Origin of the sequence: Puia sp. P3 (assembly GCF_050632245.1) — a bacterium.
Lineage (GTDB): Bacteria > Bacteroidota > Bacteroidia > Chitinophagales > Chitinophagaceae > Puia.
On sequence record NZ_CP192583.1, the window covers coordinates 5,392,647 to 5,448,432 of the forward strand.

The 55,786-nt window shown below is 54.1% G+C and carries 67 protein-coding genes and 3 pseudogenes (2 of these 70 only partly in view); 24 read left to right on the forward strand and 46 right to left on the reverse strand.

From position 1 onward, the window contains the following. A protein-coding gene (locus ACQ86N_RS33905; protein ID WP_431210910.1) for a DUF7133 domain-containing protein crosses the window boundary here: on the forward strand, positions 1–1,241 show its 3' portion. It extends 340 nt beyond the left edge of the window; only the last 1,241 of its 1,581 coding nucleotides appear in the window; its start codon lies off the left edge, out of view; its stop codon occupies positions 1,239–1,241. Here the strand turns inward: ACQ86N_RS33905 and ACQ86N_RS33910 are convergent. Further along, positions 1,189–1,605: a hypothetical protein gene (locus ACQ86N_RS33910; protein ID WP_431210911.1), complete on the reverse strand. Its 417-nt coding sequence runs from the start codon at positions 1,603–1,605 to the stop codon at positions 1,189–1,191. The two genes, ACQ86N_RS33905 and ACQ86N_RS33910, sit on opposite strands and share 53 nt — an antisense overlap. Here ACQ86N_RS33910 and ACQ86N_RS33915 point away from each other — a divergent pair. Continuing rightward, the gene (locus ACQ86N_RS33915) at positions 1,597–1,707 is read left to right on the forward strand and encodes a hypothetical protein (protein WP_431217706.1); all 111 of its coding nucleotides are present in this window, start codon (positions 1,597–1,599) and stop codon (positions 1,705–1,707) included. The genes ACQ86N_RS33910 and ACQ86N_RS33915 overlap by 9 nt on opposite strands. Positions 1,708–1,787: 80 nt before the next feature. Next, positions 1,788–1,982 (forward strand): hypothetical protein, encoded by a 195-nt coding sequence (locus ACQ86N_RS33920; protein ID WP_431210912.1) that lies wholly within the window; start codon positions 1,788–1,790, stop codon positions 1,980–1,982. On the opposite strand, the gene ACQ86N_RS33925 is transcribed toward ACQ86N_RS33920, so the two are convergent. Together ACQ86N_RS33925 and ACQ86N_RS33930 are read right to left on the reverse strand one after the other, a co-directional pair. Beyond that, a complete protein-coding gene (locus ACQ86N_RS33925; protein ID WP_431210913.1) occupies positions 1,951–2,817 on the reverse strand; it encodes a hypothetical protein in 867 nt (288 codons plus the stop codon). The two genes, ACQ86N_RS33920 and ACQ86N_RS33925, sit on opposite strands and share 32 nt — an antisense overlap. Before the next feature lie 63 nt (positions 2,818–2,880). Further along, the gene (locus tag ACQ86N_RS33930; protein WP_431210914.1) at positions 2,881–3,189 is read right to left on the reverse strand and encodes a hypothetical protein; all 309 of its coding nucleotides are present in this window, start codon (positions 3,187–3,189) and stop codon (positions 2,881–2,883) included. On the opposite strand from ACQ86N_RS33930, the gene ACQ86N_RS33935 reads away from it, so the two are divergent. Both ACQ86N_RS33935 and ACQ86N_RS33940 read left to right on the forward strand, forming a co-directional pair. Next, positions 3,188–4,318: a relaxase/mobilization nuclease domain-containing protein gene (locus ACQ86N_RS33935; protein ID WP_431210915.1), complete on the forward strand. Its 1,131-nt coding sequence runs from the start codon at positions 3,188–3,190 to the stop codon at positions 4,316–4,318. The two genes, ACQ86N_RS33930 and ACQ86N_RS33935, sit on opposite strands and share 2 nt — an antisense overlap. A 208-nt stretch (positions 4,319–4,526) precedes the next feature. Beyond that, positions 4,527–4,964, forward strand: coding sequence for a hypothetical protein (locus ACQ86N_RS33940; protein WP_431210916.1), 438 nt, complete (start codon positions 4,527–4,529; stop codon positions 4,962–4,964). 162 nt (positions 4,965–5,126) lie between these two features. Here the strand turns inward: ACQ86N_RS33940 and ACQ86N_RS33945 are convergent. The 8 genes and pseudogenes from ACQ86N_RS33945 to ACQ86N_RS33980 all read right to left on the reverse strand — a co-directional run. Next, a pseudogene (locus tag ACQ86N_RS33945) lies at positions 5,127–5,588 on the reverse strand (Pr6Pr family membrane protein); the annotation flags it as partial. Between the two features lie 119 nt (positions 5,589–5,707). Further along, entirely contained in the window at positions 5,708–6,610 is a 903-nt protein-coding gene (locus ACQ86N_RS33950) for a hypothetical protein (protein WP_431210917.1), read from the reverse strand. Beyond that, complete coding sequence (locus ACQ86N_RS33955; RefSeq protein ID WP_431210918.1) at positions 6,607–7,962, reverse strand: hypothetical protein; 1,356 nt, start codon at positions 7,960–7,962, stop codon at positions 6,607–6,609. The genes ACQ86N_RS33950 and ACQ86N_RS33955 overlap by 4 nt, the downstream gene beginning before the upstream one ends. A 14-nt stretch (positions 7,963–7,976) precedes the next feature. After that, positions 7,977–9,103 (reverse strand): annotated as a pseudogene (locus ACQ86N_RS33960) (DUF4249 domain-containing protein). 6 nt (positions 9,104–9,109) lie between these two features. Next, a complete protein-coding gene (locus tag ACQ86N_RS33965; protein ID WP_431210919.1) occupies positions 9,110–10,000 on the reverse strand; it encodes a hypothetical protein in 891 nt (296 codons plus the stop codon). Between the two features lie 10 nt (positions 10,001–10,010). Further along, entirely contained in the window at positions 10,011–11,804 is a 1,794-nt protein-coding gene (locus ACQ86N_RS33970; RefSeq protein ID WP_431210920.1) for a TonB-dependent receptor, read from the reverse strand. 87 nt (positions 11,805–11,891) lie between these two features. Next, a complete protein-coding gene (locus tag ACQ86N_RS33975) occupies positions 11,892–12,581 on the reverse strand; it encodes a hypothetical protein (RefSeq protein ID WP_431210921.1) in 690 nt (229 codons plus the stop codon). Between the two features lie 464 nt (positions 12,582–13,045). Beyond that, positions 13,046–13,483: a hypothetical protein gene (locus tag ACQ86N_RS33980; protein ID WP_431218020.1), complete on the reverse strand. Its 438-nt coding sequence runs from the start codon at positions 13,481–13,483 to the stop codon at positions 13,046–13,048. Here ACQ86N_RS33980 and ACQ86N_RS33985 point away from each other — a divergent pair. Then, a complete protein-coding gene (locus tag ACQ86N_RS33985; protein WP_431210922.1) occupies positions 13,386–13,892 on the forward strand; it encodes a carboxypeptidase-like regulatory domain-containing protein in 507 nt (168 codons plus the stop codon). The two genes, ACQ86N_RS33980 and ACQ86N_RS33985, sit on opposite strands and share 98 nt — an antisense overlap. Here the strand turns inward: ACQ86N_RS33985 and ACQ86N_RS33990 are convergent. Next, on the reverse strand, positions 13,847–14,104 hold the full coding sequence (locus ACQ86N_RS33990; RefSeq protein ID WP_431210923.1) for a hypothetical protein: 258 nt from the start codon (positions 14,102–14,104) through the stop codon (positions 13,847–13,849). The two genes, ACQ86N_RS33985 and ACQ86N_RS33990, sit on opposite strands and share 46 nt — an antisense overlap. 403 nt (positions 14,105–14,507) lie before the next feature. Between ACQ86N_RS33990 and ACQ86N_RS33995 the strand changes: the two genes are divergently transcribed. The 5 genes from ACQ86N_RS33995 (at position 14,508) to ACQ86N_RS34015 (ending at position 18,023) form a co-directional block, all read left to right on the forward strand. Then, a complete protein-coding gene (locus ACQ86N_RS33995; protein WP_431210924.1) occupies positions 14,508–14,915 on the forward strand; it encodes a hypothetical protein in 408 nt (135 codons plus the stop codon). 26 nt (positions 14,916–14,941) lie between these two features. Continuing rightward, on the forward strand, positions 14,942–16,369 hold the full coding sequence (locus ACQ86N_RS34000) for a TonB-dependent receptor domain-containing protein (RefSeq protein ID WP_431217707.1): 1,428 nt from the start codon (positions 14,942–14,944) through the stop codon (positions 16,367–16,369). Between the two features lie 131 nt (positions 16,370–16,500). After that, the gene (locus ACQ86N_RS34005) at positions 16,501–16,677 is read left to right on the forward strand and encodes a hypothetical protein (protein ID WP_431210925.1); all 177 of its coding nucleotides are present in this window, start codon (positions 16,501–16,503) and stop codon (positions 16,675–16,677) included. Positions 16,678–16,731: 54 nt separating this feature from the next. Beyond that, positions 16,732–17,061: a hypothetical protein gene (locus tag ACQ86N_RS34010; RefSeq protein WP_431210926.1), complete on the forward strand. Its 330-nt coding sequence runs from the start codon at positions 16,732–16,734 to the stop codon at positions 17,059–17,061. After that, a complete protein-coding gene (locus ACQ86N_RS34015; protein ID WP_431210927.1) occupies positions 17,010–18,023 on the forward strand; it encodes a SusD/RagB family nutrient-binding outer membrane lipoprotein in 1,014 nt (337 codons plus the stop codon). The genes ACQ86N_RS34010 and ACQ86N_RS34015 overlap by 52 nt, the downstream gene beginning before the upstream one ends. Positions 18,024–18,069: 46 nt before the next feature. Here the strand turns inward: ACQ86N_RS34015 and ACQ86N_RS34020 are convergent, their stop codons facing one another. Together ACQ86N_RS34020 and ACQ86N_RS34025 are read right to left on the reverse strand one after the other, a co-directional pair. Beyond that, positions 18,070–18,828: a LytR/AlgR family response regulator transcription factor gene (locus ACQ86N_RS34020; RefSeq protein ID WP_431210928.1), complete on the reverse strand. Its 759-nt coding sequence runs from the start codon at positions 18,826–18,828 to the stop codon at positions 18,070–18,072. After that, positions 18,809–19,828: a sensor histidine kinase gene (locus ACQ86N_RS34025; protein WP_431210929.1), complete on the reverse strand. Its 1,020-nt coding sequence runs from the start codon at positions 19,826–19,828 to the stop codon at positions 18,809–18,811. Before ACQ86N_RS34025 ends, ACQ86N_RS34020 begins: the two co-directional genes overlap by 20 nt. 138 nt (positions 19,829–19,966) lie before the next feature. On the opposite strand from ACQ86N_RS34025, the gene ACQ86N_RS34030 reads away from it, so the two are divergent. The 4 genes from ACQ86N_RS34030 (at position 19,967) to ACQ86N_RS34045 (ending at position 22,215) form a co-directional block, all read left to right on the forward strand. Further along, the gene (locus ACQ86N_RS34030; protein WP_431210930.1) at positions 19,967–20,320 is read left to right on the forward strand and encodes a DUF1223 domain-containing protein; all 354 of its coding nucleotides are present in this window, start codon (positions 19,967–19,969) and stop codon (positions 20,318–20,320) included. Then, positions 20,208–20,759: a DUF1223 domain-containing protein gene (locus tag ACQ86N_RS34035; RefSeq protein ID WP_431210931.1), complete on the forward strand. Its 552-nt coding sequence runs from the start codon at positions 20,208–20,210 to the stop codon at positions 20,757–20,759. Before ACQ86N_RS34030 ends, ACQ86N_RS34035 begins: the two co-directional genes overlap by 113 nt. A 23-nt stretch (positions 20,760–20,782) precedes the next feature. Then, on the forward strand, positions 20,783–21,553 hold the full coding sequence (locus ACQ86N_RS34040) for an alpha/beta hydrolase (RefSeq protein WP_431210932.1): 771 nt from the start codon (positions 20,783–20,785) through the stop codon (positions 21,551–21,553). Positions 21,554–21,744: 191 nt separating this feature from the next. Beyond that, positions 21,745–22,215, forward strand: coding sequence for a hypothetical protein (locus ACQ86N_RS34045; RefSeq protein WP_431210933.1), 471 nt, complete (start codon positions 21,745–21,747; stop codon positions 22,213–22,215). Positions 22,216–22,238: 23 nt separating this feature from the next. Here ACQ86N_RS34045 and ACQ86N_RS34050 read toward each other — a convergent pair whose 3' ends face one another. From ACQ86N_RS34050 to ACQ86N_RS34070, 5 genes are all read right to left on the reverse strand, one after another. Further along, on the reverse strand, positions 22,239–23,375 hold the full coding sequence (locus tag ACQ86N_RS34050; RefSeq protein WP_431210934.1) for a DUF2167 domain-containing protein: 1,137 nt from the start codon (positions 23,373–23,375) through the stop codon (positions 22,239–22,241). Between the two features lie 77 nt (positions 23,376–23,452). Further along, positions 23,453–25,978 (reverse strand): GH116 family glycosyl hydrolase, encoded by a 2,526-nt coding sequence (locus ACQ86N_RS34055; protein ID WP_431210935.1) that lies wholly within the window; start codon positions 25,976–25,978, stop codon positions 23,453–23,455. A gap of 75 nt (positions 25,979–26,053) precedes the next feature. After that, positions 26,054–26,266 (reverse strand): gliding motility-associated C-terminal domain-containing protein, encoded by a 213-nt coding sequence (locus ACQ86N_RS34060; protein WP_431210936.1) that lies wholly within the window; start codon positions 26,264–26,266, stop codon positions 26,054–26,056. Further along, entirely contained in the window at positions 26,220–29,213 is a 2,994-nt protein-coding gene (locus tag ACQ86N_RS34065; RefSeq protein WP_431210937.1) for a hypothetical protein, read from the reverse strand. Before ACQ86N_RS34065 ends, ACQ86N_RS34060 begins: the two co-directional genes overlap by 47 nt. Before the next feature lie 192 nt (positions 29,214–29,405). Further along, a complete protein-coding gene (locus ACQ86N_RS34070; protein ID WP_431210938.1) occupies positions 29,406–29,798 on the reverse strand; it encodes a hypothetical protein in 393 nt (130 codons plus the stop codon). A 90-nt stretch (positions 29,799–29,888) separates the two neighbouring features. Here ACQ86N_RS34070 and ACQ86N_RS34075 point away from each other — a divergent pair, with 90 nt between their 5' ends. Continuing rightward, on the forward strand, positions 29,889–30,164 hold the full coding sequence (locus tag ACQ86N_RS34075; protein ID WP_431210939.1) for a hypothetical protein: 276 nt from the start codon (positions 29,889–29,891) through the stop codon (positions 30,162–30,164). A 16-nt stretch (positions 30,165–30,180) separates the two neighbouring features. Here the strand turns inward: ACQ86N_RS34075 and ACQ86N_RS34080 are convergent, their stop codons facing one another. Further along, entirely contained in the window at positions 30,181–30,606 is a 426-nt protein-coding gene (locus tag ACQ86N_RS34080) for a YybH family protein (protein ID WP_431210940.1), read from the reverse strand. An 88-nt stretch (positions 30,607–30,694) separates the two neighbouring features. Between ACQ86N_RS34080 and ACQ86N_RS34085 the strand changes: the two genes are divergently transcribed. Further along, positions 30,695–32,122, forward strand: a complete 1,428-nt coding sequence (locus tag ACQ86N_RS34085) for a cellulase family glycosylhydrolase (protein WP_431210941.1) — start codon at positions 30,695–30,697, stop codon at positions 32,120–32,122. Positions 32,123–32,127: 5 nt separating this feature from the next. On the opposite strand, the gene ACQ86N_RS34090 is transcribed toward ACQ86N_RS34085, so the two are convergent. Together ACQ86N_RS34090 and ACQ86N_RS34095 are read right to left on the reverse strand one after the other, a co-directional pair. After that, complete coding sequence (locus ACQ86N_RS34090) at positions 32,128–32,421, reverse strand: hypothetical protein (RefSeq protein WP_431210942.1); 294 nt, start codon at positions 32,419–32,421, stop codon at positions 32,128–32,130. Positions 32,422–32,686: 265 nt separating this feature from the next. After that, positions 32,687–33,055, reverse strand: coding sequence for a hypothetical protein (locus ACQ86N_RS34095; RefSeq protein WP_431210943.1), 369 nt, complete (start codon positions 33,053–33,055; stop codon positions 32,687–32,689). A 137-nt stretch (positions 33,056–33,192) separates the two neighbouring features. Between ACQ86N_RS34095 and ACQ86N_RS34100 the strand changes: the two genes are divergently transcribed. The 6 genes and pseudogenes from ACQ86N_RS34100 to ACQ86N_RS34125 all read left to right on the forward strand — a co-directional run bounded on the left by ACQ86N_RS34100 (position 33,193) and on the right by ACQ86N_RS34125 (position 35,646). Next, positions 33,193–33,504: an ABC transporter permease gene (locus tag ACQ86N_RS34100; protein WP_431210944.1), complete on the forward strand. Its 312-nt coding sequence runs from the start codon at positions 33,193–33,195 to the stop codon at positions 33,502–33,504. A gap of 50 nt (positions 33,505–33,554) precedes the next feature. Then, positions 33,555–33,773, forward strand: coding sequence for a hypothetical protein (locus ACQ86N_RS34105; protein WP_431218021.1), 219 nt, complete (start codon positions 33,555–33,557; stop codon positions 33,771–33,773). An 11-nt stretch (positions 33,774–33,784) separates the two neighbouring features. Further along, a pseudogene (locus ACQ86N_RS34110) lies at positions 33,785–33,919 on the forward strand (hypothetical protein); the annotation flags it as partial. A 30-nt stretch (positions 33,920–33,949) separates the two neighbouring features. After that, positions 33,950–34,810 (forward strand): FtsX-like permease family protein, encoded by an 861-nt coding sequence (locus tag ACQ86N_RS34115; protein ID WP_431217708.1) that lies wholly within the window; start codon positions 33,950–33,952, stop codon positions 34,808–34,810. Then, a complete protein-coding gene (locus ACQ86N_RS34120) occupies positions 34,807–35,487 on the forward strand; it encodes an ABC transporter permease (protein WP_431210945.1) in 681 nt (226 codons plus the stop codon). The genes ACQ86N_RS34115 and ACQ86N_RS34120 overlap by 4 nt, the downstream gene beginning before the upstream one ends. A 9-nt stretch (positions 35,488–35,496) precedes the next feature. Then, on the forward strand, positions 35,497–35,646 hold the full coding sequence (locus ACQ86N_RS34125) for a hypothetical protein (protein WP_431210946.1): 150 nt from the start codon (positions 35,497–35,499) through the stop codon (positions 35,644–35,646). Positions 35,647–35,709: 63 nt separating this feature from the next. On the opposite strand, the gene ACQ86N_RS34130 is transcribed toward ACQ86N_RS34125, so the two are convergent. The 10 genes from ACQ86N_RS34130 to ACQ86N_RS34175 form a co-directional block, all read right to left on the reverse strand. Continuing rightward, positions 35,710–36,321 (reverse strand): DUF1684 domain-containing protein, encoded by a 612-nt coding sequence (locus ACQ86N_RS34130; RefSeq protein ID WP_431210947.1) that lies wholly within the window; start codon positions 36,319–36,321, stop codon positions 35,710–35,712. A gap of 60 nt (positions 36,322–36,381) precedes the next feature. Beyond that, positions 36,382–36,588 (reverse strand): ABC transporter permease, encoded by a 207-nt coding sequence (locus ACQ86N_RS34135; RefSeq protein ID WP_431210948.1) that lies wholly within the window; start codon positions 36,586–36,588, stop codon positions 36,382–36,384. Further along, positions 36,570–37,418: an ABC transporter permease gene (locus ACQ86N_RS34140; protein ID WP_431210949.1), complete on the reverse strand. Its 849-nt coding sequence runs from the start codon at positions 37,416–37,418 to the stop codon at positions 36,570–36,572. Before ACQ86N_RS34140 ends, ACQ86N_RS34135 begins: the two co-directional genes overlap by 19 nt. Next, positions 37,381–38,811, reverse strand: coding sequence for an ABC transporter permease (locus ACQ86N_RS34145; protein WP_431210950.1), 1,431 nt, complete (start codon positions 38,809–38,811; stop codon positions 37,381–37,383). The genes ACQ86N_RS34140 and ACQ86N_RS34145 overlap by 38 nt, the downstream gene beginning before the upstream one ends. 204 nt (positions 38,812–39,015) lie before the next feature. Next, positions 39,016–39,945, reverse strand: a complete 930-nt coding sequence (locus ACQ86N_RS34150) for an ABC transporter permease (protein ID WP_431210951.1) — start codon at positions 39,943–39,945, stop codon at positions 39,016–39,018. Between the two features lie 178 nt (positions 39,946–40,123). Next, entirely contained in the window at positions 40,124–41,473 is a 1,350-nt protein-coding gene (locus tag ACQ86N_RS34155) for an ABC transporter permease (RefSeq protein WP_431210952.1), read from the reverse strand. Between the two features lie 147 nt (positions 41,474–41,620). Further along, the gene (locus tag ACQ86N_RS34160; RefSeq protein WP_431210953.1) at positions 41,621–42,904 is read right to left on the reverse strand and encodes an aspartyl protease family protein; all 1,284 of its coding nucleotides are present in this window, start codon (positions 42,902–42,904) and stop codon (positions 41,621–41,623) included. Positions 42,905–43,006: 102 nt separating this feature from the next. Next, a complete protein-coding gene (locus ACQ86N_RS34165; RefSeq protein ID WP_431210954.1) occupies positions 43,007–43,798 on the reverse strand; it encodes a helix-turn-helix domain-containing protein in 792 nt (263 codons plus the stop codon). 190 nt (positions 43,799–43,988) lie between these two features. Next, positions 43,989–44,162 carry a hypothetical protein gene (locus ACQ86N_RS34170; RefSeq protein WP_431210955.1) on the reverse strand — a complete coding sequence of 58 codons (174 nt, stop codon included), beginning with the start codon at positions 44,160–44,162 and terminating at the stop codon, positions 43,989–43,991. A 39-nt stretch (positions 44,163–44,201) separates the two neighbouring features. Continuing rightward, positions 44,202–44,540, reverse strand: a complete 339-nt coding sequence (locus tag ACQ86N_RS34175) for a hypothetical protein (protein ID WP_431210956.1) — start codon at positions 44,538–44,540, stop codon at positions 44,202–44,204. A gap of 162 nt (positions 44,541–44,702) precedes the next feature. Here ACQ86N_RS34175 and ACQ86N_RS34180 point away from each other — a divergent pair, with 162 nt between their 5' ends. Then, on the forward strand, positions 44,703–45,200 hold the full coding sequence (locus ACQ86N_RS34180) for a cupin domain-containing protein (protein WP_431210957.1): 498 nt from the start codon (positions 44,703–44,705) through the stop codon (positions 45,198–45,200). Between the two features lie 78 nt (positions 45,201–45,278). Here ACQ86N_RS34180 and ACQ86N_RS34185 read toward each other — a convergent pair whose 3' ends face one another. The 14 genes from ACQ86N_RS34185 to ACQ86N_RS34250 all read right to left on the reverse strand — a co-directional run. Further along, positions 45,279–45,674: a hypothetical protein gene (locus tag ACQ86N_RS34185; RefSeq protein WP_431210958.1), complete on the reverse strand. Its 396-nt coding sequence runs from the start codon at positions 45,672–45,674 to the stop codon at positions 45,279–45,281. Further along, complete coding sequence (locus tag ACQ86N_RS34190; protein WP_431210959.1) at positions 45,671–46,189, reverse strand: hypothetical protein; 519 nt, start codon at positions 46,187–46,189, stop codon at positions 45,671–45,673. Before ACQ86N_RS34190 ends, ACQ86N_RS34185 begins: the two co-directional genes overlap by 4 nt. Beyond that, positions 46,170–46,361, reverse strand: coding sequence for an acyltransferase family protein (locus tag ACQ86N_RS34195; protein WP_431210960.1), 192 nt, complete (start codon positions 46,359–46,361; stop codon positions 46,170–46,172). Before ACQ86N_RS34195 ends, ACQ86N_RS34190 begins: the two co-directional genes overlap by 20 nt. A gap of 171 nt (positions 46,362–46,532) precedes the next feature. Beyond that, positions 46,533–47,117, reverse strand: coding sequence for a MutS-related protein (locus ACQ86N_RS34200; RefSeq protein ID WP_431210961.1), 585 nt, complete (start codon positions 47,115–47,117; stop codon positions 46,533–46,535). Further along, positions 47,107–47,850: a hypothetical protein gene (locus ACQ86N_RS34205; RefSeq protein ID WP_431210962.1), complete on the reverse strand. Its 744-nt coding sequence runs from the start codon at positions 47,848–47,850 to the stop codon at positions 47,107–47,109. The genes ACQ86N_RS34200 and ACQ86N_RS34205 overlap by 11 nt, the downstream gene beginning before the upstream one ends. Then, a complete protein-coding gene (locus ACQ86N_RS34210; RefSeq protein ID WP_431210963.1) occupies positions 47,847–48,029 on the reverse strand; it encodes a hypothetical protein in 183 nt (60 codons plus the stop codon). The genes ACQ86N_RS34205 and ACQ86N_RS34210 overlap by 4 nt, the downstream gene beginning before the upstream one ends. Next, a complete protein-coding gene (locus ACQ86N_RS34215) occupies positions 48,023–49,201 on the reverse strand; it encodes a MutS-related protein (RefSeq protein ID WP_431210964.1) in 1,179 nt (392 codons plus the stop codon). Before ACQ86N_RS34215 ends, ACQ86N_RS34210 begins: the two co-directional genes overlap by 7 nt. 6 nt (positions 49,202–49,207) lie before the next feature. Continuing rightward, a complete protein-coding gene (locus tag ACQ86N_RS34220; protein ID WP_431210965.1) occupies positions 49,208–50,809 on the reverse strand; it encodes a Gldg family protein in 1,602 nt (533 codons plus the stop codon). Beyond that, positions 50,766–51,677, reverse strand: a complete 912-nt coding sequence (locus tag ACQ86N_RS34225; protein ID WP_431210966.1) for an ABC transporter permease — start codon at positions 51,675–51,677, stop codon at positions 50,766–50,768. Before ACQ86N_RS34225 ends, ACQ86N_RS34220 begins: the two co-directional genes overlap by 44 nt. Further along, the gene (locus tag ACQ86N_RS34230) at positions 51,640–52,575 is read right to left on the reverse strand and encodes an ABC transporter ATP-binding protein (RefSeq protein WP_431210967.1); all 936 of its coding nucleotides are present in this window, start codon (positions 52,573–52,575) and stop codon (positions 51,640–51,642) included. Before ACQ86N_RS34230 ends, ACQ86N_RS34225 begins: the two co-directional genes overlap by 38 nt. Before the next feature lie 41 nt (positions 52,576–52,616). Further along, the gene (locus tag ACQ86N_RS34235; RefSeq protein WP_431210968.1) at positions 52,617–52,805 is read right to left on the reverse strand and encodes a RagB/SusD family nutrient uptake outer membrane protein; all 189 of its coding nucleotides are present in this window, start codon (positions 52,803–52,805) and stop codon (positions 52,617–52,619) included. Continuing rightward, positions 52,798–53,982 carry a RagB/SusD family nutrient uptake outer membrane protein gene (locus ACQ86N_RS34240; protein WP_431210969.1) on the reverse strand — a complete coding sequence of 395 codons (1,185 nt, stop codon included), beginning with the start codon at positions 53,980–53,982 and terminating at the stop codon, positions 52,798–52,800. The genes ACQ86N_RS34235 and ACQ86N_RS34240 overlap by 8 nt, the downstream gene beginning before the upstream one ends. 46 nt (positions 53,983–54,028) lie before the next feature. Further along, entirely contained in the window at positions 54,029–54,553 is a 525-nt protein-coding gene (locus ACQ86N_RS34245) for a hypothetical protein (protein ID WP_431210970.1), read from the reverse strand. A gap of 91 nt (positions 54,554–54,644) precedes the next feature. Further along, a protein-coding gene (locus tag ACQ86N_RS34250; RefSeq protein ID WP_431210971.1) for a hypothetical protein crosses the window boundary here: on the reverse strand, positions 54,645–55,786 show its 3' portion. 178 nt of this gene lie beyond the right edge of the window; the window shows 1,142 of its 1,320 coding nt (coding positions 179–1,320); the start codon falls outside the window, past its right edge; it ends in the stop codon at positions 54,645–54,647.

Here is a 55,786-nt window from a genome sequence, read left to right on the forward strand (position 1 = left end):
ACGGCCGCATGGACCAAAGCAAAGTCTTCCTCGACTCCCTCGTCCTTCCACGCGCCATCTGCCTCATCGAAGACGGTATCCTCGTCGCCGAACCACCCAAACTCTGGTACTACACTATAAAGAACGACAAACCCGTTCACAAGACCCTTGTCGACTCCGACTACGCCGCCGGCGGTAACGTCGAACACCAGCCCAATGGACTCTTCAGAGCCATGGACAACTGGATCTACAACGCCAAATCCGCCAAGCGCTACCGGAAAGTCGGCAGCCGCTGGCTCATCGAAAGAACCCAATTCCGCGGTCAATGGGGCATATCACAGGACGATTACGGACGTCTCTATTACAACAACAATTCCGAAAACCTCCTCGGCGACTACTTCCTCCCCGGCCTCGGCGCCAACAACCCCCACCAGCGCAACGTCGCCGGCTTCAACGAACACATCGTCGCCGACAACCGCGTCTTTCCCGTCCGGCCCACCACCGGCGTCAACCGCGGGTACCAGCAGGGCATACTCGACGATAGCCTGCGGCTAAGAGAATTTACCGCCGCCTGCGGACCCCTCATCTTTAACTCCACAATGTTCGGTGAGGAAAATATCGGCCACGCCTTCATCGCCGAACCCGCCGGCAACCTCATCAAAGAAGACATCCTCACACCCGCCGGATTCGTCACAAAAGGCAAAGAAGCCTACGAAAAAAAGGAATTCCTTGCCAGCGAAGACGAACGCTTCCGCCCGGTCAATCTATACACGGGCCCCGACGGCGCCTTCTACATCGTCGACATGTACCGCGGCATCATCCAGCACAAAACCTATCTGACCACTTATTTAAAGAACGAAATAAAACAGCGGGCCCTCACAAAACCCCTCAACTGCGGACGGATCTATAAGGTCATCCCAACCAGTGCCACATCCTCCCCTACAGGAGTCAACCCCGTCTCCAGGCTACAGACCCCCACATTCTCTGACAACCCAGCCCATTGGGTCGACCTGTTACACGACGCCAACGGATGGACCCGCGACAAAGCCCAACAACTGCTCGTCGACCACAAAGCCACCCAAACCATTCCCCTCCTCCGCCAGTTACTCAGCAACGGCAAAGTCCCCGCACGGCATGCCCTATGGACTCTCGAAGGCCTCGGCGCCCTCCAGCCCTCCGACCTTCTGCCGCTGATAAAAGGCAACGACCCTACCCTCCCGCGTCCAGGCCCCGGCCGCACTCCCCTCGATAATCACCCATAACAACTACCGCCAGTTCCTGCCCGCCATCGACGATATCATAGCAGGGAAAGACACCCTCACTATTCCATATATCGCATTCATCACACCTTCTATCCAAAAGCTCGATCCCAAACTCGCCCACGATATCCTCATTAAGCTGACCACCCAATACCCGAATAATATCTACATCGCCGACGCCATCATCAGCAATCTCTATAATAAGGAAGAGGCCTTCTACAAAGAGTCCCTCGCGATCGATCCGGATACCACCCTTACCATCAACCGCCAGCTGAAAAAAGTACTCCGCGATATCGCCTCTGCCGGCAGCGCCAGCAGCTTTAAAAAACTCGCCGCGAGCTACCCCAAAGGCGCCGCCATCTTCCAATCGGTCTGTCAGACCTGCCACGGCACCGACGGCAACGGCATCCGCGCCCTCGGCCCTCCCTCAACGGTTCCAACTGGGTCCTCGGCGACAAGAACAAACTGATCCCCATCGTACTCTACGGCCTCACCGGCCCCATAAAAGTCGCAGGGCGACTATACAAGGCACCCGAAGTCAGCGGCGACATGCCCGGCATCGGCTCCAATAAAGAATTTACCAACGAAGACATAGCCCAAACCCTCAACTTCATCCGCAACGCCTGGACCAACAAAGCCAACAAGGACGACAAGATCATCCCCGAAGACATCGGCGCCATCCGCGAAAAATTCAACGACCGCCAAAAACCCTTCACCATGGACGAACTCGCAACCCTAAAATAACTCCACCTCCACCCGCCCCGGCCTCGGTGTCCGGGGCGGCCCCAAAACAACCCCTCCCATTCTCTCCCGGTTCACGCCTATCTTCCTTCCCCCCGGCTACTCCCCCGGGCCGCCACGTCCCCCGCCCTCGCGGTTCACCCCCTACCCCCCAACTCCCTCTCCACCCCCTCACCAACCCCCTCACCCCCACTAGAACCTTCTGAACATCCAAACCCCGAACACCTCCCAAAAACCGCCTGATCTCCTTCTCCTTATCCCTGTACTCCCTCAAAGGCAGACAGATCGGCCCGTCCGGTCTCGTCTCCCACACATAGGAAGCCAGCGGCAGATACGGATCCCCCTCCTGCACAACCAAATTCTCCATCCGTTCAAAAAGCCCCTTATCCAAACTCCTCCTCAAATCCCGCCAGACAACAATTCCCGCAACATCTTCTCCCGCCCCTTTCACCATTCCCGCCAGCCCAACCAAACCCTCTCCCATCAATACTCTCACCAACAAGTCCTTAAACGACTCCTCATACCTATCCAAAACATCCACACTCCATAACCTGTATTTCCTCAACATCCCGTCCAGCGTGAACCGTTCTGCATCCTCGTCGATCAGCGCATCCAGCAGGCGGCTCTCCAGATCGATGACCTGCAAAATATTGCCGGGCAACAGACCATACCTCGGCCTGGCCAAAAGCTCGAAATAATAACTCTTGAAAAAAACGGTCCTGCGGTCATACGTCACCTGCAGATACAACGGATAAGTCGCACTGCCCCGGAACATCACTTTCTTCAGCCGCGCATTATTATAGGTCTTGTAGCTTACGGAATAAAACTCTTTAGGCAAAGGAATTTTTAACTAAATATATTTATTTGTTTTGATTAAATTACAATTTCATCAAAACTTTATTCACATGAACGCTTCCTCCGAAAATTCCGGCTCCGCCGCCTCAACATCCGCCTCTCCGAAGAGGAATGGGACAAGATCCACCATCTGGCCGCAGGTACCACCTGCCGCAGCATCAGCGACTACGCCCGCAAAGTGCTTTCCCGCAAACCGGTCCGCGTCTTTTACCGCAATAAGTCCTTCGACGCATTCGAAGAACAAATGACCCGGCTCATCCCCCTTCTGGAGAACCTGGCCGCCAGCAACGACCTCCCCGCCATCACCACCACAATACAGGAAATAAAAACACACATCGAAAAACTGTCCGACCATGCGACCAAAAATAATGACATCCCGCAGCATCACCCGCTCCCTGATCTATAATGAACAAAAAATCACCCAGGGACGCGCCGAACTGCTCACCGCAGCCAACTTCCTCAAGCAAGCACACCACCTCAGCTACGCCGAAAAGCTCCACTGCTTCGAAAGACGCGTGCAGCTCAACGATAGGGTCAAAACCAGCCAGCACATCACCCTCAACTTCGACCCCGCTGACCGGCTGACCAACGAACAAATGCAGACCATCGCCCAGCGATATATGCAGGAAATAGGCTTTGGACAACAACCCTACCTCGTCTACCGCCACCACGACGCTGGCCACCCCCACTGCCACATCGTAACCACCCATATCCGCAGCGACGGCACCCCAATCGAACTCTACAACATCGGCCGCAACCAGTCCGAAGAAGCCCGTCTACGCATCGAAGAAGAATTTCACCTCGTCACCACCGAACAAAAACAAACACAGCGCCTGCAACAGCGGGTGATCAGCAGCCTGCACGGACACCGAGACTCCCCAAACCCAATAGAATACGGCAAATCAGGCCTCACCCGCCAGATCTCCGACGTCCTCGACTACGTCACGAAAGAATATAAATACACCAGCCTCAAAGAGTTCAACCTCGTCCTTCATCAATTCAACCTCGAAGCCTACCGCGGAAAAGAGAACACCCAGCTCTACGAAAGCCGCGGCCTTCTCTACCGCGTTCTCAACGAACAAGGCAGCTACATCGGCGTCCCCCTCAAAGCCTCCTTCTTCGACTCCCAACCCACCCTCGACAACCTCGAAAAACAATTCATCCAAAACCTCCGCCTCAAACAGGAGCACCGGGACCACGTCCGTGTCACAATCGCCTGGGAACTCAGCAACAAATACCGCGACCTCGATTATATCATTGACCAACTGCGCGACGAAAACATTCGCATGGTCCGCCGCCACGACAAAGACGGCCACTGCACCTCCGTCCACTATATACATCGCGCGACCAACTGCATATACACCGGCGAGGAACTCGGCCCCAAATGCGACCATCGCCTCATACAAAGTGTGATGGAACGCGACCGGCAGGAACAGCTCGAAGAAACCCAAACCCAACGCCACCGCCTCCGCCACCACTTCTAACCAAACCCGCCACACCGCGCAAATCCGTCCCAAAACCGTACACTATTCATATCAGGACCGTACACCCGTCTGCCCTACCAAAATCATAACTCACTGTACCTCAACCATAACATATTCCTGGCACTCCGCTGGAATATACTCTGGCACACCCGGGGACGCCCAGGTCAAAAGAAAAAACATAACTCAAACAACATTTAAAAATAATTTTATGAAACAGTCAATCATCGTAACCGTTCTCCTCACCATCTTTACCAGCTACAGTTACGCCAAACCAACGGCAGACATCAACGCATCGATCAAGTCCTCCTTCCACCAGGAATTCCAAAACGCACAGATCCTGTCCACCGAATCCTACCAGACATTCACGAAGCTCACCTTCAGAATGAACGACGCCGTCCTCTCCGCCTTCTATGCCGAGAACGGCGAACTGCTCGCCCTCACCCGCAACATCCTGTCCTCACAGCTACCTATCAACCTCCTCACCAACCTCAAAAAAAGGTTCGGCAACTACTGGATCACCGACCTCTTCGAATTCGAAAGGGATGGCCAAAGCAGCTACTACGTCTCCATCGAGAACGCAGATACCAAAATGACCCTGCGCTCCACCGGTGAAGGCTGGCAACTCTATTCCTCCGTAAAAAAATAGTGATTTAGCAATTATGAAGGAAGCTTCTTCGAAAGGGGAAGCTTCCTTCCCAACCCGATCAATACCGCAAAGACGATCCAGAACCCGACCAGTATCCCCCCCGTTCGCTAACGCTCTTGGATATCCTAATTTATCCACATCGGCAAAAGGATAGGGATAGAAGCCGGTCATCGCCCCCACTACCAGTATCCAGACTATATACCCCAACGGATACCCCAGCCAGACAACAGCCGACCGCCACCCCAACCCATCCTTCTGCACCCATAGCACCCAGTATACCAGACAGGAAAAAGGCAGAACAACGTGCAGGAACTCGTCCGCCACAAGCTCTCCCCCATTCAGCTCCCTCAAACCGCGCAGAAAAAAATAATGTATGATACCGACCACGAGCATATACCCGGTCACCGCTGTAACCAGCGAAGCACTACCCGGCCTCCCAAGCCCAATCCTCAAAAACACCACAGCCGCCAGCAAATTCGTAAGGATAGTAAAATAACAAAAGAACCGCAGCAACATCACACCTACCGGCGCCACGCCGCTCTGCAGATACTCCACCAGTTGCAGCACTACCATGGCCAGGCCAATAACGCCGGCCACCAGGCCATATGATCGGGTAGAACGCATTTCTAAATATACAATCTATTTTACTTCAAACTCCGCCACCCCGCTGCCCATCTTCCCGTCCGCCGTCAAACCCTCTACCACCACCACATACCTCCCTGGAAGGTCGGAGGAATAAAAACTCACTCCCCCCGGCCCTTTTCATCCGTCTCCAGCTGCGGCGCCCAGTAAAGCACATTCCTGAAATCCGCCAGATGCGACCCAGCTTCTTCATCAGTGGCATAAGACGGCGAATAGAACTCCCTCTGCAGCTCGAGCCCCTCGTAGTCCACCACCGTCGCATGCGGATCGAGTATATATCCCCCCAGATCACCCTTATAGGTGATCCAGTTCATGATTCCTTTGAAATCGGTACCACCCAAAAAATACCTCCGCTGCACCGTTTCCAGCTTCCTGATCTTCAACGGATCGAGAGACATCAGCGTGTCGATATTCTTCACGGGCACCCCATCCAGCAGGATCAGCGGATCCTCGTCAAAAAATTCGGTATGCTGAACGTCCAGCAGCGGCAGATGAAAATGGCCACCTCTCTTCTTAACCATCATCCACCTCACATACTCCCGCATCACCTCCTCCATCGTCGTAAACCTCGTATAGTCATCCAGCAAATAAGAGAAATCCGGCACCCCATAAAAACTGCTGCTATCTATGAATGAAGGAAAGCCAAACCGTTTTAGCCTCACCCCTCCATACCGGTTCAGCGCCTGCATCGCTATCCCCTTATCCACCAGCAGCGACGAATCGCCGGACGAAAGCACCAGCGGGGTCAACCGCCTGTCGCTATACCGGTCCGACCAGGGACTGGCGACCTCTACCCTGTACAGGCTGTCCTCTTCATCCCGGAACTGCAAGACCACTTCATGCGCGTCATAGAAATCCTTCAATTCAAACCTTACCTTGCCAAGGCTATCGCTATACCACGGACAGAACTGCGTACGCGTCCCCGGCACCGACAGATATGCCACCACCTCCTTGTTCACCGGCGCCCCCGTATGCCCGTCTACAACCCGACCCGAAATGATCACCCCATTGTATTCCGGCGGGAATTCAAAGGAAGGCTTGCCCCCCGCAATACATCCTCCCACCTGAAACGCCTCCACCCATGCGTAAGCATCAGGTTATCGAGCGCCTCCGCGTCTTCCGGATGCTCAAAATAATAGTCCGGCGAATCTATTTTACCCTTCAGATCCGAGCTCAGCAGCAGATAGCTGCCGATATGGTCGCCCGTTGCCGACTGAAGCCCGTCGACCCGGAACACCGCAAGCGAACAGTCCGTTGCTGCCGGCCTTCCCGCGCCATCCACAGCCGCAACCGCCAGATCGATCTTCTTTCGGGTCCCGTAATTATTGCCGTCCGGCTTCACCACTAACTTCAACGTATCGGAAGGCGCCCTGAACACGAGCCGCTCACACAATGGTCGCCTTTCCCCATCAAAGACTGTTATTTGATTTATCCCTTCCCCCAGCTTGCCCCTGCTGATCTCAAACGAAGCCTTCCCATCCCTCAAAACACCAGCCTCAGCCAGCTTCACTTTTCCCCGCGCATGCGCGACCAGGTAAACATCCGACCTTGCTGCCGTCGACTGCAGATCCACCCGCAAATTATTAGCATCTGATGCGGAAACACGCATTACCATCCCCGCCTTGTACGCCGCCGGCAGATCGGCGCTGACACTCTGCCCACCCGCAGTCCTGAACGACCCCGCATAATGATGCCCGGGTCTCGGCCGCAACACAAAGCTGCCGATCCCGAACCGATGAACCGCACAATGCGCCACCGTATCCCTTTCGTCCTCTATGATCGCACCTTCACCCGATACACCCCTGCCATATTCGTCGGTCACCCGGAATGCGACCCTGCTCTCGATATCCTCCACCAGATTGCCGCCCTCCGGAAAATACGACACACCATATTTGGGCGCAGCGGCCGCCACAGGAGCCTCCGCCGAGCGACGCACATTCGCCACCGCTATCGCTTTTTCGAAATACCAGTCTTCGCCATAATTCTTCATCCACGCCGTGTACACACGAAGTTTATAGTTCCCCGACCGCATCGTCAGAGGCAGATACACCGACCCGTCTCCATGCCCCCTGTCGAGTCCGACCTTCTCCTGCAGCACCGGCTTATTGTCCCTGTCCAGCCATTCCAGATAGGCGATCTTGCTCAGGTCCAGCGGACGATGCGAAGTCGCGTCCACCACGTACAGCTTGAACCAGCAGATCTCGCCGGCCAGGTAAAATTCCTTGTCCGTATGTACGTATACCTTTTCCTGTAGCCGCTGCGCACGATACTGATCCATAGCCTTGCCCAGACCCGCAGGCCCCTGCGCCGATCCCCGCAAAGACAAAAGGACAAAAAATACAACGATCCTCTTCATTACTTTAAATTATGTTAGTACGGCCAGTCTGCCGGCATCACAGTCGTCCCCCCCAGAGCGCGGCAATCCACGCATGACGTAAAGTTCGCCTGATACCCCTTGCCGGCCTGCGCTATCGGCGTCATGGAGCCCGAACCAAAATAGGCGATCAGGCTGTCCTTGATATTGGGAATGATGTGGTCCGTATCAAAACAGTTGAAATAATAGGGCCACGCGGGCAGCTGACCCCGGGAGATATACATGATCTCCTGCCGGACCGTCCCTGCCGATACAAATCCAATAACCGGTTCGGTCGGATCACTCAGACTGTGAATATTGCCCTTCACTGCCGAAGGCTGCACGTCGAAGATAGAACCCAGCGACTCCGTATTCTTCTGCATTATGCTCAGAAAATTATACGCATCCTCCGTCAATGCATACTGACGGACCGTTATCCGGTACAGCGAGCTGAGCTTAATGCTGCCTATATCGATGTTTAGCAGCGGGCTCCTGTAGATCTCATCCTGCGACAATTTCGCCGAGCTCGCAATGATTATGGACGTGGAATGACCGGACTCCCAGCAACGATACACCTGCTCGCTCGGCAGCCGGTCTACAACACTCACCGGATTGTCTACATAGATCAGCCCCGAACTCTCCGCGGAATGATACTCCCACACCTCGTCGTAAGCCCACTGATAATACCTCGTAGCATTCGCCGGATCGTGCGTATTGGCATAGATCGTCAGCTTGTCGGGATTCAGGACCCAGTTCACGCTGTCGATAGCCGGAGTCGGCTTATAGGCAACATAGTCCGATAGATACTCCTTCCCCCCGAGGTTTTTATCCGCAACCGGTATTTGACGCCGGTATTCAACGCCAGCGTATCTATGACGTATGTACCGCTCACCTGTTCGGCCAGTCGGAACACGCTGTTATTATCCCCCTCCACCGCAACATAAGCCCCTTTCTCGGGCGGCGACGCGGAATCCCCCGGCAGCTTCACCGTATGGCTCAGTACAAACTTCGTAGGGCCATTTCCGGTGATATAACCCTCCACGACAAGATAGCCCGTGTTCGGCGACTTATAGGGACTGACGTACTTGTCCTTGCATCCCCCAAGCGCCAGTAGCCCAAACAACAATAGATACACCCTCTTCATATAACATCAGTTAAACCGGATATTAAAATTGACGAACGGAATCGCACTCCCGAAGATCGACAGCTTGTATCCGTTGACAAGGCCGTTCTCCGAGACATAGTACACCGAATAGGGATTTCTCCTGCCGGTAAGATTATATACACCAATCGTCCAGGAATTGTGCGTCTTCTGGTGGACCTTATGGTTGCCGTCGATATTCATCGACCAGTCCATCCGGAAATAATCGGGGATCCTGTATGCATTCCTGTCCGCATACAACGTCCTCGGCGACCCGGCATAGTTGAACACCCCGATCGGAAGGGTTATCGGCCGCCCGGTACTGTAAGTAGCGTTCAGCGAAACGCTGAACCGATGCGTGAACCGGTAGTTGCTCACCGCCGTCACGTCATTCGGCTTGTCATAGTTCGCCGGATAATACTTGCCCTCATTGATCACCTCCCCCGCATTCGGATCGCTCTGACGCAGCAGGACCCTGGAATAGGTATAGCTGAACCAGCCATTGAGCTTGCCGGTTAGCTTCTTGATCAGCAGCTCTACCCCATACGCCTTGCCCTGCGTCTCCAGCACATCCGTCTCGATATGATGGTTCATGACCAGTTGCGCCCCGCTCTTGTAGTCGAGATAGTCCCTGATACGCTTATAATATACCTCGACCGAAGTCTCGACCGTATTGGCCTTGAAATTCCGGTACAGCCCCAGCGATACCTGGTCGCCATGCTGCGGCCTGATATTCGGATCGCTCAGCTTCCAGATGTCCGTAGGCGCTATGGCGGTGGTGTTCGACAACGAATGGATATACTGCCGCTGTGTATTGTAACCCGCCTTTATCGAAAGATTATCCGTCAGCACATACCGGCCGGAGACCCTGTACTCGGGACCGCCATAGGTTTTCATCACCTTGCCCGAACTATACTGGCGCGTCCCCAGCTCGATTGTCGGTCGTGACCGGCAGACCCGGCGCGTAAATATTGACCTGGCCCGGTCCGAGCGCATTGAAGACCGAGTACCTCACCCCCGCCTCTATCGACAGGTCATTGGTTATGGTAAATTTATCGCTCACATAGGCCGCACTCTCCTGCGCCTGCTCATTCTGCAGCACGTCCGGTATGACCAGCGACTTGGCCCCGACCGGCTCATAGCTGCCCGGATGCAGCTTGTAGCGCAGCGTATTCGCGCCAAACTCCAGCGTGTTGCTCGCGCTGATATACCAGTTGAAATGCGTCCGCAGATATAGCTGGTTGATATCGAATGCCAGCTGATAAGCGTTGACAGGATTCTGCCTGCTCGAGATCGAATACTGATACCGGTCATATCCTCCCGTGATCAGCATATACAGCTTGTTGTTGTAAATATGCTTCCACTTCAGGGACAGATTACGGTTGCCGTATCCATACGTAGTATCATTATTGAGATTGAAATGATCCTGGCTCAGATAACCGGTAAAATAAAGACTGTTCTTCTTATTGATCTCGTGGCTGATATTCAGGTTCACATCATAGAAGGACGCCTTACTGTTCTTGTACTGACTGGGCAGGTCCGCCAGCAGCCAGTTCGCATAAGTCGTCCTGCCTCCAAGGATAAAGGAGGTCTTGTCCTTGACCAGCGGCCCCTCGATATTCAGCCGGCTCGTCAGCAGTCCGATGCCCGCCGACCCCTGGAGCTCCTTCTTATTCCCCTCCCGGCTATTGATGTCCAGCACAGACGAAAGACGCCCGCCGAACCTCGCCGGGATACTGCTCTTATACAGCTCCACGTCCTTCACCACCTCCGGATTGAACGCCGAGAACATGCCAAAGAAATGCGCCGTATTATAAATGGTCGCGTCGTTGAACAACACCAGATTCTGGTCCGCCGAGCCGCCGCGCACATTCAGCCCCGTGCTCGCCTCCCCCACCGTCTTCACGCCAGGCATCGTCATCACCACCCGCAGCACGTCAGCCTCGCCAAACACTACCGGCACCTGCTTGATCGTCTTGATATCGATCTTCTGCACCCCCATCTCCGTCCGCTTCACATTGCTGGCTTTCTCCGCGCTCACAATCACCTTCTTCAGCGTCAGCACCTGCGTCCTCAGATCGATATTCAGTTTCCCGTCCCCATACACCATGATCAGCCTTCGCGTATCCCGCATGCCGATGCTCTGTATATTTAATAAATGCCGCCCTCTGGGCAGCGTGATCGAATAATAACCATACTGGTCGCTGGCGACCCCGATCCGGGGATTCTCTACATAGATGGAAGCACCAACTACCGGCTCACCCGTCTTCGCATCCCGCGCATACCCCGCAAGATGAACAGGCCCCGGTACCGGCGCCGCCGTCTTATCACCAATGACGAATAGCTTGTTCTCGATGGTAGAAACCGGCTCCTTACCCACGTCCTCCAGATAATCCCGAAGCGTATCATCCACGGCCGCTGTCTTCTCCGGCACCTTCTTGTCAAAATAGCCCGTCGGCAGACCCGTGTTGATCGCTTCCCCCTTTCCTATAAATATATGCCGCTGCCGGTCCACCGAATAGACGGCCTCGCTGCCGGTCAGCACCCGGTCCAGCGCCTTAAAAGCCGACAAACCATCCACGTCTATATCGATCCTCGTAGTGTCCAGCTCGAGCGTGTCATAATAAAGCCGGTATCCCGACTGCTTCTCTATCCCGTCCAGCGCCTCCCATACCCGCACCTGCTTCAGATGAAGACTAACCACCGCCTCCTGGGCAAAAGCCCCTTTACCCCGGAAAAAAGAAAGACAGACAACAACAGCTTAAAATAGGTAGTCCGACGCATTTCAGGTTTATTGATTATTTAGCCCGTCATACCAGGCCGTCACCTGGATCAATGTATTCTCCTTGTCCTTCCGCATGCTCAGCCGGTGACTCCGGATAAATTTCTTCATCTCCCTGCTCCGGTCTTTCATCGCAGCCGCCAGCCCAGCCTTAGTGTTCACCGGATGATAGGTTTTCCCCTTCAGAATATAATAGGACACAGCGGTGGCAATATACTTGCGGACACCTTCCTCAACCAGGCTCGCATCTTCCAGAATGGCCTTCTTCTCCCGTTTCAGCAGACTGATCCGGCCCCGGTACAGCTGCTCATAAAAACCAACGGCAGGCGCGGACGGGTTCAGACTGTCGGTCATCCGGATGAAAGAATGGTCCTCTATCGTAAAACTGTCGATCCGTTCGCTGAGCAAACTAATCTTAAAAGCCCCATACGGGTCGGTAATGACCACCTGGCCATAGACCTCATCGTATAGTATACGCTGGTCGTGGTATACGATACCCGCATACCGTATCGTCCCCGTCCGGACACTGTCCGAAAAATAAGGGTGACCGGTCTTCAGCAGATAAGTATAGATTAAATACTCAGGACCCCGGAACAGCGCCGGTTCCGGTGCGAGATAGGAATGATAATTCCTGAGCGCTTCGCCGAGGGCAGAGTCGGCAATAGCATCGCCTGAAAAATGCTGGGCCTTCACACCCATACACAGCAGGGAAAAAAGGATTGAAAAGCAGTATGCTCTGGTTGACAGTTTCATTACAGTATAAGGTCCGGCCACAACGGCCACGCTCAAGGTATGAAATCTCCCGCAATCAATTCCCCCGAATATCCTTCATCCATACCACCCCAACAATTTCCCGCCTGCCCCCAATCCACCTCCCTCCTACCCGGAGCCTCCGGCCCCGGGGACAAACCACCCCCGATCCCCTCCACCTCGCACCCGGCGGTCTCGCTCCGCCGACCCGGCCCCCAGAGCCCCGTTCCCCCGGCCGGCGGGCCGACCTACCCCAAAAAAGAAGACCCCCCAATAATGAGGAGGTCTTGACCCTTAAAACAACCTGTCGCATATCTTAAATACTGAGTATTAGTAACCTCTATATATATTTTATCCCTAAACGTAAATATATATAATATTAGTACTACCCGAATGTCGTTTTGTAACTACATTCAAAAAAAATTTAAAAATACCCCTAAACAGTCACCAGTTACCCCTCCCCGCCAACAAACCACCCCTGCCAGACTCACGATCACGCCCACCCACCGCCGAAAACCCCGAAACCACCCAAACACCCCGACGATTCGATCCCCTAAAAACCCAAAAAAACCTGTCTCAAACCCGAAAAAGCCTTCCCCAGGTTCCAACAATCTCCCCAAATCCCAACCTTCCTCCCTACCACCCATTCCAAAAAACCTTCCTTTCGGATACCCAACATCTTCATTTGGCAATCCGCCTCCACCCGCCAAAAATTGTCGTCTAACTTCCACCGCTGTTAAACCAATCAGCAGTATGAGAAAATTCTTATCAGCCACACTGGCATGCCTTATCCTGGCATCTATCGCCAATGCACAAACGCAGGAAGTCACGGGAAAAATAGTCGACTCCACAGGTGCCCCCATTTCCGGCGCCACACTAAAAGTAAAAGGCTCCAAAACCGGCGCCAGCGCAGCCCCCGACGGCAGCTTCAAAATAAAAATACCACACGGCAGCACCCTCATCGTCAGCTCCGTCCGGATTCACCCCGCAGGAGATCGGCAACGTCGGCACGTCCCCGCTGATGGTCACCCTCAACGGCAGCAACCGGACAATGAACGAAGTCGTCGTAACAGCCATCGGTATCAGCCGGGAAAAACGGGAACTCGGCTCCGCGACCCAGACCATCACCGCCGACCAGCTCAACCGCACCGGCTCCGGCAACCCCCTCAGCGAACTCAACGGAAAAGCCAGCGGCCTCACCGTCGTCAACAAGCTCAGGCGACCCCGGCGCAGGCACCTATATCCGCCTCCGCGGCGTAACCTCCATCACCGGCAACAACCAACCGCTGATGGTCGTAGACGGCGTACCCATCGACAACTCCATCAATACCTACGACCCCACCGGCGCGAGGCATCCTCGCGAGCGGCGCCAACGGCAACCTCACCGGCGGTACACAACCCACCAACAGAGGCGTCGACCTCAACCCCAACGATATCGAATCCGTCACCCTCCTCAAAGGACCCGCGGCCACCGCCCTCTACGGGATCCAGGCCGCAAGCGGCGCCCTCATCATCACTACCAAACGCGGAGGCGCAGGGCAAGGCCCCGTCATTTCGTTCAACTCCTCCACCTCCATCGACCATACCAACAAGCTGCCCGAACGCCAGAACATCTACTCACAGGGCGACAACGGCAAATACTTCGGCCCCACCGACGGATCAAGCAGCAAATTCACCTGGGGCGCACGCATCGACACCCTCTTTCGCAACGGCGTTGCCGACGCCTATGACCCCAACGGCAAGATCGTAGGCGCCTCCGACCCCACAAAAAGACCAGGGCCGTCGCATACGACCCCTATAAATTCTTCCGCACGGGACTCACGTACTAACAACAATATCGCCCTCTCCGGCGGAAACAGCAAGACAGCCTACCGTATGTCCCTCGGCAACCTCCACCAGCTCGGCGTCATCCCACAAACCAAATACGACAAAACTACTTTTAACATCAACGGCCAGGCCACCCTCTCCAGCCGCTTCACCATTTCAGGAGGCATCAACTTCATCCGCGGCGACAACGACAAGGCGCAACAGGGTTCCAACACCTCCGGTGTCATGCTGGGGCTTCTCAGAACACCCACCACATTCGATAACTCCAACGGACTAAGCGATCCCGTCGACAACCCCGCGTCTTATGTGCTGCCCAACGGCAAAGAAAGAGACTACCGCGGAGGACCCGGCTACGACAACCCTTACTGGACCGTCAACCGCGTCATTTTCCACGAAGACCTACTCCGGGCATTCGGCTACGGACAGGCCAGCTACCAGCTCTCCTCGACTGGATAACCATCGCCTACAAGTTAGGTGGCGACATCTACTCCCAGAACGACAAGAACGCCTACGACATCGGCTCCAACATCGCCCCCGCCGGCGCCGTCCACCTCTCGAATTTTTACAACCAGCAATACAACTCCGACATCACCGTCAGCCTGAAAAAAAATCTTACAAGCGACCTCTCCTCCTCCCTCCTCGTCGGACACAACTATTTCACGCTAAACCAGCACACCAAACTTTCACACGGAACCGGCCTCACCCTACCGGACTTCCTCGACATGGCCAACGCCCAGTCCTACACGAACCAGGAGTTCGACTCCCGAAAAAGGAGCTCCGCATTCTACGCCGAAGGCCACCTTTCCTGGAAGGACATGCTCTTCCTCACCCTCACAGGCCGCAGAGAGACGTCTTCAACACTTCCAGCAAAGAACAACAGCTTCTTCTACCCCTCCGCCAGCCTGGCATATGAGTTTTACAAGTCCGGAGGCGCAAACACAGTCCTCAGCTACGGCAAACTCCGGACATCCTTCGCCCAGGTAGGCAAAGACGCCCCGACCCACAGCCTCGAAACATACTACCTCCCTTCAGCCGTGTCCGACGGGTTTACCACCGGCCTCGTATATCCCATCAATGGCAACACCGGCTATCAGTTCGGCTCATCGGTCGCCATCATCGGCAACCCCAATCTCAAGGCGGAAAAAACCAGCTCCTTCGAGTTCGGCACCGACCTCGGCTTCTGGAAGAACAGAGTCTCCCTCAACGCGACGCTGTATTACTCCCGCTCTTCAGACGTGATCCTGACCGTCCCGGTCGCCTTCACGTCCGGCTTCGCCGCCGAACTGCTCAACGCAGCCGTCATCACCAATAAAGGACTCGAGATCACACTGAACACCACTCCGCTTCGGTCCAACGACTGGCGATGGGACCTGAACTTCAACTGGGCGCGCAATATCAACCTCGTCAAGTCCCCGGCGCCCGGAGTCGACCGCGTCCTGCTCGCCGGCTTTACCAACGGAGAGGTCGACGCCGTCGCTGGCAAGCCTTTTGGCGTGATCTACGGCACCACATACGTTCGCTCCAACCCGTCAGACGTCAAAAGCCCGCTGCTGATCAACGATAGAAAAGGAGACGACGGCTACGGCATGCCAATAGTCAGCAACCAGTCGATGGCACTCGGACAGATAGACCCCGACTGGACCGCATCCGTCATCAACAACCTGACATTTAAAGGATTCACGCTGGGCGTCCAGGTAGACATTCGCCACGGTGGCAGTCTGTGGGACGGCACGCGGGGCGCAATGACCTATTTCGGGACTTCTCAGCTGACCGCCAACCGCGGACAGGCCACCAGCTTCAAGGGCGTGGCAGGGCACCTGAACGACAACGGCGATGTCGCCCAGCTTCGACGCCGCGGGGAACGAAACACTAAAGCCCGGCGGCCCCAATACCGTGGCTTCCTCGCTTAACGAATTCTACTATCAGAATATCGGCAACAGCTTCATCGGGCCTATCGAGGCAAACATCGAGAACAGCGGCTTCGTCCGCATCAGACAGGCGAGCACTGGGATACCAACTGCCCGCCACCGTATTGAAGAACATGCACCTGAGAAGCCTGTCCCTCACCATTTTCGCTAACAACCCGGCCCTCTGGACAAAATATAAAGGCGTTGACCCCGAGACAAGCCTCGCAGGCCCTGCCAACGGACAAGGCCTCGACTATTTTAACAACCCCGGCATCAGAAGCTACGGCGTCCGCCTCGGCCTGAGCCTCTAAAATCAACACCATGAAATATACATATCTTCTATTGATCCTGCTGGCAGCGTCAGCATGCAAAAAATCCTTTTACACGAACGTCAACATCAACCCCAACGCCCCTCTCCAAACAGCATCGTACCCAGCGTGCTCCTCCCTTCGGTAGAAGGCGCTCTGGCCTATATGCAGGGCGGAGACCTCTCCCGGTTTTCGGCGCTCAATCTTCAACAGGTCACAGGCAACGCCCGTCAGGCTCAGGCCTTCTCTCAATATACCTATACTCTGCAGGATTTTGACGCCGTCTGGGGAATATCTACGCCGACGTCCTCGAGAACAACGAGGTCCTGTTGCAAATGGCCGACGCAAAAGGCTACCACGCCTACAGCGGAATCGCACGCATCCTGAAAGCATATACGATGCAGCTCGCGGTTGACAACTGGGGATCCGTGCCCTACAGCAACGCCCTGCTCGGCAACTCCGGTAACCTCAAACCTGCCTTCGACAACGACCGAAAACTCTACGACACCATCGCAAAACTCACTACGGACGGCATCGCACAGCTCAGCAACAGCGACCGCGGAGTGCTCACTCCCTCCGACGACGACGCCGTCTACGGCGGGAAAGCCGGCCTTTGGATAAAATTCGCCCACGCCATCCGCGCACGCCTCTTCCTCCACCAGAGCAAAGGCAGCACAGCTATGGCAGCCAGCGCGCTCGGGGAAATAAACCAGTCCTTTACGTCCAATGCCGACAACGCACAATACGTCTTCGGCAATACCGAGACCAGCGCCAATCCCTGGTACCAGTTCAACGAACAGCGCACGGACATCAGCTTCAACAACGCTACTATGGTAGACGTGATGACCATCCTGAAAGATCCACGCCTGCCCATACTCATCGACACCGCTAACGACGCCCTTCTGTATTATGGCGTGATCAACGCGCCGGTGGAATTCATCACCTACGACGAGCTCCTGTTCGCCGGCGCCGAAGCCACACTGCGCAACGGAGGTACAACCGCCGCGGCAAATGTGCTCTACCAAAAAGCCATCAAAAACAATATGCAGAAACTGGGAGTAAAAGACGCGGACATCGACACCTATATAGCCTTTATAGAATCCCTCACCCTTACCAACGACGTCGACCAGTCCATCAAACTGATCGCCACCCAGGAATATTTCGCCCTCTATCTCAACCCGGAAGCATGGACGCTCTGGCGCAGGACCAACAGCCCCACGCTCACACCAGTGACCAGCGCGGGCGTCCCCCGCCGGCTGCTCTATCCCCAGTCGGAATACTCTTACAACAAGGCCAACACACCGGCTTCTGTCACCCTCTATTCCCCAAGAATTTTCTGGGATAACTAAGCCGCCAACCAAACCTGCAACCGGGAGCCCCGGCTCCCGGTCTTACCTATTCTCCAGCCACCCCAAAAAACCCGTCGTCTTCTCCTTCCCGATCAACAGCTTGTCGGGCGCATCCACCACCAGTTTCACAAACAGCTTCCGTGCAGAATAATGCTCCAGCTTCCTTGATCGCACTAAAATTTACCAGATACTGTCTGTTCAGCCTGTAGAACTGCCTTGGAGACAGCTGAGCCTGCACCTGATCCATCGACTGGGGCAACGGATACATCTGACGCTGAAAGGTCATGATCGTAGTCGAATCATAACGGATAAAAATAAAGGCTATCGAATCCGTCTGAACAGTAGTGTATTTATTGTCTTTAAAAACCAAAAAACTCTTCTTGCCCTCATCCACCCCGATCTTCTTCAGCAACCCATCCAGATCTGTCGCGCTATTCTGCTGGAAAAAATTCTTGAACCCTTCGACCTTCACAAAAGCGGCCTCCACATCCTCCTGGGAAAAAGGCTTTAGCAGATAGTCCACTCCATTGGCCTTGATCGCCTCCATCGCATACTCGCCATACGCGGTACAGAAAACTATCGGACAATTGATCTTCACCGACTTCGCGATCTCGAAAGACAGTCCGTCGGAAAGCTGGATATCCATAAAGATCAGATCGGGCTGCTCATTGTTGGTAAGAAAGTCGACCGCACCCTCGATGCTCTGTATACTGGCTACGACACGGGCATCCGGCCGCAGTTTGGAGATCAGGCTGGCAAGCGACTTCGCGGCTTTTACTTCATCTTCAATTATGACTATATTCATAGATTACCGGGAGTTTTATGGTAAATAAATTTTCGCTGGGCCTGATCTCGATCTCCTTCCCCAAAAGATGCACATAGCGCTGATTGATATTTTCCAGCCCCATGCCCGTGGATGCTTCTGGTACTTTCTTCAGCTGGATATTGTTCTGTACAATGATAAACCCACCATCGGAATAGACCCTTATCTTCAACGGCCGGTCCAGGGACACGATATTGTGCTTGATACAATTCTCGACCAGCAGCTGCAGGGTAAAAGGAGGCATCAGGGAATTATGGAGACCCTTGTCCACCGATACCGTCAGATCGATCCCCTCTTCGAAACGGGCGCGCAATAAATAAACATAGGCATCCATGATCTCCAGCTCCTGAGAGACCTTGATCAGGTCTAGTTTTCTGCTCTCCAGCGTGAAACGATAAAAATTCGACAGCTTCAGAATGAAATCTACCGTATGCTCATCCCCGCTCTCCGCCATATACTTCAGCGTATTCAGACTGTTGAACAAAAAATGCGGATTCACCTGCTGCCTCAGCAGCTCGAACTGGGCGCCTAAATTATCGGTTCTGCTCCGCTCGAGCTCGATACTCACCTGCTGGTTATGGTAGCTCTGATACAAAAGGTGAATGAACATATAAAAAGTAAGACTCAAAAGGATCCCCCTCACTTCGATCATCAGCATCTGCGGACCAAATTCGAGATGCGTCAAAAGAAATTGCTGAAGACAGGCCAGCAGGAACATCACCGCTATCCCCAGGAGCAGGTTCTTGACGAGCCGCCCGACCGAAAAACCCTTGGCGATATCCCGCGAAGAATACACCGGCAGCGTGACCATATTATAATACCACACAAACAGCGTAAACAGGAACGTGATGACGGAATTGGCGATGGTTTCGTATATATTGAAATGCCGCTCCGCTATCTTGGGTACCGCCATCAGGATCCCCAGCAATGCAGAGCTGAACCATATGATCTTGTTGGCGACCTTGAATGTCATTTGTTTCATCCCGCGAAATTATGCTTTAATATGGTTGGCCGAACGGCCCTATTGTCCAGTTCAGCCCCCAATTTGCCTGGCTTACGTTTTTGTGCTGTTCCGTCCCGTCATTTTGAGTTCAATTTGCATAAACAAATTACAAACACAATGAAACGCACGATCATAATAGCAACCATGATGCTATCACTGTTGGTCCTCGGGATCATATCGGTCCCTGGCTCGCCCGTATCCAACGCGCTGTTCGCCACCTCTAAGCAGATCCCCCCGGACCCTCAGCACAAAGGCTTCGCGGTCATCGAACTCTTCACCTCCGAAGGCTGCTCCAGCTGCCCGGCTGCCGACGAACTCGTCGCCGACATACAGAAGGAGAACCCCGAAAAACAGATCTATGTCCTCGCCTTCCACGTCGACTACTGGGACCGCCAGGGGATGGAAAGACAGATTCAGCAACCACGAGTTCACCGAAAGACAACAGCTCTACTCCAGCTGGCTCAACCTTGAAACGATCTATACGCCACAGGTCGTCGTCAATGGTTCCACCGAATACGTCGGCTCTGACGCACCCCATATTTTAAAGGCGGTATCCAACGGCCTCGGCCACGACCCCGCCAACAATCTCATCATAGACTGCGGACTCGTGGGCAAAAGGCTGACCGTAAATTATCAGTCTACAGCGACCGAAAAAGACGACGAGGTTCTGCTGGCCCTGGTCCAGCGATCAGCCCAGTCCTCCGTACGCGGCGGCGAGAACGCCGGTCGGAGCCTCTCCCACGTCCAGATCGTTCGCCAGCGCGGTCCACGCAAAACCCAACAGCAAAAAGCCGGCGACCATCGACCTGCCCGCCGATTTCAACCCGAAAGAATGGCAGCTCGTCGGCCTGGTGCAGAACAGCACCACCGGCCACATCTCCGCCGCAACCAAATTCGATTTCTAACATGATCAACAGACCAACACCATTCATTATGAAAAAGACAGTACTATCCATTCTAACGCTTTCGATCATCACCCTCACCGCCCCGGCCAAAGCCCAGTCCGCCAACCCTCCGGTCAAAAACATCGTCATCGTCCACGGGGCCTTCACCGATGGCTCCGGCTGGCAAAAAGTACACGACCTCCTGAAGGCCCGCGGCTATAAGGTCACCGTCGCGGCCCCGCCCAATACCGGTCTCGACGAAGACGTCGCCGCCACCAATCGCGCGATCAACCAGCAGGACGGCCCCGTCATCCTCGTAGGCCACTCCTACGGCGGAGCCGTCATTACCGAAGCAGGCAACAACCCGAAGGTTACAGGCCTGGTATACGTCGCCGCCTTCCTCCCCGACGAAGGAGAAACGCTCGGGAAAGTAGTCATGTCCTTCCCGGCAGAACGCACCGCCGGCGGTGCGCTCCCTCCCGACAGCAACGGCTACATCCTCTACAACCCCGCAAAATACCACGCCGACTTTTGCGCCGACCTATCAAAGACGGAAGCCGACTTCATGGCCGATTCCCAGATGCCGATCGCCGCTTCTGTCTTTGGATATGTCTTTAAGAACCCGGCATGGCGCGCAAAACCCACCTGGCAGATCATCACTACAGAAGACCACGCCCTCCCCACAGGTCTCCAGAAGATCATGGGTAAAAGAGCCGACAGCCATGTCACCGAGATCAAAAGCAGCCACGTAGTATTCATCTCCCACGCCAAAGAAGTCGCCGACGTCATCGCGGCAGCCGCCAAAGGCGCGTCCAAATAAAACCGCAATACCACAAAAAGGGAGGGACCATCGGATCCCTCCCTTTCTCTTTCCCCCTATTTTTAAATAGAACTACTTAATCCACCGATGGTTTAAACTTAAAATCCTAAACAACCGCCCCTCACCTGATCGAACAGGCGAAAACACGTTGTTATTTTGTTATACCAATTCAACGTCAAAAAACCATTTTTATGAAAGCCCTCTCCTTCATCCCCCGCTCCGCCCAAAAAGCCGCCGTCATCCCCTTTGAACCCTCCGCCAGCCGCATAAAAGTATCCCTTCACCAACTGGTCAACGACCTGCTGGCGAGCCTCCAACCCCTGGCTATGAAAAGGAATAACATCGTCCTCAACGGAGTACCCCGGGGTCTATGCTTCATCGCCGAAGAAAACCTGCTGGCCTACGTACTCTGGAATATGATCAATTCCGTTGTCAGCAACAAAAAGAACGAATGCATCCACGTCCAGACCCTGGTCGACGACGATCGCACCATGATCTGCGTAAAGGACGCCGGCAACTACCTCTACCGCTCCCTCGCCGCCGATTACCGCAAGCTGCAGGACGCCGCGGAAAAGGTCGGTGGTTGCCTCAACGTCTATAATGACGAAAAATACGGTAGCAACATCGTCTTCAGCATCTCCAACACCCGGATGGCCGTCTAGCCCGCCCAACCCCTCTACCCCGCCTAACCCTCACCCCCTTCAGGCTTCACCTCAGCGTGCGTCCCCTCAACCCCGTTATGTCCGGCCTCCGTCCCCTCGGGCTTCACCGCCTCAATCCCATCGTGTCCAGCCTCCGTCCCCTCAGGCTTCACCACCTCAATCCCATCGTGTCCAGCCTCCGTCCCCTCGGGCTGCTCCCCGGTAATACCGTCCGGCTGAGCCTCCTCCGTCCGATAATCCGTCCCTTCCTTCTTCCTCCCCAACCTCTTCCTAAACCATGCCCCCACTCCGGCAAAAGCCAGCAATATAAACTTCCATAAAGGAGCCAGGAACTTCAGTATCACGGCAAAAAATCCAACCTTCGCCAGTATCTTCCCCGCTACCAGCGCGCCAATAGTCCACGCCGCCACCTTATCGACCTTCGGATCAAAATCAAAATATGAATTCCCGTCCGTAAAACTCGCCACACCCAACACCTTCGAAATATCCCTGTCCACAAGCGGAAGATCATACATCTTCCCCACTGCATTCAGCGAAACCATCCCCTTCCTCCCCAATATCCTGATCTCATAGTTCAGCGTATGCGGCCCATCTTCACCCCCAAACGCTATCTCCTTGGCCCAATGAAGAATTTTTCTCTGCTTGTCGTAATAAGGTTTCTCCGCCCAGCCGACAACATGTACCGACGGATAACCCGCCTTCGACCTTTTGTCATTCTCTTCCTTCTCCTCATTCTGCAGATTCTTCAGCATTTCATCATAATTGATCTTGTCGGCATCCTCATCTTTTACATAGCCGATCTCGCTATACGTAACCACAAAGGCATAATTGCTATCGGCAAACGGATCCGATCCCTCAGGAAAGATCATCCCGATCACTTCCTCTGCGGCCGATTCCGGATTACCCCACAGCTTCGTAAGCACATACTTGCTCTGGTCCTTGTCAAGGAACTTGAAACCGGTAGGGACATCCAGCTTCACCTGCCCGCTGGCCGTCTTAATCACACCAGTACTGTATTTCAGCGCATTGTTAACGGAGTCCTTGAATTTTTCGACGATTTTCTCGTAGTAGACCGACGAATCGGTCGGGTCATTAGCCCTGGTTCCAACGGTCAGCAATAGCAGAAGAGGCAGTAGGAGTTTGTTCTTCACTTTTTTCATCCAATATGTAAATTTTTATTTACAATGACTAACGCCTTTACCACAAAAACACACCTTTTACGACAATCCTGCCTCTATCAGTACGTAACTTTCACATCCAGCGCCCGACCCGCCTCCACAGTGAGATTCCTAAAGTAAAGCATCAACCGCTGTCCGTCTTTTTTCATACCATAGGGTACCGACTGCCCGCCGAGGCTAACGGCCACACTCTTCGAAGTCAGACCCGCTGGCAGCTCAACATCGAGCTCCCGCAACGGCAGCCGCCCATGACTGACCTGTATCGAATTGACCTGAAGCCCTGTCGAACGCCGCTGACCAAGCGTCCCCCAACCCTCCGCAGCGCTGAAAAATCCACGGAAATTCTCCGGCTGCAGACGCGGCGCAAATCCCAGCGTAGAGTCCGGGCCGTTATACGAATAACCTTCGATAGCAAGCAGCACACCCCAGCTCGCCATCGCCCGGGCATAGTGATCTCCGCACTCCACCTCATTCCATGGATTGTGTTTATTCGGCTGATAACGGTCATCGACCGCCTTCACTATCGAAAGCGCCTCACCCGTCATTCCCGCATAGAGCATACTCGTCGCGACCTGGTACTCGATACCCGTCCATACTTCGTCCCGATAGCGAACCCCGTTTTCTCCGGGATGAGGGCTATGCGGCCAGGTACAGATAAACAGACCTGCTTCCCCCGGGTCCGCATAGTCGCGCTCAGCAGGATGCAGTTTATTCTGCACACCCACATCCGGCGCCCAGTTGTAACGCCATATCGACCGCAAAGCAGATAAAGTCTCATCGGCAGGGTAAATATCGCCCAGACCCGTAAGATCGGCCCAGGTCTGACCGAAGACCTGGTCTGCCAGACAACCATGTCCATACTGATACTGCGGGTGCGCTCCGAGATCTACGTCCTGAATAAAATATTCGCCATTAAAAAGACGGCGGCTGGTATTTTCACTTCCCCGCTGCGCGAGCAGCTGACACGAATCTGCAAACACCGTATCCCGCATCACCCTCGCCATCCGCTCCGTCGCCCTCAAAGCACCGAGATACAAACCACCCACATACGTATTGGCCCCATAAAAAGCGATATCATAGGTATTCGGCTGCACCGTCTCGATCAGACCATCGGCATTGCCGTCGACCTTTATCAAATATTGCATCGCACGTTTTAGCCTCGGCCAGTTGCGCGCCAGGAACAGTCCGTCCTTGCTCATCAGATGTTCACGCCACGCCTTGAGAAGCGTTCCCGCGTCGCCGTCGATGAGAACACCATAGCCCCCGTCCCGGGCCAGAATACTTCCGTCCTCCTGAAAAGAGACCGATAGGTCCGTCTGCTCCCGGATATTGCGATCCAGCTCGGGAAAAAGATGCGCCATCCCCTGCTCATAGTTCCATACATGCGTACAGGTACCCACACAGCTGCCAACCCCTTCCCAGGCCCAGAACTTACCCGTCGCCCACCACTGACAGGTCTCGGTGGCCAGCGTGGAAAGCGGCATCAGCAGACGCCGGTTCAGCCAGTAGGGAATAGTAGATTGATAATACGCGTCATGAAACGCAAACGTCTCCGTCTTCAGCCGGGGCAGATTACCCTTCATCCATCGGACGACATCCAGCGAGCCGGAGAACCAGTTGGCATAGTTGTTTCCAACCACAGGCCCCGATATGCTCAGCGGCCTGTTCCACCCCGTGTCTACATAATGCGGACGATTGGGAAAATACCAGGACAACACAAACACCACCGTCCTTCGGGCATGCGGAGCCAGCCTGACCGTCACACCCACAGCCCCGACAAGAGGCTCTCCCAGTGGCTGGCTCGCCTCAGCCCCACCGCTACTCGCCGCAGTTCCGTCTCCCTTCTCTAGTACACTCAAACATACATTCCCATTATACGGATGAGTCGCGGGAATATCATCGCTCTGCAAATCCATATACACCGCCGTAAGTCCCGTATCCTTAACTACCCGGTTATGACTCATTCCCCTGATCTTCCCTTTCAGATCCAACCCCACCATATTCTGCAGCTTCCCCTCCAGCCTGACGCTTCGGGCCACCGCCGACGAATTCACCAGCGTGTACTGCAGAACGGTCGCCGGAGTAGCCGACTCCCGCGCATCCAATGGAATAAAAGGAGAATACACCTGCAGCTGTACATCCACAGGCAAAGGATGATTCTTGTCTTTGTATTGAACCGTCGCCACCGGATACTCGCCGGTAAAAACAATCGCATCGAAACCAGTCTTGTCCAGAGGCCGCGCCGGCGCACCATCCACCCGGATGGTAAACCCCTGATCGATATAACTCACCGGTTCGTAACTCTGATAGCACACCTTCCACGGACCCAGCGCGGTCGGGAACTTCGTGAGATTCTTTACCCCATACCCGGTATTATAAGCATTGTTGGCGATCCACCAGCCCGCGAGCGTTCCGTCACCGCGTACATAAAGTTGTCCGGCAGCAATCCCGCCGCAAGGCATACCGATGGTCGAAAGATCATTTCCGGTAAACGGCCGCCGGGCCGTATCATACAGGGACTTCTGCCAGGCGGCGTCCAACCCTTTATCCGCGGGCACGAGATGCGAGGCATCTATCTGGGCCACGGCGCGAAGCCCAATCAAAAAAAGATGTACAACAATCGTTTCATGGGGTAAAATTTACAAAATAAACCCCACAATCTATCGTATCAGCAGCAGCGTCCCCTGCTTTCTCACCAATACCCCCTCCGACGTCGTTGCCTGCAATACATAAACATAGGTTCCCGTCGGGGCGCTATTACCTCCGATCATCCCATTCCACCCAACCTCGACATTCGAAGTCTCAAAAACCTTCGCGCCATTTCTGTTAAACACGATCAGGCTGAACCCCTTTGGATCGTCCCCCGTCTTCACCCGAAAAACATCGTTCTTTCCGTCTCCATTGGGAGTAAAAGCATCGGGTACGGAATAGAGAAGACAATCCGGGCCGATGTCCAGCGTGACCTGCGCAGTAGCAGTACACCCGTTGTCGTCCGTTCCCGTAACTGTAGTATTGTATATTATTCTGTAGTCGTACAAGAGGATCGGCAATACCGGCATTCGAAAGCCCCGTAGCCGGGCTCCACTGATAAGAACTGGCGCCATAAGCCTCCAGCGAAACGGTACTTCCCGCACACAGCGGAGACGTCAAAGGCGCGATGCCAACTTTAGGACCAGGGTTGACCGTCACGAGATGCTGTATCTGTCCCTGACACCCACCCGAAGTTTCCTTCAGCGTCACCAGATTGGAATTACCGGCCGCCCACTGTACCTGATATGGACCCGCACCCGACCCCGTCACCGTCGCGCCGCTCCCGAAATCCCACGTATACTGCGCCCCATTCGACGCCGCCGCGGTTATCGTCGTCGCCTTGCCCTCACACGCATTCGACCAGCTGAACTGCACCGTCGGCGCTGCCTTAACCGTCACGTCCACCTCCTTCCGCTGACTCTCACAACCTGTCGCCGGCACCTGACTCACAAAATAGCTGACCATACCCGCCACATTAGTGGAAGGCACCGGCGCCGCAGAAACCCCCGTCCCACCGCTGGCAACCGTGTACCACATCAGGCTCGCACCCGTAGCCGCAGTCGCCGTCAGCGCCGGGGCGACGTCTCCAACACAATAGCTCGGCGAAGACGCCGCTGGCGCCACAGCCCCGGCGTTTATCGTTACAGTAATAGGTGCCCGCGGACTCTCGCACCCCGACACCGTCTGAGTGACATAATAAGTGGTCGACCCGGCACTGGCGGTCGAAGGAGTCGGTGCCGTCGACACACCCACACCACCTGCCGCAACCGTATACCAAAGCAGTCCACTGCCAGTCGCCGTCAGCGCCGTGGCCACACTATTCTGGCAATACGGTTGAGGACTCGTCGCCACCGGCGCCGCCGCCCCGGCGTTTATCGTTACAGTAACAGGCGCGCGGGGACTCTCACACCCCGACATCGTCTGAGTGACATAATAAGTTGTCGAACCCACACTGGCAGTCGAAGGAGTCGGCGCCGTCGACACACCCACACCACCGGCAGCAGCCGTATACCAAACCAAAGCATTACCCACTGCATTTAACTGCGAAGATGGACCATTCTGACAATAAGCCGTCGGATTGGACACCCCTGGTGCCGGAGGCGCGGAGCTTATCGTTACCGTAACAGGCGCCCGCGTGCTCTCACACCCCGACACCGTCTGAGTGACATAATAAGTTGTCGACCCGGCACTGACCGTCGATGGCGTCGGCGCCGTCGACACACCCACACCACCGGCCGAAACCGTATACCAAAGCAGCCCCGTACCCGTCGCCGCAAGCGGCGATGCCACACTATTCTGGCAGATCGGAGTCGAAGCCCCTACCGTCGGCGCCACCGCCCCGGCATTTACCGTGACCGTAACAGGCGCCCGCGGACTCTCACAACTCGACGCCGGCGTCTGACTAACATAATAAGTTGTCGAACCCGTACTCACAGTGGACGGCGTCGGCGCAACAGGATCCCCCGTCCCACCGGAAGAAACAGTATACCAAAGCAAATTACTTCCCGTCGCCGTCAGCTGCGATGCCACAACATTCTGACAATAAGCAGGCGGATTCGTCGCCGTGGGCGCCGCCGCCACCGTTCCCTTGACCTGCTCATAAGGTCCAATATCCATATTGGTTCCCTGATATCTGCTCTGGCCGCCAAAATCATTTTCCGACGGGCTCGCCCAGGGAAATCCCGCATCCACCACCGGGCTACAGGGCGGGACATGAAAATCACCTCCCGCGGCGTTGGCAAACATAGGGTCTGCGTCGATATTGCTACCGGAAGGAAGCGAGCCATTTATATCACAGGTTCCTATCGTAACAGGGGAGTTCCCATTGGCATATCCACCAGCATAGGGCGAGCCGGATTTCCAGAGGATACAATCTATCAGATCGAACCTGTAGTTAGACCCGGTCGTAAGGCTGGTAAACAACGGTACAGCCTCATTGTAAAAAAGGCAGCCTTCCAGATCTGTCCAGGAATTGCTGGCTGCATTATCCATCGACTGATAGACCACCGAGGCATTTGCACCAGAGACAGTATTGTTGTTGAAGATGCAACTATGAAAAGTAAACGGGGCCCAATCACCATTGCTGGCGATCGAGGCCGAAGCGCCGCCATATATCGCCTGATTACCGTCGAACAAACACTGATAGATATTGGTATTCGTTTGCTGCCCCCCATCCCCAAACCCACCAATTGCGCCGCCATAAACTGCAAAATTGCCGGTGAAAATGCAATTGTACAACTCTGTATAACTGATCTCACCGGGATGGGCCAACACCAATAACCCACCCCCGGTATTATCCGGCGCTGCAATTGAACTGGCAGGATAGCCGGCGTCCGCCTGTCCATCCCGCACAGTGAAGCCGTACAAATCGGAATTACTCGTGCCGTTCTGAATAGTGACCACATGATAACAATTGTCCGTCCGGTCTCCTATAACGCCGATATCCCCGCTAAGGATTGTGGGATAGAGAGTCGGATTCCGCTGCGTCTCGGCTGTTTCTGTTCCATTAAACCCACCATAGAGATTTGCTCCCCCCGGAAGCCTGAAAGTCGCCGAACGACCTGCTGGCAAAGACGGCTTATAGGTACCCTGGGCAACCCAGATATGATCGAATATACCCGAGATGGCCAATGCCGCCTGCAGATCATTAAAGGCCGTCGCCCACGACGTTCCCGCCCCCGGCGTCGGGTTATTGAGGTTAACGTAGCGTACAACTGCTAAACTTTTGCAAAAGAAAGAAAAAAGAAAAATACTCAGGATACTCAGGATTCGGGTCGTTTTCGCGATCATATCAGCTCGTTGCGATTAGGTTTTAGCGTTAGTCTATAACTAAGGTCCGTTCTTCAGACGTCTAACGTATATATATAATATTTAGTCTATCCCTTCCTGATATTAACAAACGGCATAACCGCCGCCACCCCACTCTCCCCAAAAGGACAAAAAGGCCGCCGAAACTTTAGCGGCCACAGCATCACTATTTGACTAATAAAAATGAAGCGTCCAGAAATCCTTCAGTCCGTCGAGCCCCGCAGTTCCCCCCGCCACATAGATATTCCTCCCGATAAAGAAAGGTCCCGCCTGATCACGCGCAGCCCCTATATTCGGCAGGCTCGTCCATACATTGCTGGTAGCGTTATACTTCCAGAAATCCCTATAAAATCCGCTGTTGTCACTACCCGTTCCGGCATAGCCAAAACCCAGGCCGCTGAGTCCAACCCCATGCGCCCGCCCATTCGCCGGGAAGGCCAGCTTCTTCGCCCATGCATTGGCGACAGCATTGTATTGCCAGAGATCGGTAAGATACACCGTAGGTTGCCCGCTCTCGTAGTTCAGCCCCGAACACACATAACCGCCCTGTCCGATCACAAACGACATCGTACCCTCTCTCCTGCTGCCGGGAAAAGCGGCAATCCTCGACCACTTGTCCAGTGCCGGATCGTACTGATAAAAATCCTCCAGATCCGGATGCGGATGTTCCCCATCGAAGATCCGATGACCGGCATCGGCGGCGCCCTCGCCCTCGCCCCCGGCTTCTACAAACCCTCCGAAACAGACGGTCCCATCATCTACCTCAACGCCAATCCCGACGTCCAGCGCGTCCTCGACAAGATCACAGCCGCAGGAGGAAAGATCGTCGTTCCAAAAACAGAAATATCGCCGGAATACGGACATATGGCAGTATTCATCGACACCGAAGGCAACCGCGTCGCCCTGCACAGCATCCCTCCTCCGCGCGGCTAGACACCCCGCGTCCCCGTCACTTCAACTCCGCCGGCACGGAAACATGTTCCTGCACGATCACCCATTTCCCCCCGACCTTGCGGTAACCATCCGTAACACGCACCCATCGGTCGACCGGACGCCCCTGCTTGTCCGTCCCGGTCACATGCTGCCTGCTGTGACTAAATCCGATATTGCCCTCCACCGTAATCCCCAGTTCAGTAATTTCAATCTTAGGTCTTCCGTTGAAATGAGAGAAAAAGTCCACCCAATCCGCCCTGTATGCATCAGCCCCCAGATACTGCTTTCTCGGCACGACGTCGAAAACCACAAGGCTTTCGTCCGGAATATAATTCTTCATCATCGCGTCGATATCTCCCGCATTGAACGCCGCAACAAATCTGTCCGCGAGAGCGCGGATCGCCGCCTCGTCGCCCGATTGGACCACTGTGTCTACTTTCATATCAAATGCCTATGCAAAAACTAATCCATTGCACATCCTCCCAAATGGCGTACCTTAACATTCCATTTAACCCCAAAACGAGACGTTCGTGAAACTTTTTTTGCTGAGCATCTGCTTTATCGCAGCGGCAACCTTTCTCTATTCCGCACACCGCGGATCAGTCGCCAAAGCCGCGACTGTCAATGAAATAGCCGGCGTCAACAAACCCCTCTTCAGCGATTTCATGGGCATAAACGGCCACTTTACGTTTAAGCCGGAACTTTACGGAAAGCTGTGCCGTCTGGTCCGCAACTACCACAATATCGAATGGGACGCAAAACAACCCGGCGACCCTCTAACGATCCCCGCTACGACCAACCACGTCAACTGGAAGAACGACGTATACGGCCCCTGGAAAAAGCAAGGCTTCACTACCGATATTTGCCTGCAGTTCGGAAAGTTCGCCAACAACCACCAATACCCCGTCAGCGAATGGAAAGGAAAAGAAAAATGGATTTATAATTACGGTAAAAGCCTGGCCGCATTCTTCGGCCCCTCGGGCACAGAAAAACTCGCCACTTCCTTCGAGATCGGCAACGAGCCGGGAAAACGCATCGACGCCGCCGACTACGCGACTATCTTCAGACAAATGGCGTCGGGCATCAGAGCCGGCGACCCAAAAGCGCTCATCCTCACTCCCGCCGTCCAGGCCGCGCCGGCGAACGACTACTATCAGGACCTCAACAGTATTTATGCCGACAAGGATATCCTGCCACTGTATGACGTTATTAACGTACATACATATCCCACACTCCCCAGATCCGCGACTTCGGAGAACACCTGGAACTGCAGCTACCCGGAAGATTCCTCGCTGACCTACATGCAGCAGGTAGACGAGTCCATCAGATGGCGCAACCAGCACGCCAGAGGCAAACGACTGTGGGTAACCGAATTCGGGTACGACGCCTGTACCCCCGCCGCCATGCAGAACCGAAAAGACTGGGCGCTCCGCCTCAACTGGCAGGGAGCCACGGACCTCGAGCAGGCGCAGTACCCGGTGAGGTCCTTCTTCGCCATGGCAACCAGAGACGTGGACCGCGCCTATATCTATGACTATGATGACGAAGACGAACCCTCCTTCCACGGGTCTTCCGGCCTAACCCGAAAATTCCAGCCCAAAATGTCATTCTGGGCAGTCAAACAACTCTACGAAACACTGGGTAACTATAGATTCCACCGCATCGTAACCAGCCAACCCGGCAATCTGTTCGTATACGAATTCGAGCAGGGCAACGACAAAACCAAAAAGATCTGGGTCGCCTGGTCCCCCACCGGCGCCAAAACCCAGGAAAAAGACAGCTACCACCCCCGGTCAGCCAAACTAACCCTCACCCAACTACCCGCCAAACCCACAAGCGTCATCGGCATGGCCACCTCCGCCAATCCCGCCCCCACACCCCAATGGCAGCAAACAGGCCCCACCTCGATCACCCTCACAGTCACCGAAAGCCCGGCCTATATTGTAATGGGGAAATAAAAAGATCAAAACCCCAAAACCGACCTCTCCACATAATATATATCCCCCAACCCATTCCCCACACCATGCATCCGCCGGTCGAACGCATTCATATCCTCCCTCCCCGGCAACACGTCGTTGATTTTATTCCTGCTGCTGCCGAAAAAGAAATACTTACCATCCCGCGTCATCTTACCACCCCATTCTGTTGCGGATGAATTTATCGGCTCCGGCAACCGCTGCGCCTTCCGCCAAATTCCATTGATCCGGCGACTCATAAAAGAGTCGGCATTGCCAAGGCCATTTGGATACGTCGCCATGAAGATGATATAACTCTCGTCCGGAGCAATATAAGGCTCATACTCGTTGTCCGCGGTGTTGATCGAATCACCCAGATTCTCCGGCTGGGCATATTTGCCGTCTGCCCATTTCGCGACATAAATATCCGACCGTCCCCTACCCCCTTCCGACCCGAACCAAAATACAGATCGCCATTATCCGCAACTGTCGGAAAATATTCGCTGCTGCTGCTGTTGATGGTACTGTCGAGGTGGACGGGCTTTCCCCATCCGGTTGCACCGATATCTACTTTCCAGATATCCCAGTCAGGCTTGACCGGCCCCCGGCGTCAACAGGTCGGTTGCTAACAAAATAAAGCGTCTTACCATCCTTCGTCACGAACGGATCCGCATCCGTATACTGCCCCGAGAACGGAGCCACAACGGGCCTTGTCCACTTCCCGCCACGCTTAAAACTGACACAAATAGAGAAAAAATTCGCGTCCGGCAAACCCTTCAAAAAATACAGCGTATCACCCCCCGGCGAAAAAGCTGGATGCGTCTCATAGTCCCCCGTAGAGACAACCCCCTCTTCAAATACATGCACCTGTGAAAAGGCAGAAATGCCGGAACAAAGCAGGATCAGGGACAAGGCAATCGTTTTCTGGTATTTCATCCACGGAATTTAGCAAAACTTGCCGAACTCCGCGTCTCCCCCCCCGCGGAGCCCCGCTGTATCATATCCGCACAACCCCTGTCCGATTCCGGACACCCATAATTCCCAACCTCCCCTATCCCATGGCCATCCCCGAAATGGCACACATTTGGCGGCACACCCACCACTACAATCATCAGACCATGCTCCGCCACTTCCTCCAAATCGCCCTACGCCACCTGCAGAAACAAAAATTCTACAGCTTTATCAATATCACCGGCCTGGCCATCGGCATGGCCTGCTGCATAGTCATTACCCTTTACGTCTATAACGAGCGGTCCTACGACCAGTACCATACCAAAAAAGACCGCATCTACCGCGTATTGCAGGTCTTTCGCCACGTCCAGGACGGTGAAAAACCTCCTACCCCTCACTCCACGACTACTCCGTCTGGGGCTGTGCACCGGTAGGCCCGGCCCTTCAGGCCGATTTCCCCCAGATCGAAAAAACGGTCCGGTTCATGAGCCCCGTCAGCCTGCTGCTGCAACGCGGCGACAAAAGAATACAGCAGGACAACCTGCTCTGTATGGACTCTTCCGCGTTCGACCTATTCAGCTGGAAGATGATCCACGGAGATCCCCATACTGCTCTGGTCAATCCCAACAGCATCGTGCTTACCACGACGGTAGCGAAAAATTCTTTGGAGACGCTAACCCCGTCGGTCAGACGCTTCGGGTAGACAACGGCGATAATTTTCTTATCACAGGCGTCATGGAGGACGTACCACCCAATTCGCAGTTTACATTCAATGGTCTGATCTCGATGAGTACCGCCAGAAACGCACGGTCAGAGATCTTCAGCTGGTGGGGCTATGTCGATTTCTATACATACATTCTCCTGAACGAAAACGCCAATATACAGTCGCTCCAGGCCCAGGCCGACGCATTTGTCAAAAGACGCAACACCGACGACAAAGGGTACGTGATATCCTTTGAGAAGATGACGGATGCCTACCTCCATTCCGTCGCGGAAAGACAGCCCGGCCCCACCGGCAGCATGCTCAACGTATATCTGTTCTCCTGCATTGCTTTGTTCATCATCCTGATCGCCTGTATCAACTTTATGAACCTGTCCACCGCCCGCTCGCTCGAGCGGGCAAAAGAAGTAGGCGTACGCAAAGTACTGGGCGTACGTCCCTTCAGCCTGATGTGGCAGTTTCTTTTCGAGTCCATACTCCTCTCGCTTGCGGCCGCAGCGATTGCCCTCGCACTGACAAAGCTTGGCATCTCCTCGATCGAGAAACTATCGGGCAAACAACTCTCGGACACAAATTTCCTTACTCCGGTGACATTCCTGTATATCATAGCATTCGCAGTTGCTGTAGGCGTAATGGCAGGCATATATCCGGCCTGGTTCCTTTCCGGATTCAGGCCGCTGGCTGTGCTCAAGGGAAAATTCAACCCATCCGGAGCCAGCATTTCATTTCGCAAGGTCCTCGTCGTTTTCCAGTTCTCGCTGTCCATCGCGCTGATCGCGGCGACGACCATTGTCTTTACACAACTGAAATTCATAGACCGTCACGAACTCGGCTTTCAGAAAGACCAGATGGTGATCGTGAATTTTGAAGGAGACGGAAAGGTCCAGCAGGAGATCAATTCGGTAAAACAGGCCCTTGCGGGCGTGAAAGGAGTAGTTTCCGTGGCCGCCTCCCGCGCAGTTCCCGGAGAATTCTTCCCAACGCAGGCAGCCAGTTCCGTGCGCCCGGCGGTCAAATGATCAACGTGGGCCCCCTGCTCTACGAGATCGACTTCGACTTCATTCCGACCTATCATATCCCGCTGGTGGCCGGCAGGGCTTATTCCCGGTCATACACGACGGACAGCGCTCAATCCATGGTCATCAATGAGGCGGCGGCAAGGTCATTTGGCTATACAAACCCGGCCGACGCAGTCGGCAAAAAATTCGACCAGCGGGGAAGAAAAGGCACCGTCATCGGCGTCCTAAAAGACTTCAATTTCCGCTCACTCCACCAGGCGGTAGAGCCACTAACGCTAAGATATGGCTATCCCTTCACCCTTAACCGCATCTCCGTTGCAGTCAAAGGAGACGATATTCCCGCCACCATTGCAGGCCTGAAAAAGACCTGGGACAAAGTTGCGCCCCAGCGTCCCTTCCTCTATCATTTCCTCGACGAGTCGTTCGGCGCACAATACGAGGCCGAACGCCATTTCGGCCAACTTTTCACACTATTTTCCCTGCTGGCCATCGGCATCGCCTGCCTCGGCCTCTTCGGCCTGTCGACCTTCATGGCGCAGCAACGGGTAAAGGAAATAGGCATCCGCAAAGTCCTGGGCTCGTCAGTGTCGGGAATAGTCGTGCTCCTCTCTCAGGATTTCATCAAACTCGTGCTCCTGGCCGCCGCACTGGCGATCCCCTCTGCTGGTGGGCAATGACCCAGCGGGTTGCAGGGCTTCGCTTACAGGATCACCATCGGCCCCGTCGTCTTTATAGAGTCCGCCCTGATCGCCCCGGCCATCGCGCTGGTAACCATCAGCTGGCAGTCCATCAGAGCCGCCAAAGCCAACCCGATCCAGTCACTGCGCAACGAGTAACCCCCGGCGAGCGTCCCCCCAACTAGTGCCGCCCGACCCACACCGGTGCCGCCGTCCCCCCCACTAGTGGACCTTCCCGCCATAATTCTTCTCCCCGGCCAATATCGCCACCGGCAGATCATTCTCTCTCGGAGGAATAGGACAATTATATCCCGTCGCATACGCACAACTGGGATTATAGGCTTTATTAAAATCAAGGACCATCCTCCCGCCGCGAATATCTCCGATCATGCAATCAATATATCGGCCGGCGCCATACGTATCCACAGCACTCGTCACATCCAAAAATCCCACAAATAAATAATCCTTCGTCTCCGCCTTCGCCAGCAGCTTCTGCAGCTGAAAAACGACCAAATGCATCGTCGTATCATGCAACCTGAACGTAAGCCGACCATATTTCCGCGCCGTCTTCGTTTTTCCCGACGTCGGCATCTCAAACCACGCGCTGTCGGCCAGCCTTTCAAAAGAGCAATCCACACTGTAGTCGCGGTCAACAGGATAGAACCGTAACAGACTACGCTCTTCCCGCGTTTTCAGCACATCATGCGTCTCAACATAATTCTTACGCCACTTCTCCAAAGAGTCCATATATGCCGACTGCGCCCACGAAACCCGCACCCCGCCGACAAGCACCACCGACAAAAGAAGTCGCAAACTGAACAAACTCATTTTCATAAGACGAATATAGTCATATTTCCCGCACCCCCTGGGCCACCCCGCCCGACCCCGGGTCCCTTACTCCGCCCTCAACACCCCCGCCGGATTCGTCGTACCCGCCTTCAATGCCTGCCAGCCAACAGTCAGCAACGCAATCACCATCACCAACACCGCAGCACCTATAAAAATACCCGCCCCCATCGTCATCCGGTAAACATAATCCCGCAACCACCAGCTCATCATCCACCAGGCAACCGGACAACCGATCACAACTGCAAGCGCCACCAGCCGCAAAAATCTCTGGTCAGCAACCCCGCCACCTCCATTACCGAAGCACCCAGCACCTTTCGGATCCCCATCTCCTTTCTCCGCTGCTCCGCCATAAAGGCCGACAACGCAAACAATCCCAGACAGGCAATGCAAACCGCCAGCGTCGCCAGCGACGTGAAAATATTTCCCGTCTGCCGCACGTCCGTGTACATATGTTCAAAACTCTCGTCCAGAAAATCGTAACGCAAACTCTGCTGAGGAGCAAATTTGTGCCAGATCCGGTCCAGGCCGCCAAGCAAGCCCCTGATGTCTGAAGTATTGGTCCTCACCGCGACCGTAGTCGTCCAGCTGCCCAGCATCATCACCAGCGGGCCGATCTCCTGTTTGACCGATTCATAATTAAAATCTTCCACCACTCCGATGATCGGTACGCCCTGTCCCTGTCCCCAGTTGATCCTTTCCCCCACCGCGTGCTTCAGCCCCATTTTACGGACCATCGCCATATTGATGATCGCCGCCTGCGAGTCGGAGCCCAGGCTGGGAGAGAAATTCCTGCCTTCAGCCAGCTTGATCCCCATTACTTTTAAATAATCTCCATCCACATTCCACATTTGCACCATCGTCCCAGGATCCAGCTTCTCCCTGCCCACCCGGTACATCGTATTCCCGTTGCGTTTACGACCACTGATCGGCAGAAAATCACTGTTCGACACGGCCTGAACTCCCGACAGCTTAAGCAGCTCGTTCTTGAAGGCAGGAAGCCGCTTATCCAAACTCCCCGTCCCCTCGATCAGTATCACCTGGTCCTTATTGAAACCCATTTTGGAATTCAGTATAAAATGCATCTCGCCCATATACGACAATCGTCGCAATGATCAGCACTACCGAAGTCGCGAACTGGAACACCACCAGCCCGCTGCGAAGCCCCGAATGCCGGGCGCCGCGGCTGATATCTCCCTTTAACACCTGCACAGGACGGAAAGCCGAAAGATAAAATGCAGGATACAATCCGGCGATCAATCCGATCAGCACCGCCGCCGCAACTGCGCCCGGGACCAGCCACCACGCCGTCCAGGGAAACGCATCGAAGTTCCCGCCAGCATATTGAAGAAGGGTAGCAACACCGCAGCCAGACCTATCGCCAGCAGCAAAGAAAAACCACTGGTCACGATCGACTCCAGCAGAAATTGCCGGACCAGTCCCTGGCGGTCCGAGCCCGCTACCTTTCGCACACCCACTTCCTTTGCTCCGGTTCGCGCTTCGCGCCGTAGACAGATTGATAAAATTGATGCTGGCCAGCAGCAGTACAAACACGCCGATCGCCCCGAACAACCACAGATATTTCCTGTCCACATGCGGTATATGGTCCTCCATATCCGCCGTCCCATGGATGTCCGACACCGGCTGGAGCGTAAAGCCCAACTTGTCCAGGACATGCTGCGCATCCGGCTGACCGCTTTGCACCATCGCGGGGATCCAATATTTTTTAGTGATCAGCGTCACCCGGTCCCCCAGCCTTTTCGCGTCAGCATCCGCACGCAGCAGCAGGTAAATATCATAGTTGCTGGCCATCCAGGTCTGCTGCTCTCCTTTCCAGAGTTCGTGACCCGTCAGTGAAAGATAATAGTCGAACTGCAGATGGGTATTTTCGGGAGCGTCCTGCATCACCCCGCCGATGGTCCACGGATGCTCCCTGTCATCGTTGAGAATAACCTGCCTTCCCACCGGATTCTGGGCCGGATAGAACTTCTCCGCCTTGCTCTTCGAAAGTATCATTGTCTGCGGCTCGCGCAACGCCCTGGACCGGTCCCCATAGATCATCTTAAAATTGAACAGATCGGGCAGACTGGAATCCGCATAAGTAAACCCCTGTTCATAGCTGTCCTGAGTGCTTTCGATAGGCCGCAACTGATTGTTGCCGGCGCCATAGAACAAAGGGGACGACATCAGCCGGGCCGTCCTCTCCACCTCCGGAAACTCGTCCTTCAGCGCCTGCGCAAAGGGCGCCTGCCAGCCCGACCCTTTACGAACCTTCCCGTTATCGTTCAAATACCCCGTTAGTCGGTAGAGCCGGTCTGCCCCCGGGAACCCCCGGTCATAGCTCAGCTGAGTGTGGATGTACAATCCGATCAGCAGACAGGCGGCGATCCCAAGGGCAAATCCTCCAATCTTCACGGCGGAATAGAATTTTTGCTTTCCCAGCTGGCGAAGCGCGATCTTCCAGAAATTTTTGAGCATACAGACGGCTTTTGCCCATTGGACGACACGATCCCTCCCAATGTTTCAGCAGAGCAAAAATAAATCTCCACCCACCTGCCGAACCACTTTCTTCAGGCGTCAGAGGAGCGGGTAGGCTACCAACCGCCAGGATGCGCGTCGTGGGCACATCGGGCATACAAAAGATCTCCTATACAACTCACCCCACCATTAAAAGTTTTCCTTTTACTCCGTCCTCAAACTCTTCACCGGATTGGCAGTCGCCGCCCGAATCGCCTGATAACTCACCGTCAGCAAAGCAATCCCTACAGCAAACATCCCAGCCATCACAAATACCCAGCCGCTAACCGGGACCCTGTACGCAAAATCATTAAGCCAACGACGGGAGAAATAATACGCAACCGGCGACGCGATCAAAATAGCGATCACAACCAGTTTCAGGAACTCACCCGAAAGCATCGACGCAATATTCACCACACTCGCTCCAAGTATCTTGCGGATCCCGATCTCCTTCGTACGCCGCTGCGCGGAAAAAGTCGCGAGCCCAAACAAACCCATACAGGAAATAAATATGGCCACAACCACCGCAGTATTCATAAGCCCCGCCGTCGCTTTTTCTTCGGCATACAACCGGGCAACAGTCTCGTCGAAAAATCGGTATTCGAATTTCTCCTCCGGATAGACATCCTTCCACACTTTCCCGATCCTCGCGAGCACCGAACCGGACTGCAACCCCGCAGCCGCAAGCTTAACACTGACCGCCCTTTCACTTCGTATATCCGAGCTCATAAAGAATGGCGTGATCAGATCATGCAATGATTTCGAATGAAAATCCTTCACTACACCGACAATATATCCCTTTCCTTCGTTCATCCCAGTCTGCACGGGCTTTCCTACAGCATCCCCGACCCGTTTAAACCCAAGCCCCGCAGCCATCGTTTCATTCACCAGGAATTCCCGCACAGTATCCGAATGCGCGATATTCCGCCCCGCCACAATCTTCAACCCGAACAACGGAATATAGTTCTCGTCACACATCTCATAGTCGGCGCCTACTTTTGATTCCGGCACGTCCAGCCTTTTCAGCCAGGTATTGGAATGACCCTTTGCTGCCGGTGTTTCGAGATGCGTACTGACCGACACGACCGAGGGCACCCCCTTAGCCGTTCGGCCAGAAGCCTGACATGATCGACGGGATCCCCCCACCCCGTCCGCAACGTGATGATCTCGTCCTTCTTAAATCCAAGATCCTTGTTTTGAATATACCGGATCTGATTGCCTATGACAAAAGCCCCCATGATGAAACTAAGAGAGATCGTGAACTGAAACACGATCAGCACCCGCCGAAAAAACCGCTCTTATCCGCCCCTTGCGTGCCGCTACCCCTTAAGTTCAGGACCGGCGAATAGGCCGACAGAACCTTTGCGGGATAGAATCCGGCCAGTAGCGCCGTCATAATGACAATCAGCAACAAAAACCCAACAGTCGCTGGATCAGACAGGTTCAGGGCGACGCCCGCCGGAATAAATTGGCGCGAAAAATGAAGCGCGGGACCTGCCAGCACAACGGCAAGCACCGCCGCAGCAGCCGTCACCAAAAAAGTTTCCACCAGGAACTGTACCCGAAGGCTGACCTTACTTCCTCCCAACACCTTCCTAACACCGATCTCCTTAGCCCGCTGCAGGGATTGCGCTGTAGACAAATTGACAAAATTCACCGCAGCGATCAGCAGAATGAAAAGGGCGATCCCCATCAGCGCATACAGCGTCGGCAAATGAGCATGCCTCGAGTAGGTGTCCCGGTAATCGCTGTTGAAATGGATGTCTTTTAGGGGTTGCAGGACCAGAGACGTATGCCACCCCGGATACGACGGAACATGCGCCGCGACAGCGGCTGGAAATTGCTTTTCGACCTGCGCCGCCTCAACCCCTTTCGCCAGCTTCACAAAACCCTGCGCACTTGGATTCCAGTTACCCCAGTTATCCATATGTATCATTTCCTTCAACCAGCTATGCTCAATAGTCGCAAAGGAAATAAAGTCTTTAAATCCGAAATCGCTATGTCCAGCCCAGTCCTCAACAACACCCGCGACCGTTAGCTGAAGGGAATCATTGGCAAAAACATCCTTGTAGACGACCTGCCTGCCGATGACCCGCCCCAGCTGCCCGGGGCCAAAATACTTATAGACCTCGCTCCTCGAGAGCACCACCTTGTACGGCTCGCTCAACGCCGCCGCCGGACTGCCTTCCAGCCACTGGTAGTTGAAGATGTCGAAATACTGCGGCTCCGCAATGATGATAGGCGAAGCCTCCTCCCCTCTCTTCGCCGGATCGAATATTTTCGGCTCGTGGCTCCCGTTAGGGACCGTAACCCGTGCAAAATAATTGTGAAATTCCGTAACACGTTCAAATCCGGTCAGCTCCCTGCGCAGCGCCATCGGCAGCGGATTACTCATACCTCCGATATAACCCATTTTCCCATCATCACCCCGCTGATTGGCCACGATACGGTAGATCCGATCCCCATCCGGGTGGAATCGATCATAGCTCAGCTCATAACTTGTGATGAGGTAAATGACGAGGCTGGCGCAGATCCCAAGAGAGAGTCCCAAGACATTTATGAGAGTAAATCCTTTATGTCTGGTAATATTGCGCCAGGCGATCTTGAAGTAATTTTTCAGCATACCACAGTCTTTGCCCGAAACCAGCCAATTTCCTGCCACCTATATAACGAACTAAATACCAATCACATACAACCACCTCAACTATCAAGACCGTCTGATATCGATACAACAACTGTTCGCCTGCCACCCTCGCCGTACACCGGAATCCTACCTTCCCCTCACATACATATCCCGGAAATTAAAAATTAGCTCATCGAACTGGTTCATAAAATCCCGGCCGATATTGCCATACAACTTCTCCCCGGGAAATATCTTATCAGTAAGGACACTGACACTATCAACCGCAACAGTCTTCTTTCCAAGGGTAAGCCGTATGGATGGCAGGATATAAACATCCTTTTTCTCGACGCCGCCGGCCCCGCCGAACGACTGACTCTTTTTGATCGCCGACTGCCGGATCATACCCTCATACTTATGAAAATAGCCGGCATAAAGTATGCTCGTCCCCGCTCCCGTATCGAAATGGTAACTCAGCGTGTCCTTTTCCGTTATCAGCGCCAGCACCGGGTCCAGCCCATCCATGGCAAGATTGTGGCCCCCGCTATCCACCCCGAAACCTTGTCCATCCCCGGCCTCCCTTTCTGGAATAATCAGCCTTCCATCTTTATAAAACTTCACTTCATCCAACCCCGCAATCAGCGGAAAACCCAAAATAACATTCAGCTGAAACTTGATCGGAGCGATATACAATATCGAATCCGGCATTACCTGAAAAACGACATTCCTGACCAGCAGCTTCCCGATATAAAGACTATCCGCGACACCAAGCCCAACCTTGAACTCAATGCCCGTAATACCGGATCCCTCCGTATAACTCACATCGAACAGCCGCAAATGCAATTTTCCGGCATACGTCTTCGTGATCGAGGAAATATTGGCCCGCGTGTCGAAAATGGCATCCACCGCCTGTCCCCCGGCAATAACAGGAACCTCGATCAGCCCGATCGCATCTTTCGCCCAGCGGACGGTCGTACTATCCCCAACAACCCTTTGCTGCGCAGGCGTCCCCTTCAGCGCATTTCGGATCAGCAGCTCGTTCTTCACATCCTTCAACTGGCTGGTGTCAACCGCTCCGGCCCCGATGACCGCGCTGTCAGTATGTGCGGCCCTGGCATACTGGCCGAGTTTGAAATAACTGTCCCCTTGCAGCAAAAGCAGTTTGGCCCGGACAGAGTCGGGGAACGGCTCGCCGAGAGCCGTGTCCACGGCAGCAACACAGGCTTCGTTCTGATTGAATGCATTGTAGAGAAAGGCAGCGAAGTAACGCCTGTTCCCGGGGGTCAGATCATTCTTTGCTGCTTTATATTGGTTTTCCAGTTTGAAATACTCTTTGGCGTCCAGCAGAGCCTGCAGACGATGGGTCAGGGCAGAGTCGTCCTTAGGGTGACAACCCACCACCAGAATAGCGAGTAACAGACAGATCTTTTGCATTTCAGGGCAAATAACGACCATCCGCAAGAGACGAAATTGTAAAAAAACGAAATTTTGACGACCGGCAACCCGAGCTCCCGCGCCTACCCCACCGGTCAAACCTCATTTCCCAAACCAGCTGCGCGCATTGATTAAATTCAACGTATTACTCTCCTTAAGAAAAACGCGCGGGCTCACGCCTGCAAACTCCCCGAACTCATGGATAAAATGGGACTGATCATAATAACCGGCATTCAGCGCAAGCGCCGTCAGATGGGTATCCTTCTTTAATTGGGTGACAGCGAAATGAAACCGTTTGAGACGGCTATACTTCTTTACAGACATGCCGACAGACCGATCGAACAGCTGCTCCAGCCTGCGGGGCGAAAGATAATAGCGCTTAAAAAGATCAGACAGCTGCAACTGACCTCGATATTTATCTATAATGGATACGGCATCCCCGATCATTTCATGGCCCCGGTCTTCTCCATGCCGAAGAAGATAATGTTGAAGCGTGGCAATGATCCTGCCTGGATCGTCGTTGTCCTGGACCCGATGTACCAGTTCCCGGAAATGAGGGGGCAAAACGTCCTCCAGCGGAATTTTGCTATTGGCAATTTCAGCCGGCGAAATCCTCAGCAGGCCGTACAATCCCCACGGCTGCAGACTAATCCCGACCATCCTCTTCAACGCGCTCGGCACTACAAAATAGGATTGGGTACCCATGTTTGTGATCAGAACATTATTCCCGCCATCGCCCACACTCACGGTAATTTCCACATTGCCCAGCGGCAGGATCCGCTCGGGACTAGTATCCCTGCTATTAAAAATATAAAAATGCTTTATATACTTCTTCAGCAGTCCCGTAGGCGGAATTTCAGTATACTCAAAATCCATGTCGGCGCGACGATTCATGCTACAAAATACTCAAAACCAACCTACTTCCCAACACCTGGCCCTATATACAAACAATACTCTGCTCCCTACTTCCCGGCACTTTGTCCGCATTCCCAATACTCCCCTGCCTCCCCAGCACGGATCCCGATCCCAATCAAAATAAAAAAGCCGCCGATCACCTCGACGGCTCCGTCAAAAACCTGAACGATTATTTCAATTTTTTGTACGTGAACTTCTGTCCTCCTAACGAAGCCTCCAGCATCAACCCGCCCTTTTCCTGCGAAAACACAACTACCCCATTTCTATAATTTGCATTGGCAGAAGCGCCAGCCTTGACAGCGATTGCCGAAGCCTGCCCGCTAAATTCGACCTTGTTGTCCATGAAACGGTCCAACGCCTCCTTGTTTTCAAAAAGATAATTTCACGGTAAGCCTGCCCTCCGGCCTGGGCACCCACAGTCACCTGCACCATCTGGGCCGTACCGACTTCCAATCCTCTTTGAAATACTGCTCCTCTGCCCGCAGCTTCCGCCGACAGCCACCGCACCCTTGCCTATATTCGGAAATATGGCATATCCCGCAGCGTGCTTAAAAAGATTTTCCATCGATGGGTCCGATTTGAGAAAATGGGCCTTGGCCTCTTTACTGTCCCTGATTATTCTCTCCTGTGACTCGTCCTGCGCCATTACTATTCGTGGTAAAACCAGTCCTGACAATAGCAATATTACTATTGCCGGCATAACAATACTTGTCCTTTTCATAAGTAACAATTTTAAGTTATTAAGGGGTGTGCGACGACAACTATGCAAAACGTCTGCCACGGGAAATGGCCCTCACCGAAACCAAAACCACCTGAAAATCATATATATTCCTTATATTTAAACCGACCCAACCCATTTCATTAACCCCCAACCCCATCAACTATGGACCGTCGTCTGTTTCTCCAATTCCCATTATTCGCATCCGCTCTCATATCGCAAGCCCATTCCCAGGACAACCAACCTCCCAAAAAAGGCTTTAAGATCGAAGGCAACAAAGACCGGTACCAGGAGGAACTCCTTATCATGGGCGGCCAGTTCGATTGTAAGATTTCTTCAAAAGATTCCAACGGCGAACTCCTCATCTACGATACCCGCCGCGAAGAGAAAGGCGGCCCGGCCCTGCACATGCACCACAACCAGGACGAATGGTTCTATATTATCTCCGGCGAGTTCATCATTAAAGTAGGCGACGATACCTTCAACCTCAAATCCGGCGACAGCGCTTTCGGCCCACGCAAGATCCCCCACGCCTTCGCCAAGATCAGCGAAGGCCCCGCCCAAATGCTCGTCCTCTTTCAGCCCGCCGGATCCATGGAAGACTTCTTCCACCAAATGGCAAAACTCGGAAAAGGCGTCCCCAAAGACCAGGAAAAAACTTAAAAGAATTATGGCACACCCACGGCATGGAGATCGTCGGCCCGCCACTGAAATTCTAACCCCTCATCATCCACACGACCCTCACCCCCTCACCATCCGCGTCCTTCGCGAAAGCGCCCGCCGCACAGGCACATCAAACACAACCATCACAACATATGCCAAAACAACCTGCAACACAACCATCCCCAATATGATCACAAAAATCCGCACCCCGGCCGGCCGGTGCTTATTCCAATAATCAGCAAAGATCCATATCAGCCAGTAATGCGTCATATACAGCGGGTACGATATCTTCCCTGAGAACACGCAAAATCGCCGAACCCGCGGCGCCGGAGCCGTCCCCGCTCCAAGTGCGACCAGCAAAGGAAAATAAACCAGCACGATCAGCGATTCCCACAACAGGTTCCACGTAGAATAAGGAACCACAAACCCCAGCAGCAGCAGACCAGACATCGCCAAAAAACCAAACTCGTTCACAACAATCCACTTCGACCGATAGACGAACATACCCGCCAAAAATGAATAAGCCACCCGCGCCAGCCCGTCCCAAAAGTCCCACCACTCCATCCACCTAGCAACGATCCCTCTTTATAAACAACCCAAACAATACCGCCCGCCGCGAGCACGGTCAACACCACCAGATAACGGCGCCCGATCCGGTAAAGAAAAAGCCCATAAAAAAGACTAGCGATATACTCCCAAAAAAGCGACCACGCAGGAGCATTGTAACCAAAATTGTTATAAAACCGGCTCGCCATCACCGGAAAGGGGATCATCAGAATAGAACATAAAAAACCTTCAGCAATCCTCCACCCATCGATCGTCTGCACCGGACCACCAAACCCCGGCCCAACAAAACCCTCAATAAAAAACCCCACCAACCCGAGCACCGACCCCATCACCACCAAAGGATGCAGCCGGATCAGCCTCGACCTGAAGTACTCCTTCAGCCCCAGCCTACTAACCCTGCCATCATATGCATACGCAATCACAAACCCCGACAAACAAAAAGAAAAAATCCACGGCCAAAAACCCATGACCGATAAAATTCCGGCTATAATCCGGCACCACCACCTCCATGAAATGGAAAACAACTACCGCCAGTGCCGCCATCCCCCGAAGACCATCCAGCACCTCGAAGTGCTTCTTTACAGTATGAGTCATTCGGTGAAAATAATAGTTTTCGAGAAAAAAGCCAGGGTAAACACCCCGGCCGCAAAATCACATGAGAAACAAAACTTCATTCACCATTTAGAACCGCCCCCGAGTCCCACCGGCCGAGACAACGGGATCAGGAACATAGGCGCTATACGCCTGAATATGGACCACATAATTCTATTTTTTAATGATTTCTATAATTCCTTCATTCTCGATGATCATCATACCTACCCGGTCGGCGGCAATCCCCTCCTCCAGGACGTAGGGATAACGCGGCTTTCCGTTGTCAAGCATCGTAGGCAGATAGGCGAACCTAAGATTATCCCTGCTCAGCCGAAGCGCCTCACCGGCCTCTACGATATGCGTGGAGATGATAAAGGAGGACCGGCGATATTTCGAAAAGGCCCCGGTGACCGCCAACGTTCCATCATAGGCATCCTTGACATTCGTTCCCTTAAACAACTCATCGAACAGGACCACCAGCCGCTTACCCTCGCTGACAGCCCGCGCCACGTTCTTAACGCGCAACACCTCGGCATAAAAATGACTATGCCCAAGGCTGAGGTCATCGGCAACATTGATGCTGCTGAACAAACCATCCCGCACTGAAAAAATCATCTCCTTTGCCGCTACGGGAAATCCCATATGCGCCAGGTACAACGCAATGCCAAAGGCCTTCATAAAAGTCGACTTACCCGCCATATTGGCGCCGGTGAGAAATAGCATATTGATATCCCTGTCCAGCGCGATACTATTGCCCACGGCATTGCTTACGGCAGGATGCCGCAAGCCCGCGATCCGCACTATATTGTCGCCGCATCGGCAAGGCGCCTGCGTATCCCCAGCCATTGACCCGGGCCGCACTGCCAACGCCAATATATACATCCAGCTCGCTCAGCACCGTCATTACCGTCTCCAGACCGGCCCGCAGCCGGGTCCGCAACAGATAGTCATACCGCGCCACCTGCACCAGCGACGAGTCACCCGAAACAGACGACCCTGCCAGCATCCGGTCCTCCAATACATTCAACGCAGCACGCGCCCTCTCCGAAAAGGGCCCATCCGGATCTCGCCTCATAAGCCCCCGCAAAAATTCCCTGACTACCCGCAGTCCATTGACAGCCGCACTCAGCCCTTCCCGCAACATCCCATCCGTCTCATCACGCACCAGCGACGCCATCAACTTCCGCCGCAACCCATGCCAAACCGCAGCCGGAAGATGCCCATGACCAGGGCTCCCCAGATAATTCTCCATCGCCTCCACCTGCGAACCACTCATCGGAAAAACCATGTCCAGCGCAGAAAAATATCGTATAAGGCCGCTTCGGCTATTGATGGCCTCCGCATCGGTCAACGGATGACGGAACATCTCTTCCAGCAAACGCTCCCCACCCCTGGTCCTCACCTGGCTGAACAGGCTGAACACGGAACCACGCCGATGCTTGCCCAGCAGGTTCAGGTCATTCAAAGTCTGTTGATCGGTAATAAAGTTCATGATGCATCAAAATTGCCGTTCTCAAGAATATCCAGAATGCCTTCATTGCGGATAATCACCATCCCATGACGATCATCGGTAATGCCGACCTCCAGTTGATACGTATATACCGGACGGCTCCCTTCCATCCGTGTTGGCAAAAACAAAAATCCAATATTATCGCACCGCTCCCTCAGCACCTCCCCGCCTCTATGATATGTGTTGAGATCACAAAGACGCTGTTCCGCTGCGACGCAAATGCCCCCGTTATTGCAATCGTCGCCTCATAGGCATCCTTTACATTGGTGCCGCGGAACAATTCGTCGAAGATCACCAGCAGCTTCCTCCCGCGATTCAGCTCTTCAGCTACCTTCTTCACCCGCAGCACCTCGGCATAAAAATGGCTGGCGCCCAGGCCCAGGTTATCGGCGAGGTTGATCGTAGTAAACAGTCCGTCCAGCACCCCAAATTCCATAGAAGACGCAGCAACGGGAAACCCCATATGCGCGAGATATATGGCGATACCCAGCGATTTCATAAAAGTGCTCTTGCCCGCCATATTGGCACCGGTCAGAAACACAATATTGTTGTCGGAGCTGATCGCTATGGAATTGGGGATCGCCCCTGTCAGTCCAGGATGATACAACCCCTCCAGCCGGACCGTATTCGATCCGCTATCCAACACGACAGGGAAAACGAATTTTCGGGCAACCGCCACCCGCGCCACCGTCAGATAGAGATCGAGATAGTAGATCCGCTCCAGCAGGCGGCGGACGACAGACCGGTTCCGAAAACGTAACACCTCATCCAAAACAGCCATCTCTTCAAAACCTAATTTCTTCCGCGGGGAAACCCGCAGCACTCCCGCAAATGCCGGATCCCCCAATAAACCCGCCATAGCAGTCCGCTCCTCCCCATATGCGGAACCATCACCCACCCCGCCATCCAAACCACCCACCCCCAGCACAAATTCATTGCAGACATGCACCATCTCCACCAGCGAACCAATACCCCTTTGAATAATCGATTCCTCAGTATTCGTAGACACAAGCCCCCTGATCCTTCTTTCCAGCGACCCATCACCCCTCGACAGCTTCGTTCGCTCATCGGTATTCGCCAGGTACTGCTCGACCGCATCGAACCACTCGGGCTTAAAAGGAAAACTCAATCCCAACTCCGCAAAATGTCGAAAAATACCGATACGCTTCCTTATCGCATCCGGGCGCGACAGTGGTTCACGGAACAACTGCTCTATCAGCGAAGCGCCGCCACGCGTTTGCGTCTGACTAAATAGTCCATAGATCGAATCACCACCACGCTTCCCGAAAATATTCAGGTCATCCAGCGTCTGCTTGTCGGTAGAAAAATTCATAGACCCTTATTTTCTTTTACGCCGGATCAGCAGCACGCTTCCGAAAACAAGCAACAGCCCCGGAAGGATCCCCATCAGCATCACCTTCAGGAAAGCCAGCCCGCTATCCGTAATATTGAGACGCTTGTCCTGCGACGGCGGCCGCGAAGTATCGATCGGAAACTCTCCATGCGCGAACCAGCTGAAGATAGCCGTGGAAAAATCGAAATTGCAGGTTTTGATATTGTACCGGCCCAGCTCCGCATTGCTCAGGAAATCGGCATCCCCTGCAACGACGATTCGTTGCTCCCTCCCGTTGATCTTACGCGTAAGCCCGACTATCGCTGACAGCGGCCCGCGCTGATCACCCTTACCCGGGTCATACCGGAGCATGTCCGGGTCAGGATCCGATGCCTCGGCCTTCTTATGCCTGCCCCCCGACTCCGACCCGTCGCCGATACTTATCATAGAACCTCCCATGCTGCGCGGCGTTTCCTCGTCCTCGGCCATTTCAATCATATTTTCATCAGGCCTGATCTTCTTGTTCCAGCTGTTTTTGCCATCCGTCATCGCCAGCGGGATCGCCATAAAGGGACCGCCCGCGCTCACCGACAGCCCCGCAGCTCCATGCATGGCGATTACCAGACTGTCATTGAAATCGTCGCGTAGCTGTTTGGTAATGGCCGCCGCATCCTGCGTTAAGTATGGCTGCACCAGCACCGGAGAAAAATCCTTATTCTTCTCCACCATCATCCCGTCCATCATCTTAACCCCCAGCGCCGCCAGCAACGGATTCACAATATCCTGCCTCCCCGGTTCTCCCGCGATCAGCAGATTGCCGCCATCGGCGATATACCGCTCGATCTTACGCCTCGAAATACTGTCAAACGCCATTTTCGGATCCGCGATCACAAGAGCGGTAATATCCCCGGGAATATCCTCGTCATCCAAAAATATCTTCGATACATCGAAACCCTGGTTGACCAGCGAATACCTGAACGTAATTTCATTCGTCAGATACTTGAAATGCCTGTCCCCCATCTTGTCGATGCTCCGCTCCGACTCCCCCTGCACAAACGCGATTTTCGGCAGCTTTGCCTTCATCAGCCGTTTCAGCGCCGCCGAAGTCTCCGTCTCCGACGGAAAAACATCCCGGTCATCGAACAGTCGCAAAAAAGTCTTCCTTCCGTTGTACTGTAGCTCCATGACATACCGGTTCTTTTCGGGCCGCAGATCGATGGTCTTGCCGATCTCCGCTGGTGTCTCGAATGACCTCAGATTGACCTTAAAGGATTTGGCATACCGCTCCGCCAGTTGCGCCAACCCCACACCAGGATTATACTTGAAAAAATTCTTATCCACCGGACTGTCGTAATAATAGACGTACTTGAAACCGATGTCCGGCTTGTACCGCAGATAAGGCTCCCACCTCGCCAGATCAATATTCCGCTGCTCAGGTTTGCCATACCAGAACCGATTATCCAGCAGGTTGACATACGAGGTCACCTCCAGCGGTTTGTCCCCCATCTCTTTGATGACCTTCTTCGCATTGGCAGTCAGCGTCAGGTACTGGTTACTCGTAGCGTCAACATACCCCGTCAGTGAAGGTTTTCGAGCTGATATATCCAATAGTCAGGGCGCCGACGAAGATCAGCACATACCGGCCCGCCTTAACAAGCATCGGCCTCGACTCGCGATCCCCTTGCAGTTTGTAGATGGCAAACGCCGGGAACATCCCGATGATGACAAGAAAGTAAATAATATCCTTCGTCGAGATCAGCCCCAACAGCAGATGATTCGCCCGCCCCTGTATCGACAGGAAATACGCAAGATCACGCACAAAGTCTATATCCTGCCACAGCTCTCCGACATAGCTCAGCGCCGCCAGCACCACCAGCGTGCTCAAAGCCGCCACCACCTGGTACGAGGTCAGACACGACATAAAAAGTCCGATGGCCGCATACGTACAAAGCAGCAGATACACACCCAGCAACGATGTACACAGCATGCCCGCATCGGCATGCTGAATGTTGAACAGGCCCAGCCCCGATATAAAAGCCAGCACCAGGACGAGTACGAGATTATAAACCATCATCGACATGAACTTGCCAAAGATGATCTCCCGTATTTTGATAGGCGAAGAATACAACAGCTTGATCGTACCGGCATTGATCTCCCGGCTCATCAATCCCATGGTAAGCAAAGGCAAATACAGATAAAGACTCCTCACCAGCCTCGGCCAGATCCCATTCTGCGGAGCGAAGGTCCGGGCCGTCAGGAAGTCGAGATATTTCAACCCGATCCCGCCAAGGTCCCGGGTAGTCAGCGTCCCTTCAAGCATACTGGTATACATTAGCCCGCTCTGGAACAGAAAGGCGATCAGCAGAAACCACGCGATCGGAGAATAAAAAGTAGTGCCAGTTCCGTCCTGGCTATTTTTACGATTGTCTTCATGAGCTTTATTTTGTCCGGCCGTTATGATTGGAAAGTTGGGCAAATATTTCGTCGAGTGAGCTTTTGTCCAGCGAGATCTCCCTCAGCCGCCATCCCTTCGCCACGCTCGTGCCGACAATGCGCTCGGTGATCTCCTGATCGCCGTTGAAATACAATCGGATCTGCTTCTCCGTGAGAAAATCAGCTTTGGTAACACCGGAGATCCCCAGCAGATCCTCCTCCGGCGGAGGATTGTCCATATAAGTGATCACACTATGCGGCTCCATATAATTGTTGAAAGCATCCATCGTGTCCGAGAAGACGATCCGGCCGTTGTCGATCATCCTGATGTCCTTGCACAGCACCTGCACTTCCGACAGGATATGCGAAGAGAAGATGACCGCCCGGTCGGCGGCGATTTCCTTTATAAGGGCGCGGACCTCGATTATCTGGTTCGGGTCAAGACCATTGGTTGGCTCATCCAGCACCACTAGAGACGGACGATGGATGATCGCCTGCGCAATACCCACGCGTTGGCGGTAACCCCCGGACAAATTCCGGATCAGACGGCCGCTGAAATGCGCGATACCGCAGCGATCCTTAGCCATCTCTACCGCCAGCCGTATCTCCGCCTTCGGCATCTTCCGCAAATTGGCACAGTAGACAAGATACTCATCCACCGTCAGGTCCGTGTACAGCGGTGCATTCTGCGGCAGGAAGCCGATCAGCCGCTTGGCCGACTCCGGATCCTTTCGCATATCGATACCGCCGATAAAGACCTGACCTTCGGTCTGGTTCAGACATCCGCAAAGGATATTCATCGTCGTTGACTTGCCCGCGCCATTCGAGCCGAGCAGCCCCACGATGCCATTTTTGTCGATCTCGATATTGATGTCACGGATGGCCCAGCTGCTCGAATACTTGTGCGAAAGCCGTTCGAGCTTTACAATAGAATGATTCATACTTATTCGGAGAAATTGTTCAAAAATTTATTCGTTCCCCCTCAATATCCGGGGTTCTGCTTCAGGTTAATATTGCTCTGCAGTTGCGCCATCGGGACAGGATAGAGCGCCGCGTCAGCCGTCCAGCCGGTCTTCTCAGCGCCCAGGACCGCGCCCGCCCGCCCCGTGCGCTTCAAATCATACCAGCGATGCCCCCACTCGGTAAATAGTTCGACCTGCCGTTCATGCATGACGCGCATTCAATAACGCAGACTGCGAGCCCGCACTGGCCGTACTGGCCGGAAGCCCCGCACGCGCACGAACGATATTCAGATCGGACAGCGCCGCAGCACCGTTGCCCAGCTCCGCAGAAGCCTCCGCACGGATCAGGTATTGCTCCGCCAGCCGGAGGATCATGACATCCTCGGTCGTCGGACCGCCCGACTGGACATTTTTATATTTGAAAGGATAGTACAACGTATCCGTCCCGCTGACATACTGCCCCAGCCAGTCCTTCATCCGGAGATCCCCTGGCTCGAAAGCATTCAACAGGAATTTGGTCACCGGATAAGTCGGAGCAGCGCCGTACTGGGATGAAAAATCATGCGCCTCCGCTACCTCGTAATAGGCGGTCTTGGCAGGCAGCTGCCAGATGGCTTCACTGCTGCCGTCGAGAAAGACCTTGTTGGGGTCGCTGACCAGACTATACTGACCCGACGAGATGACCGCACTCGCAGCATCGTAGGCCTGCTGCCACTGCTGACGGTACAGATAGACACGCGCCAGCAACGCAGTCGCCACCAGCTGATTCGACCGTATATGCCCGCTGGAAGGATAGGCCGCCGACAGATTCTGCTTCGCATTGGTCAGGTCCGCAAGTATCTGCCCGTAAACGGAATCGACCGAAGCACGCGCCATAACAGCATTGACCTCGTAGTCCGTAGTCAACGACAGCGGAACACCGCCGAATAAATTTACGAGGTTGAAATAGTACAGCGACCGCAGCACCTGCATCTCCCCGGTGGCCTGAGCCCTGAATGCGGAAGACAGGCCTGGATTGTTCTTTACCCCGGCTATAACAGCATTGACAGTATACAGGGAAGTATAGGGACTCGTCCAAAGACTGCTGACATCGGAGTTCAGGTTCGTAAGAGTATACCCATAGAATCCGGTCATGTCCAGATCATAGCCGTTGTTGTACAGCAACTCGTCTGAAGAAAGGCCCGCGGCTTCCGGGATCTTCGCGTCGGAATATCCGAATCCGGAGACGCTCAGCGCGACATAGCTGTAGGCATACGAGATCGCGGTCAGCGTCGTACTGCTGTCTGCGAACTGCTGCGACTCCGCGATCTGCGAGGGCGGGCTGGGCGGGATCCCGATCAGTTTCTTGCAGGAGCCGGCCAGCTCCGCAACCAGCAATAGCGCCACGCCAACGATATATGGTTGAAAGAATATTTTTTCATGATAATAAAGATTAAAGATTACAATTCAGTCCGAACGCAACGATTCGCTGCACCGGGAATTGGGTGAAATCATTGAACGTCTCCGGATCGGCTACCTTGTAGTTCGTCAGCGTAAGCAGATTTTGCGCATTGCAATAGACCCGCAGGTCATGGATATGCACGCTTTTTAGCAGCTTATCCGGCAGGGCATAAGACAGGGACACGGTCTTCAGCCTTGCGTAGGTGTCGTCGCTATACGCCCCGGACGACTGGCTGAAAGCCGAAGCCGACCTGGAAGCCTTCGAGCTATAACTGGTCACAAGATGCTGCAGGGTCGCCCGCGTATCGCCAGGGCCCGACCAGTAATTGCCTATCACCGCCACCGGCATATTGATCAGCGGACTACCCGGTGTATACCCGTTGCCGTACAACGTATACATCCAGTTGGGCGCCGTCTGGCTCGAGAACTGAAAGAAGATATACAGGCTGACTCGCTTGTAGGTGAAAGTATTGCCGAACCCACCCATGTATTTGACTTCTCGGTTGGCGATGGGCACCTGGTCCCCGCCATCGGCAACCAGCCCATAGGCCGGAGTAGACGTGACCTGGTCCTTGGCATTCAGGTATTCGAACAGCCCGGTCGTCGGGTTAATGCCCTTGTAACGATACCCAAATATGATAGAAGCTGGGCTCCCCGATCTTATAGACGCTGGCGTACGAGGACCCCGCGAGGTTCGGGAAGCTGAGCAGTTTGTTTCGATTGAAAGTAATGTTGAAATTGGTCTTCCAGGTAAAACCCCGGTCCTGTATATTGCTGGACGTAAAGGATATCTCCCAGCCCTGGTTCTGCACCTGGGCAGGCAGGTTCTCCAATACCGTTCCGAATCCTGCCTGTATCGGCAGAGGATAGCCGCCGAGCTGGTCGCCTTCGCGGTCGCGGTAGAAAGTGGTGTTAAGGAGCAGCCGGTCGTGAAAGAATCCAAGATCGAGGGCGATATTGAGCGATTTCTTCGTCGCCCAGCCATAATCCGGATTGTATAGATTCTGCGGTTGATTCGGCTGCACTCCCTGAACGGCCGGCACATAACTGAGCGGCTGCCAGAAGGCCTGGAATTTATAGGCGGCGATGCCGTCGGAACCGCTGGACCCATAACTGCCCGACAGCTTGCCATAGCTGAGAAAGGGCATCGCCTTCTTAACGGCTCTTTCCTGAGTAAAGATCCAGCCAACTCCGGCCGAACCGAAACTACCGAACTGCCGCCCGGGGCCGAAATTGCTTGACCCATCCCGCCTGCCGCCCATGCTGACGATAAACTCCTGGTTATAGATATACTTCAGTCGCGCAAAGGCAGCACTGTATTTGTATACCGACGACTGATCATACGGATACACCGTCGCGGCGCCGTCGATGGAACCAAGCAATTGATCATTGCTGTAACCCGTTCCCTCGAGCGTCTGCTGATAGTTGGTGTTCTTCTTATAAGTGCCGCCTGCCAGTACCGACAACATACTCTTGCCAATATTGACATTATAGTCGATCTGAGGCTCGATGTTTAGCGTCTGAAAATTGTTCTGTGCGAATTCCGCGCTTCGGTAAGCGCCGTATAGCGGCGTCTGCGAGACTGCCGGGATTTTCGTGCTCTCGTCACTGGTGTTACGGTTATATCCCGCAGTAAGGCCAAAGGTCAACCCTGATATGACCTTATAGTTAAGATGCAGGCTGTTGTTGATATTGTAGTTTTGTAGGTTGACGGGCTGCAACAAATTGGCGTAGAACTGATAGTTGCTGA

What these genes read in the sequence shown, in the direction of transcription:
- ACQ86N_RS34070 (WP_431210938.1), bottom strand. Translation starts at nt 29,798, where the DNA reads ATGTCGTTTGTGATCGGACAGGGCGGTTATGTGTGTTCGGGGCTGAAC.
- ACQ86N_RS34130 (WP_431210947.1), bottom strand. Translation starts at nt 36,321, where the DNA reads ATGAAAATGAGTTTGTTCAGTTTGCGACTTCTTTTGTCGGTGGTGCTT.
- ACQ86N_RS33940 (WP_431210916.1), top strand. Translation starts at nt 4,527, where the DNA reads ATGAAACAGTCAATCATCGTAACCGTTCTCCTCACCATCTTTACCAGC.
- ACQ86N_RS33930 (WP_431210914.1), bottom strand. Translation starts at nt 3,189, where the DNA reads ATGGTCGGACAGTTTTTCGATGTGTGTTTTTATTTCCTGTATTGTGGT.
- ACQ86N_RS34040 (WP_431210932.1), top strand. Translation starts at nt 20,783, where the DNA reads ATGAAAAAGACAGTACTATCCATTCTAACGCTTTCGATCATCACCCTC.
- ACQ86N_RS34175 (WP_431210956.1), bottom strand. Translation starts at nt 44,540, where the DNA reads ATGAAAAGGACAAGTATTGTTATGCCGGCAATAGTAATATTGCTATTG.
- ACQ86N_RS33995 (WP_431210924.1), top strand. Translation starts at nt 14,508, where the DNA reads ATGTCCCTCGGCAACCTCCACCAGCTCGGCGTCATCCCACAAACCAAA.
- ACQ86N_RS34170 (WP_431210955.1), bottom strand. Translation starts at nt 44,162, where the DNA reads ATGGACAACAAGGTCGAATTTAGCGGGCAGGCTTCGGCAATCGCTGTC.
- ACQ86N_RS34155 (WP_431210952.1), bottom strand. Translation starts at nt 41,473, where the DNA reads ATGCTGAAAAATTACTTCAAGATCGCCTGGCGCAATATTACCAGACAT.
- ACQ86N_RS34100 (WP_431210944.1), top strand. Translation starts at nt 33,193, where the DNA reads ATGGCACACATTTGGCGGCACACCCACCACTACAATCATCAGACCATG.
- ACQ86N_RS34010 (WP_431210926.1), top strand. Translation starts at nt 16,732, where the DNA reads ATGCAAAAAATCCTTTTACACGAACGTCAACATCAACCCCAACGCCCC.
- ACQ86N_RS34215 (WP_431210964.1), bottom strand. Translation starts at nt 49,201, where the DNA reads ATGAATTTTTCTACCGACAAGCAGACGCTGGATGACCTGAATATTTTC.
- ACQ86N_RS34050 (WP_431210934.1), bottom strand. Translation starts at nt 23,375, where the DNA reads ATGAAAAAAGTGAAGAACAAACTCCTACTGCCTCTTCTGCTATTGCTG.
- ACQ86N_RS34205 (WP_431210962.1), bottom strand. Translation starts at nt 47,850, where the DNA reads ATGAACTTTATTACCGATCAACAGACTTTGAATGACCTGAACCTGCTG.
- ACQ86N_RS34195 (WP_431210960.1), bottom strand. Translation starts at nt 46,361, where the DNA reads ATGACTCATACTGTAAAGAAGCACTTCGAGGTGCTGGATGGTCTTCGG.
- ACQ86N_RS33985 (WP_431210922.1), top strand. Translation starts at nt 13,386, where the DNA reads ATGAGAAAATTCTTATCAGCCACACTGGCATGCCTTATCCTGGCATCT.
- ACQ86N_RS34090 (WP_431210942.1), bottom strand. Translation starts at nt 32,421, where the DNA reads ATGGCGACGTATCCAAATGGCCTTGGCAATGCCGACTCTTTTATGAGT.
- ACQ86N_RS34180 (WP_431210957.1), top strand. Translation starts at nt 44,703, where the DNA reads ATGGACCGTCGTCTGTTTCTCCAATTCCCATTATTCGCATCCGCTCTC.
- ACQ86N_RS34080 (WP_431210940.1), bottom strand. Translation starts at nt 30,606, where the DNA reads ATGAAAGTAGACACAGTGGTCCAATCGGGCGACGAGGCGGCGATCCGC.
- ACQ86N_RS34045 (WP_431210933.1), top strand. Translation starts at nt 21,745, where the DNA reads ATGAAAGCCCTCTCCTTCATCCCCCGCTCCGCCCAAAAAGCCGCCGTC.
- ACQ86N_RS34025 (WP_431210929.1), bottom strand. Translation starts at nt 19,828, where the DNA reads ATGAAACAAATGACATTCAAGGTCGCCAACAAGATCATATGGTTCAGC.
- ACQ86N_RS34065 (WP_431210937.1), bottom strand. Translation starts at nt 29,213, where the DNA reads ATGATCGCGAAAACGACCCGAATCCTGAGTATCCTGAGTATTTTTCTT.
- ACQ86N_RS34160 (WP_431210953.1), bottom strand. Translation starts at nt 42,904, where the DNA reads ATGCAAAAGATCTGTCTGTTACTCGCTATTCTGGTGGTGGGTTGTCAC.
- ACQ86N_RS34095 (WP_431210943.1), bottom strand. Translation starts at nt 33,055, where the DNA reads ATGAAATACCAGAAAACGATTGCCTTGTCCCTGATCCTGCTTTGTTCC.
- ACQ86N_RS34020 (WP_431210928.1), bottom strand. Translation starts at nt 18,828, where the DNA reads ATGAATATAGTCATAATTGAAGATGAAGTAAAAGCCGCGAAGTCGCTT.
- ACQ86N_RS34230 (WP_431210967.1), bottom strand. Translation starts at nt 52,575, where the DNA reads ATGAATCATTCTATTGTAAAGCTCGAACGGCTTTCGCACAAGTATTCG.
- ACQ86N_RS34005 (WP_431210925.1), top strand. Translation starts at nt 16,501, where the DNA reads ATGCACCTGAGAAGCCTGTCCCTCACCATTTTCGCTAACAACCCGGCC.
- ACQ86N_RS34235 (WP_431210968.1), bottom strand. Translation starts at nt 52,805, where the DNA reads ATGCATGAACGGCAGGTCGAACTATTTACCGAGTGGGGGCATCGCTGG.
- ACQ86N_RS33935 (WP_431210915.1), top strand. Translation starts at nt 3,188, where the DNA reads ATGCGACCAAAAATAATGACATCCCGCAGCATCACCCGCTCCCTGATC.
- ACQ86N_RS34035 (WP_431210931.1), top strand. Translation starts at nt 20,208, where the DNA reads ATGTCCTCGCCTTCCACGTCGACTACTGGGACCGCCAGGGGATGGAAA.
- ACQ86N_RS34075 (WP_431210939.1), top strand. Translation starts at nt 29,889, where the DNA reads ATGCGGATGTTCCCCATCGAAGATCCGATGACCGGCATCGGCGGCGCC.
- ACQ86N_RS33975 (WP_431210921.1), bottom strand. Translation starts at nt 12,581, where the DNA reads ATGGGTGTGAAGGCCCAGCATTTTTCAGGCGATGCTATTGCCGACTCT.
- ACQ86N_RS34165 (WP_431210954.1), bottom strand. Translation starts at nt 43,798, where the DNA reads ATGAATCGTCGCGCCGACATGGATTTTGAGTATACTGAAATTCCGCCT.
- ACQ86N_RS34140 (WP_431210949.1), bottom strand. Translation starts at nt 37,418, where the DNA reads ATGCATTTTATACTGAATTCCAAAATGGGTTTCAATAAGGACCAGGTG.
- ACQ86N_RS33920 (WP_431210912.1), top strand. Translation starts at nt 1,788, where the DNA reads ATGCCCGGCATCGGCTCCAATAAAGAATTTACCAACGAAGACATAGCC.
- ACQ86N_RS34145 (WP_431210950.1), bottom strand. Translation starts at nt 38,811, where the DNA reads ATGCTCAAAAATTTCTGGAAGATCGCGCTTCGCCAGCTGGGAAAGCAA.
- ACQ86N_RS33955 (WP_431210918.1), bottom strand. Translation starts at nt 7,962, where the DNA reads ATGAAGAGGATCGTTGTATTTTTTGTCCTTTTGTCTTTGCGGGGATCG.
- ACQ86N_RS34015 (WP_431210927.1), top strand. Translation starts at nt 17,010, where the DNA reads ATGGCCGACGCAAAAGGCTACCACGCCTACAGCGGAATCGCACGCATC.
- ACQ86N_RS34105 (WP_431218021.1), top strand. Translation starts at nt 33,555, where the DNA reads ATGAGCCCCGTCAGCCTGCTGCTGCAACGCGGCGACAAAAGAATACAG.
- ACQ86N_RS34120 (WP_431210945.1), top strand. Translation starts at nt 34,807, where the DNA reads ATGATCAACGTGGGCCCCCTGCTCTACGAGATCGACTTCGACTTCATT.
- ACQ86N_RS34030 (WP_431210930.1), top strand. Translation starts at nt 19,967, where the DNA reads ATGAAACGCACGATCATAATAGCAACCATGATGCTATCACTGTTGGTC.